General features: G+C 72.2%; 47 protein-coding genes (1 of these 47 only partly in view). 33 read left to right on the top strand and 14 right to left on the bottom strand.

Annotated features, from left to right (window positions below):
- From ACWGN5_RS07045 to ACWGN5_RS07020, 6 genes are all read left to right on the top strand, one after another.
- Window positions 1-399: the final stretch of a phosphocholine-specific phospholipase C gene (locus tag ACWGN5_RS07045; RefSeq protein ID WP_453511842.1), read on the top strand. Its footprint begins 1,704 nt before the window's first position; only the last 399 of its 2,103 coding nucleotides appear in the window; the start codon falls outside the window, past its left edge; its stop codon occupies window positions 397-399.
- Between the two features lie 155 nt (window positions 400-554).
- Complete coding sequence (locus tag ACWGN5_RS07040; protein ID WP_453511840.1) at window positions 555-2,792, top strand: MMPL family transporter; 2,238 nt, start codon at window positions 555-557, stop codon at window positions 2,790-2,792.
- Complete coding sequence (locus tag ACWGN5_RS07035; protein ID WP_453511838.1) at window positions 2,770-3,327, top strand: GNAT family N-acetyltransferase; 558 nt, start codon at window positions 2,770-2,772, stop codon at window positions 3,325-3,327. The genes ACWGN5_RS07040 and ACWGN5_RS07035 overlap by 23 nt, the downstream gene beginning before the upstream one ends.
- Window positions 3,328-3,362: 35 nt before the next feature.
- The gene (locus ACWGN5_RS07030; protein WP_453511836.1) at window positions 3,363-3,983 is read left to right on the top strand and encodes a hypothetical protein; all 621 of its coding nucleotides are present in this window, start codon (window positions 3,363-3,365) and stop codon (window positions 3,981-3,983) included.
- A 161-nt stretch (window positions 3,984-4,144) separates the two neighbouring features.
- Window positions 4,145-4,333, top strand: coding sequence for a hypothetical protein (locus ACWGN5_RS07025; RefSeq protein ID WP_453511834.1), 189 nt, complete (start codon window positions 4,145-4,147; stop codon window positions 4,331-4,333).
- A 7-nt stretch (window positions 4,334-4,340) separates the two neighbouring features.
- On the top strand, window positions 4,341-7,397 hold the full coding sequence (locus tag ACWGN5_RS07020) for a helix-turn-helix transcriptional regulator (RefSeq protein WP_453511832.1): 3,057 nt from the start codon (window positions 4,341-4,343) through the stop codon (window positions 7,395-7,397).
- Here the strand turns inward: ACWGN5_RS07020 and ACWGN5_RS07015 are convergent.
- The 3 genes from ACWGN5_RS07015 to ACWGN5_RS07005 all read right to left on the bottom strand — a co-directional run bounded on the left by ACWGN5_RS07015 (window position 7,281) and on the right by ACWGN5_RS07005 (window position 9,827).
- Window positions 7,281-7,577, bottom strand: a complete 297-nt coding sequence (locus ACWGN5_RS07015) for a DUF6191 domain-containing protein (RefSeq protein ID WP_453511863.1) — start codon at window positions 7,575-7,577, stop codon at window positions 7,281-7,283. The genes ACWGN5_RS07020 and ACWGN5_RS07015 overlap by 117 nt on opposite strands.
- A gap of 13 nt (window positions 7,578-7,590) precedes the next feature.
- The gene (locus ACWGN5_RS07010) at window positions 7,591-8,700 is read right to left on the bottom strand and encodes a PQQ-dependent sugar dehydrogenase (protein ID WP_453511830.1); all 1,110 of its coding nucleotides are present in this window, start codon (window positions 8,698-8,700) and stop codon (window positions 7,591-7,593) included.
- 104 nt (window positions 8,701-8,804) lie between these two features.
- Complete coding sequence (locus tag ACWGN5_RS07005) at window positions 8,805-9,827, bottom strand: aldo/keto reductase (RefSeq protein ID WP_453511828.1); 1,023 nt, start codon at window positions 9,825-9,827, stop codon at window positions 8,805-8,807.
- A gap of 75 nt (window positions 9,828-9,902) precedes the next feature.
- On the opposite strand from ACWGN5_RS07005, the gene ACWGN5_RS07000 reads away from it, so the two are divergent.
- From ACWGN5_RS07000 to ACWGN5_RS06970, 7 genes are all read left to right on the top strand, one after another.
- Window positions 9,903-10,868, top strand: a complete 966-nt coding sequence (locus tag ACWGN5_RS07000; RefSeq protein ID WP_453511826.1) for a 2-hydroxyacid dehydrogenase — start codon at window positions 9,903-9,905, stop codon at window positions 10,866-10,868.
- A 593-nt stretch (window positions 10,869-11,461) separates the two neighbouring features.
- Complete coding sequence (locus tag ACWGN5_RS06995; RefSeq protein WP_453511861.1) at window positions 11,462-14,296, top strand: putative bifunctional diguanylate cyclase/phosphodiesterase; 2,835 nt, start codon at window positions 11,462-11,464, stop codon at window positions 14,294-14,296.
- 216 nt (window positions 14,297-14,512) lie between these two features.
- Window positions 14,513-16,363: an acetolactate synthase large subunit gene (locus ACWGN5_RS06990; protein WP_453511824.1), complete on the top strand. Its 1,851-nt coding sequence runs from the start codon at window positions 14,513-14,515 to the stop codon at window positions 16,361-16,363.
- A gap of 31 nt (window positions 16,364-16,394) precedes the next feature.
- Window positions 16,395-16,922 (top strand): acetolactate synthase small subunit, encoded by a 528-nt coding sequence (ilvN, locus tag ACWGN5_RS06985; RefSeq protein ID WP_030222540.1) that lies wholly within the window; start codon window positions 16,395-16,397, stop codon window positions 16,920-16,922.
- Window positions 16,923-17,040: 118 nt separating this feature from the next.
- Complete coding sequence (ilvC, locus tag ACWGN5_RS06980; RefSeq protein WP_453511821.1) at window positions 17,041-18,042, top strand: ketol-acid reductoisomerase; 1,002 nt, start codon at window positions 17,041-17,043, stop codon at window positions 18,040-18,042.
- A 236-nt stretch (window positions 18,043-18,278) separates the two neighbouring features.
- Window positions 18,279-19,868, top strand: a complete 1,590-nt coding sequence (gene serA, locus ACWGN5_RS06975) for a phosphoglycerate dehydrogenase (protein WP_453511819.1) — start codon at window positions 18,279-18,281, stop codon at window positions 19,866-19,868.
- Between the two features lie 77 nt (window positions 19,869-19,945).
- Complete coding sequence (locus tag ACWGN5_RS06970) at window positions 19,946-20,521, top strand: TetR/AcrR family transcriptional regulator (protein ID WP_453511817.1); 576 nt, start codon at window positions 19,946-19,948, stop codon at window positions 20,519-20,521.
- A 34-nt stretch (window positions 20,522-20,555) separates the two neighbouring features.
- Here the strand turns inward: ACWGN5_RS06970 and ACWGN5_RS06965 are convergent, their stop codons facing one another.
- Genes ACWGN5_RS06965 through ACWGN5_RS06955 form a run of 3 tightly spaced genes read right to left on the bottom strand, consistent with a single transcriptional unit; the run spans window position 20,556 to window position 24,215 of the window.
- Window positions 20,556-21,704 (bottom strand): DUF1266 domain-containing protein, encoded by a 1,149-nt coding sequence (locus ACWGN5_RS06965; RefSeq protein WP_453511815.1) that lies wholly within the window; start codon window positions 21,702-21,704, stop codon window positions 20,556-20,558.
- Window positions 21,701-22,849, bottom strand: a complete 1,149-nt coding sequence (locus ACWGN5_RS06960) for a DUF1266 domain-containing protein (protein ID WP_453511813.1) — start codon at window positions 22,847-22,849, stop codon at window positions 21,701-21,703. Before ACWGN5_RS06960 ends, ACWGN5_RS06965 begins: the two co-directional genes overlap by 4 nt.
- Before the next feature lie 37 nt (window positions 22,850-22,886).
- Window positions 22,887-24,215 (bottom strand): PucR family transcriptional regulator, encoded by a 1,329-nt coding sequence (locus tag ACWGN5_RS06955; RefSeq protein WP_453511811.1) that lies wholly within the window; start codon window positions 24,213-24,215, stop codon window positions 22,887-22,889.
- 193 nt (window positions 24,216-24,408) lie between these two features.
- Here ACWGN5_RS06955 and ACWGN5_RS06950 point away from each other — a divergent pair, with 193 nt between their 5' ends.
- Window positions 24,409-25,392 (top strand): proline dehydrogenase family protein, encoded by a 984-nt coding sequence (locus tag ACWGN5_RS06950; RefSeq protein ID WP_453511809.1) that lies wholly within the window; start codon window positions 24,409-24,411, stop codon window positions 25,390-25,392.
- A gap of 248 nt (window positions 25,393-25,640) precedes the next feature.
- Window positions 25,641-27,272, top strand: a complete 1,632-nt coding sequence (pruA, locus tag ACWGN5_RS06945) for an L-glutamate gamma-semialdehyde dehydrogenase (RefSeq protein ID WP_453511807.1) — start codon at window positions 25,641-25,643, stop codon at window positions 27,270-27,272.
- Window positions 27,273-27,338: 66 nt separating this feature from the next.
- Here pruA and ACWGN5_RS06940 read toward each other — a convergent pair whose 3' ends face one another.
- Window positions 27,339-28,214: an alpha/beta fold hydrolase gene (locus tag ACWGN5_RS06940; RefSeq protein WP_453511805.1), complete on the bottom strand. Its 876-nt coding sequence runs from the start codon at window positions 28,212-28,214 to the stop codon at window positions 27,339-27,341.
- Window positions 28,215-28,306: 92 nt separating this feature from the next.
- Here ACWGN5_RS06940 and ACWGN5_RS06935 point away from each other — a divergent pair, with 92 nt between their 5' ends.
- A complete protein-coding gene (locus ACWGN5_RS06935) occupies window positions 28,307-28,843 on the top strand; it encodes a GNAT family N-acetyltransferase (RefSeq protein WP_453511803.1) in 537 nt (178 codons plus the stop codon).
- Between the two features lie 7 nt (window positions 28,844-28,850).
- Here the strand turns inward: ACWGN5_RS06935 and ACWGN5_RS06930 are convergent, their stop codons facing one another.
- Genes ACWGN5_RS06930 through ACWGN5_RS06920 form a run of 3 tightly spaced genes read right to left on the bottom strand, consistent with a single transcriptional unit; the run spans window position 28,851 to window position 30,972 of the window.
- Complete coding sequence (locus ACWGN5_RS06930; protein ID WP_453511801.1) at window positions 28,851-29,573, bottom strand: hypothetical protein; 723 nt, start codon at window positions 29,571-29,573, stop codon at window positions 28,851-28,853.
- A complete protein-coding gene (locus ACWGN5_RS06925) occupies window positions 29,570-29,911 on the bottom strand; it encodes a PadR family transcriptional regulator (RefSeq protein WP_453511799.1) in 342 nt (113 codons plus the stop codon). The genes ACWGN5_RS06930 and ACWGN5_RS06925 overlap by 4 nt, the downstream gene beginning before the upstream one ends.
- Before the next feature lie 56 nt (window positions 29,912-29,967).
- Complete coding sequence (locus tag ACWGN5_RS06920) at window positions 29,968-30,972, bottom strand: zinc-binding dehydrogenase (RefSeq protein ID WP_453511797.1); 1,005 nt, start codon at window positions 30,970-30,972, stop codon at window positions 29,968-29,970.
- Between the two features lie 137 nt (window positions 30,973-31,109).
- Between ACWGN5_RS06920 and ACWGN5_RS06915 the strand changes: the two genes are divergently transcribed.
- The 4 genes from ACWGN5_RS06915 to ACWGN5_RS06900 all read left to right on the top strand — a co-directional run bounded on the left by ACWGN5_RS06915 (window position 31,110) and on the right by ACWGN5_RS06900 (window position 34,827).
- On the top strand, window positions 31,110-31,979 hold the full coding sequence (locus ACWGN5_RS06915; RefSeq protein ID WP_453511795.1) for a LysR family transcriptional regulator: 870 nt from the start codon (window positions 31,110-31,112) through the stop codon (window positions 31,977-31,979).
- Window positions 31,980-32,211: 232 nt separating this feature from the next.
- Window positions 32,212-32,343 (top strand): hypothetical protein, encoded by a 132-nt coding sequence (locus ACWGN5_RS06910; protein WP_256961924.1) that lies wholly within the window; start codon window positions 32,212-32,214, stop codon window positions 32,341-32,343.
- An 89-nt stretch (window positions 32,344-32,432) separates the two neighbouring features.
- Complete coding sequence (locus ACWGN5_RS06905) at window positions 32,433-33,473, top strand: 3-isopropylmalate dehydrogenase (RefSeq protein ID WP_453511793.1); 1,041 nt, start codon at window positions 32,433-32,435, stop codon at window positions 33,471-33,473.
- 259 nt (window positions 33,474-33,732) lie between these two features.
- Window positions 33,733-34,827, top strand: coding sequence for a branched-chain amino acid aminotransferase (locus ACWGN5_RS06900; protein WP_453511791.1), 1,095 nt, complete (start codon window positions 33,733-33,735; stop codon window positions 34,825-34,827).
- On the opposite strand, the gene ACWGN5_RS06895 is transcribed toward ACWGN5_RS06900, so the two are convergent.
- Window positions 34,828-36,252 (bottom strand): cytosine permease, encoded by a 1,425-nt coding sequence (locus ACWGN5_RS06895; RefSeq protein ID WP_453511790.1) that lies wholly within the window; start codon window positions 36,250-36,252, stop codon window positions 34,828-34,830.
- A 148-nt stretch (window positions 36,253-36,400) separates the two neighbouring features.
- On the opposite strand from ACWGN5_RS06895, the gene ureA reads away from it, so the two are divergent.
- From ureA to ACWGN5_RS06860, 7 genes are all read left to right on the top strand, one after another.
- Entirely contained in the window at window positions 36,401-37,093 is a 693-nt protein-coding gene (ureA, locus tag ACWGN5_RS06890; RefSeq protein ID WP_453511788.1) for an urease subunit gamma, read from the top strand.
- Window positions 37,093-38,775 carry an urease subunit alpha gene (locus ACWGN5_RS06885; protein WP_453511787.1) on the top strand — a complete coding sequence of 561 codons (1,683 nt, stop codon included), beginning with the start codon at window positions 37,093-37,095 and terminating at the stop codon, window positions 38,773-38,775. Before ureA ends, ACWGN5_RS06885 begins: the two co-directional genes overlap by 1 nt.
- 10 nt (window positions 38,776-38,785) lie before the next feature.
- On the top strand, window positions 38,786-39,802 hold the full coding sequence (locus ACWGN5_RS06880; protein ID WP_453511785.1) for an agmatine deiminase family protein: 1,017 nt from the start codon (window positions 38,786-38,788) through the stop codon (window positions 39,800-39,802).
- Window positions 39,803-39,931: 129 nt separating this feature from the next.
- Entirely contained in the window at window positions 39,932-40,477 is a 546-nt protein-coding gene (locus tag ACWGN5_RS06875) for a TetR/AcrR family transcriptional regulator (RefSeq protein WP_453511859.1), read from the top strand.
- A gap of 75 nt (window positions 40,478-40,552) precedes the next feature.
- Window positions 40,553-41,875 carry an MFS transporter gene (locus tag ACWGN5_RS06870; RefSeq protein ID WP_453511784.1) on the top strand — a complete coding sequence of 441 codons (1,323 nt, stop codon included), beginning with the start codon at window positions 40,553-40,555 and terminating at the stop codon, window positions 41,873-41,875.
- 281 nt (window positions 41,876-42,156) lie between these two features.
- A complete protein-coding gene (gene cimA / locus ACWGN5_RS06865) occupies window positions 42,157-43,773 on the top strand; it encodes a citramalate synthase (RefSeq protein ID WP_453511782.1) in 1,617 nt (538 codons plus the stop codon).
- 42 nt (window positions 43,774-43,815) lie between these two features.
- Window positions 43,816-45,165, top strand: coding sequence for a hypothetical protein (locus ACWGN5_RS06860; protein WP_453511780.1), 1,350 nt, complete (start codon window positions 43,816-43,818; stop codon window positions 45,163-45,165).
- 12 nt (window positions 45,166-45,177) lie between these two features.
- Here the strand turns inward: ACWGN5_RS06860 and dnaN are convergent, their stop codons facing one another.
- A complete protein-coding gene (dnaN, locus tag ACWGN5_RS06855) occupies window positions 45,178-46,281 on the bottom strand; it encodes a DNA polymerase III subunit beta (RefSeq protein ID WP_453511779.1) in 1,104 nt (367 codons plus the stop codon).
- A 196-nt stretch (window positions 46,282-46,477) separates the two neighbouring features.
- Here dnaN and ACWGN5_RS06850 point away from each other — a divergent pair, with 196 nt between their 5' ends.
- Window positions 46,478-47,305 carry a hypothetical protein gene (locus ACWGN5_RS06850; protein WP_453511778.1) on the top strand — a complete coding sequence of 276 codons (828 nt, stop codon included), beginning with the start codon at window positions 46,478-46,480 and terminating at the stop codon, window positions 47,303-47,305.
- A 112-nt stretch (window positions 47,306-47,417) separates the two neighbouring features.
- Here ACWGN5_RS06850 and ACWGN5_RS06845 read toward each other — a convergent pair whose 3' ends face one another.
- Window positions 47,418-48,029, bottom strand: a complete 612-nt coding sequence (locus ACWGN5_RS06845; protein WP_453511776.1) for a YceI family protein — start codon at window positions 48,027-48,029, stop codon at window positions 47,418-47,420.
- A gap of 225 nt (window positions 48,030-48,254) precedes the next feature.
- Between ACWGN5_RS06845 and ACWGN5_RS06840 the strand changes: the two genes are divergently transcribed.
- From ACWGN5_RS06840 to ACWGN5_RS06820, 5 genes are all read left to right on the top strand, one after another.
- Entirely contained in the window at window positions 48,255-48,764 is a 510-nt protein-coding gene (locus ACWGN5_RS06840; protein WP_453511775.1) for a hypothetical protein, read from the top strand.
- A gap of 128 nt (window positions 48,765-48,892) precedes the next feature.
- Entirely contained in the window at window positions 48,893-52,747 is a 3,855-nt protein-coding gene (locus ACWGN5_RS06835) for an endo-alpha-N-acetylgalactosaminidase family protein (RefSeq protein ID WP_453511774.1), read from the top strand.
- A gap of 107 nt (window positions 52,748-52,854) precedes the next feature.
- Window positions 52,855-55,176, top strand: a complete 2,322-nt coding sequence (locus ACWGN5_RS06830; RefSeq protein WP_453511857.1) for a polysaccharide lyase 8 family protein — start codon at window positions 52,855-52,857, stop codon at window positions 55,174-55,176.
- Window positions 55,177-55,329: 153 nt separating this feature from the next.
- Window positions 55,330-56,913, top strand: coding sequence for an acyl-CoA carboxylase subunit beta (locus ACWGN5_RS06825; RefSeq protein ID WP_453511772.1), 1,584 nt, complete (start codon window positions 55,330-55,332; stop codon window positions 56,911-56,913).
- 14 nt (window positions 56,914-56,927) lie between these two features.
- Window positions 56,928-57,122, top strand: coding sequence for an acyl-CoA carboxylase subunit epsilon (locus ACWGN5_RS06820; protein WP_369146724.1), 195 nt, complete (start codon window positions 56,928-56,930; stop codon window positions 57,120-57,122).
- Window positions 57,123-57,365: 243 nt separating this feature from the next.
- Here ACWGN5_RS06820 and ACWGN5_RS06815 read toward each other — a convergent pair.
- On the bottom strand, window positions 57,366-57,671 hold a 306-nt coding region (locus ACWGN5_RS06815; RefSeq protein WP_453511771.1), incomplete at its 5' end, for a GTP-binding protein.

Below are 57,671 nucleotides of genomic sequence, written 5' to 3'. Positions count from 1 at the left end.
AGGGGCGAGGGGGAGTGGACCGTCCCCGTTCCGGGTGATCATTACCGCTTCACGATCACCGGCCCCAACGGCTTCCGGCGCGAGTTCGAGGGCCCCGCGGCGGGCGGCGCCGAGCTCGCCAGCCGGGTCGACCACCACGACCGTGACCTGCACCTCACCGTCCGCAACACCGGCTCCGCCCCGCTCGCCTTCACCGTCCGCCCGCTCGGGTACGTGGACGAGCACGACCTGGCCGACTGGACCCGCACCGTCACCGTGAAGCCCGGGAAGACCCGTACCGTCGTCCACTCCGCCGCCGACGCGCACGGCTGGTACGACATCGAGGTGACCGCGCCCGACGGCTTCCGCCGCCGGCTCATGGGCCACATCGAGAACGGCCGCCCGAGCGTCTCCGGCTAGAAGTCCCGCGAGGCCGGGGACCCCAGGACCTGCCCGGCGGGCCCTTGGACCCCGGCCCCGGACGCACCCTGTGAGGATCGCCACGAAACGGGCAAACGATCACGTTTGGCTGCGACAGTGGGGCGCGAGTACAGATCCAGTCAGGAGCACGTCCTTTGGCCGCAATCGCACGGTGGTGCCTCCGGCACCGTCTCGTCGTCGTTCTCCTGTGGCTCCTCGCCCTCGGCGGCACCGCCGCCGGCGCGACGCTCGCCGGCAGCGCGTACTCCAACGACTACGAAGTCCCCGGCACCGAGTCCGGCAGGGCCACCGCCCTCCTCGACCGCGGCTTCCACGGCCTCGGCGGCGACACCAACACCATCGTCTGGCACAGCGACCGGGGCAGCGTCCGCGCCGACGCCGTCGAGGAACGCATGACGGCGATGCTCGACAAGGTCGCCGAGCTCCCCGGCATCGCCGCCGTCACCTCCCCCTACGGCGACACGCGCGGCCAGGTCAGCGAGAACGGGCACACCGCCTACGCCACCGTCACCTTCCACGCGCAGGCCGACGACATCCCCGAGTCCCAGGCCGAGGCCCTCGTCGACACCGCCAAGGCCGCCGCCACCGACGACCTCCAGGTCGAGCTCGGCGGCAGCGCCGTCGCCCTCACCGAAGCCTCCGGCGGGCACGTCGCCGAGATCGTCGGCGTCGCCGTCGCGGCCGTCGTCCTCTTCCTCGCCTTCGGCTCGCTCGCCGCCTCCGTGCTCCCGATAGCGACCGCGCTCGTCAGCGTCGGCATCGCCTACTCGGGGATCGTGCTCCTCGGCCATCTGATGACCGTCGCCGACTTCGCCCCCATGCTGGGCATGCTCGTCGGCCTCGGCGTCGGCATCGACTACGCCCTCTTCATCGTCACCCGGCACCGCAGAGGCCTCAAACGCGGCCTCTCCGTCGCCGAGGCCGCCGAGACCGCCGTCGCCACCACCGGCCGGGCCGTCGTCTTCGCGGGCGCCACCGTCTGCATCGCCCTCCTCGGCATGCTGATCCTGCAGCTCAGCTTCCTCAACGGCGTCGCCATCGCGGCCTCCCTCACCGTGCTCCTCACGGTCGCCGCCTCCGTCACCCTGCTTCCCGCGCTCCTCTCCTTCATCGGCATGCGGGCGCTCTCCCGGCGCGAACGCCGGACCCTCGCCGAGCGCGGCCCGCAGCCCGAGCTGCCCACCGGCTTCGCCGCCCGCTGGTCCGCCTTCGTCGAGCGGCACCCCAAGCTCCTCGGCGGTCTCGCCGTCCTCGTCATGGGCGTCCTGGCGCTGCCGACCCTCTCGCTCCACCTCGGCACCTCCGACCAGGGCAACAGTCCGGCCACCGCGACCACCCGCAAGGCGTACGACCTGCTGGCCGAGCGCTTCGGGCCGGGCGTCAACGGGCCCCTCACCCTCGTCGCCGACCTCGACGGCGCCGACGACCGGGTCGCCCTCGACCAGCTGCCGGCCACGCTCGCCGCCACCAAGGGCGTCGCGTCCGTCTCCCCGGTCACGTACAACAGCTCCGGCGACACCGCCGTCGTGGTCGTCGTGCCCGAGTCCTCGCCGCAGTCCAAGGCGACCAGCGAGCTCGTCGACCGGCTCCGCGCGGACGTCCTGCCGAAGGCCGAGGCCGGCACCTCCCTCGACGTGCACGTGGGCGGCGTCACCGCCTCCTACGACGACTTCGCCGAGATCATCGTCGGCAAGCTGCCGCTCTTCGTCGGCGTCGTCATCGCCCTCGGCTGTCTCCTGCTCCTGCTCGCCTTCCGGTCCATCGGCATCCCGCTCAAGGCCGCCGCCATGAACGTCGCCGCCGTCGCCGGAGCCTTCGGCATCGTCGTCGCGATCTTCCAGTGGGGCTGGGGGAGCGAGCTCCTCGGCCTAGGCAGCGCCGGACCGATCGAACCCTTCCTCCCCGTGATCATGGTCTCGGTCCTCTTCGGACTCTCCATGGACTACCAGGTCTTCCTGGTCAGCCGGATGTACGAGGAGTGGCTGGAGACCGGCGACAACCGGCGGGCCGTCCGGGTCGGCCTCGCCGAGACCAGCCGCGTGATCAACTCCGCCGCGGTCATCATGATCTCCGTCTTCCTGGCCTTCGTCCTCAGCGGCGACCGGGTCATCGCGATGTTCGGCATCGCGCTCGCGGCCGCCGTCGCCCTCGACGCCTTCGTCCTGCGCACCCTCCTCGTCCCCGCCCTCATGCACCTGCTCGGCGGCGCGAACTGGTGGCTGCCCAAGTGGCTCGACCGGCTCCTGCCGCGGATCAGCATCGAACCCCCCGAGTGCCGGGAGGCCGCCGACGCCCGTGCGAAGATCCCCGTACAGCGCGTGACGGTTCCGACCACGGAGGAGAACGACGATGTTCGCGATATCGCTGGGTGACGACGGCGCCGAGCTCAGGCCCCTGGAACCCTGGCAGGCCGAGGAATTCCTCACCCACATGGACCGGGGCCGGGAGTTCGTCGGACAGCACATCGGCCTCCCCGACGTCGTCGCCGACCTCGACTCCGCCCGCGCCTACCTCACCTCGTACGCAGAGAAGGCCGCGAGCGACTCCGGCCGCATCTACGGCATCTGGACCGACGGCACCCTCGTCGGCGGCGTCCTCTTCCGGACCTTCGACGCCGCGAACGGAACCGCCGAGGCCGGCTGCTGGCTGGAGCCCTCCGCCGCCGGGAAGGGCCTGATCACCCGGGCCTGCCGGGTCATCATCGACTGGGCGATCGAGGAGCGCGGCATCCACCGCGTCGAGTGGTACGCCTCCACGAAGAACGAGCCGAGCATCGCCGTCGCCCGCCGCCTCGGCATGACGAAGGAAGGCGTCGTGCGCGAGAACTACCTGTACCGCGGCAACCGCGCCGACACCGAGATCTGGTCCGTCCTCGCCCCGGAATGGCGCGCGGCGAAGGCGTCTTAAGCCGCTTCTCATGTGGGCGCCCTAGCGTGCGCCGCATGGACACCAAGACGACCGAGAAGACCGAGCCCGACACCGAGGCCGTGACGGCGGAGGACGGTGCGGCGGCGGAGACCGTGACCGCCGCCGACAGCTCGGCGAAGGACTCCGCGAACGAGTCCGCGAACGGCTCCGCGAAGGACTCCGCGAACGGCTCCGCGAACGACGACGCCGACCTGCTCGACGAGACCGACGACGAGCAGGACGAGGACGGGCTCGACGACGAGGCGGCCGCCCCGGAGGCCACCGGCCTCGGCGCAGGCGCGGCGGCCGTCGTCTCCGCCGCCCTCTCCGCCGTCGCCCTCACCGGCACCTGGACCGGCAAGGTCGTCGCCGAGCGCGAGACGCTCATCGGGCAGATCAAGACCTCCGGCAGCGGCACCCCGGCCCAGCAGATCAGCGAGATCTACGGCGACGCCTGGCACAGCACCGCCCTGGTGAACGGCGTCTTCGCCCTCCTCGCCCTGATCGTCGCCGTCCTCGTGCTCACCCTGCCCCGCCGCCCCGCCTGGGTCCGTGCGGTCGCCCTCGCCGGCGCCGTCCTGGGCGGTCTCGGCCTGCTCCTGTCGGTCGGTACCTACTTCGACCTGTTCCTGAGCCTCCCGACCGCCGGCTCCTGAGACCCCTGGGGCTCTGCCTAAGGCACCCCCAGGACCCTCCTAAGGACCCCCGTACCCCGAACATGCGGCACTCGCCCGATGTGACGGCACCCCCTCGGAGACGAAAGTAGAGGCATCGCAAGAGAGCGATACCGAAACCGAGAAGCCCAGGGGAGCACACCATGTTCGAGTACGAACTCCAGACCATGCACCACGCCGAGCTCATCGCCGAGGCCGCCGCCCAGCGCCTCGCCCACGAGGCCGCGGCGACCCGCAAGGGCCTGCACCTCTTCGGCCGCCGCCACGCGGGCCAGGACACGGAGGGGCAGGTGACGGACGGCGGCCGCGGTCGCTTCGTCCGGGCCGCGTGACCCCCTTATGAGCGACGGCAAGGAAGTCTGTGCGATGCTCGGCGCCGTGGAGACCAGGTCAGTCAGCCCCGTCTTCGTCGGCCGCGCCGGCGAACTCACCGCCCTCACCGAGGCGCTCTCCCGCGCGACCGCGGGAGAGCCCCAGGCCCTGCTCATCGGCGGTGAGGCCGGAGTCGGCAAGACGAGGCTCATCGAGGAGTTCCTCGACACGGCCTGCGACCAGGGCGCCGTCGTGGCGCTCGGCGGCTGCGTCGAACTCGGCGCCGACGGTCTGCCCTTCGCCCCCTTCGCCGCCGCCCTGCGCGCGCTCCGCCGCCGCCTCCCCGACGAACTCACCGCCGCCGCCGACGGCCACGAGGGCGAACTCGCCCGCCTGCTGCCCGAACTGGGCGACCCCGGCAGCCACGAGCCCTCCGACGAGGACTCCACCGCCCGCCTCTTCGAACTGACCGTACGGCTCCTGGAACGGCTCGCCGCCGACCGTACGATCGTGCTCGTCCTGGAAGACCTCCACTGGGCCGACGCCTCCACCCGGCACCTCCTCACCTACCTCCTGCGCACCCTGCGCCGCGGCCGGATCGTGGTCGTCGCCAGCTACCGCGCCGACGACATCCACCGCCGCCACCCGCTGCGCCCCCTCCTCGCCGAACTCGACCGGCTCCGCACCATCCGCCGCATCGAACTCTCCCGCTTCACCCGCACCGAGGTGCACCGCCAGCTCACCGGCATCCTCGCCGCCGAACCCGACCCCGCTCTCGTCGAGGAGGTCTTCGAACGCTCCGACGGCAACGCCTTCTTCGTCGAGGAGCTCGTCGTCTCCCACGAGGCCGGCTGCGCCGTCGGCCAGCTCAGCGACTCCCTGCGCGACCTCCTCCTGGTCCGGGTCGAGGCGCTCCCCGAGGGTGCCCAGCGGGTCGCCAGGATCGTCGCCGAGGGCGGCTCCACCGTCGAGTACGGGCTCCTCGCCGCCGTCGCCCGGCTCTCCGAGGACGAACTCATCGAGGCGCTGCGGGCCGCCGTCGGCGCCAACATCCTGCTCGCCGTCCCCGACGGCGACGGCTACCGCTTCCGGCACTCCCTCGTCCGCGAGGCCGTCAGCGACGACCTGCTGCCCGGCGAACGCTCCCGCCTCAACCGCCGCTACGCCGAGGCCCTGGAGGCCGACCCCGGCCTCGTCCGCCCCCACGAGCGGACCACCCGCCTCGCCACGTACTGGTACCACGCGCACGACCCCGAGAAGGCCCTCCCCACCGTCCTTCGGGCCTCCGTCGAGACCCGCAAGCGCCACGCCTACGCCGAGCAGCTCAGCCTCCTCGAACGCGCCATGGAACTGTGGGACAAGGTGCCCGCCGAGACGCGCGACTCGCTGCGCCCCATCGACTACGCCGACGCCTACCCCGCCTGCGGCTGCGACCCCGAGACCACCTCCCTTCGCTATCTGGACCTGCTCGCCGAGGCCGCCGTCGCCGCCCGGCTGAGCGGCGAGCGGGAACGCGCCGCGAAGATCTGCCGGATGGCGCTCCGCCTCCTCGACAGCGACGAGCACGACCCCCTGCGCGCCGCCTGGTTCTGGACCGAGATGGCCCGGCTCCAGTCCAACCTCGGCAAGGGCGACGGCTGGCCGGAGATCGCCCGCGCCCAGGAACTCGTCAAGGGCCTCCCGCCGTCCGCCGTCCACGCCACCGTCCTCGTCGGCGCGGCCGGCTGGGGCATGCTCCGCAACCCCGGCCCCGAGGCACTCGCCGCCGCCGAACGCGCCGTCGAATACGCCCGGTTCGTCAAGGCCGAACCGATCGAACTCAACGCCCGCATCACCCTCGGCACCATCATGGTGTCCGCCGGAGACATCGAGGGCGGACTCGCCGCGATGCACGAGGCCCGCGAACGGACCACCGCCCTCGGCCAGTTCCACGAGGCCGCCCGCGCCCATGTGAACCTCTCCTCCGCCATGGAGGCGCTCGGCCGCTCCCGCGAGGCCGTGGACATCGCCGTGACCGGCATCGAACTCGCCCGGTCCCGCGGGCTCGTCGACAGCGCCGGCTGGATCCGCGCCAACCTCGCCGAGTCGCTCCTCTCGCTCGGCGAGTGGAGCCGGAGCAAGGACGAGGCCGAGCTGCTGCTCCGCTCCGGGGCGAGCAGCACCAAGCCGGGCGGCACGGCCCTGCTCCAGCTCGCCCACCTCGCCATCTTCCGCGGCGAGCCGGCCAGGGCCGCCGAGCACCTCGCCGAGGCCCGCTCCCGCTACGGCGCCCGCGACCCGATCCCGCAGTACACCCTGCCCACGGCCCAGGCGGAGATCGCCATCGCGGCCGCCGAGGGACGCCTCGCGGACGTACGGGAACAGCTCGCCGCCCTCGCGGAGACCGGCTTCCCGCCCGGCACCCACCGCTACGGCTGGCCGCTCGTCCTCACCGCCGTCACCGCCGAGGCCGACAGCCGGGGGCTGCCCGCCGCCGACGAGGGCCGCGCCCAGGCGCTCGCGCTCGTCCGCCGCTGCGTCCGCGGCCTCGCCATCCCGGCCCCGGTCTGGGAGGCCTACTCCCGGCAGGTGTCCGAGGAACTCGCCCGCGCCGAGGGCCGTGAGACCGCCGCCCGCTGGACCGAGGTCGTCGCCGCCTACGAGCCGCTGGAACGCCCGTACCAGCTGGCCCGCGCCCGCCACCGCCTCGCCGACGCCCTGCTCGTCGAGGGCGGCCGCCGCGAGGAGGCAGCGGCCCTGCTCCGCGAGGCCCACGCCACCGCCGTCGCCCTCGGCGCCCGGCCGCTCCGCGAGGACGTGGAACTCCTCGCCGCCCGCGCCCGCCTCTCCCTCGCCCCCGAGAAGCAGGCTCCGGCACCGGCGGAGCCCGGAGAGGACGGCTTCGGCCTGACGCCCCGCGAGCAGGACGTACTGCGCCTGGTCGCGGCCGGCCGCACCAACCGTCAGATCGCCGAGGAGCTGTTCATCTCACCGAAGACGGCCAGCGTCCACGTCTCCAACATCCTCGCCAAGCTCGGCGTCGCCGGCCGGGGCGAGGCCGCCGCCCTGGCCCACCGCCTCCACCTCCTCGACACGCCCCTCTGAGCCGGCGGCCTCGGGCCGGGCCCCGGGGAGCCGTATCGTCACCCGGCCCGAGGACAGGTCCACCGGGCCGCGGGCCGGGTCGGCGTCTCCCGGATCCTCCCTGGTCAGGGCCTCTCTGCGGCGCTCCTCCTCGATGTGCCTGCGCGATGGCGCGAAGAACTCGTCAAGTCCGCCGAACACGGTCACCGCCTCCTCACCTCACCTCCAGCCGGAGGATCCGGTCGTCCCCGGGCCCGGGCGTGCCCCGGGTGTCGGTCTCGCTGGTCACCAGCCAGAGCCGGTCGCCGCTCGTGGCGAGGACCGTGCGCAGGCGTCCGTACTCACCCTTCAGGAACGCCTCGGGCTCCCCCGATCGTTCCGCGCCGGAGAGCGGGATCCGCCACAGCCGCTCGCCTCTGAGCCCGGCCATCCAGATCGCTCCCCGCGCGTACGCGATCCCGCTCGGGGAGGCCTCCGAGGTCGGCCACTGGGCCACCGGATCCGTGAACCCGGCCCGGCCGGCCCGCCCCTCGGCCTCCGGCCAGCCGTAGTTCCGCCCCGGCTCCACCAGGTTCAGCTCGTCCCAGGTGTTCTGCCCGAACTCGGCCGCCCACAGCCGGCCCGCCGGGTCCCAGGCGAGCCCCTGCACATTGCGGTGCCCGTACGAATAGACCACCGAGCCGGGGAAGGGATTGCCCGGTGCCGGCCGGCCCTCCGGCGTCATCCGCAGGATCTTCCCGCCGAGCGAGTCCCGGTCCTGGGCCAGCCCCGTCCGGCCCGTCTCGCCCGTCCCCGCGTACAGCATGCCGTCCGGCCCGAACGCGATCCGTCCGCCGTTGTGGATGATCCCCTTCGGGATGCCGGTGAGCACCGGCTCCGGCCGGCCGAGCCGGTCCGCCTCCCCGCCGCCGTACCGTATGCGCACGATGCGGTTGTCCGATCCGGCCGTCAGATACGCGTACACCCAGCCGTCCCGGACCGCGATCCCGAGGAGTCCGCCCTCGCCGCCCGGCACCACCCCCGACACCTCGCCGAGCGGGGTCTTCGCGCCGGTCCGCCCGTCGATCCGGGTGATCGTCCGCTCGTCCCGCGAGGAGACCAGCAGATCCCCGCCGGGCAGCTCCGCCAGCCCCCAGGGCGACTTCAGCCCCTCGGTGAGCGTGCCCACCACCGACACCCGTCCCCCGGCGGAGGCGGAGGGGGAGACCGTCGTCGTCGGCGGAGCCGCGCCCGGTCGCTCCTCCGTACTCCCCGAGGAGCACCCCGTCAGCAGCACCAGCGCGGCGGCGCCCCCCAGGGCCTTCACAACAGCAGGACGGCTCATGGTCCGTTCCCCTTCGACGAGTCGAGCGGCATCCCTACACCCTTGATACACCGCTCGCCCCGATCAGGTTCCCGCCCGCCGGACCCGTCTTCTCCGCCAGGCGCTCAGTCCCAGGACCCGCGCGGCGCCGGAAGCCGCGCGATCTCCGCCAGGTCCTCCGCCGTGAGCCGCAGCGCGGCCGCCCCGGCGTTCTCCACCGCCCACCGCTCCCGCTTCGCCCCCGGCACCGGCACCACGTGCCGCCCGAGACCGAGCACCCACGCGAGCGCCACCTGCGCCGGGGTGACGTCCTCCCCGTGCCGCGCGGCCACCCGCCGCAGTCCCGCCACGATCGGCTGGTTCGCGGCCATCATCTCGGCCGTGAACCGGGGGTGCCGGGCCCGCGGGTCGTCCCGCTCGAAGCCGCCGCCCGGGGTCAGCGTCCCGGTCAGGAAGCCGTTCCCCAGCGGCATCGCCGCCAGGAAGCCGACGCCCCGCGCCGCGCACCAGGGCAGCAGCCGCACCAGCGCCTCCCGCGACCACACCGACAGCTCCGCCTCGATCGCCGCGACCGGGAACACCTGCTGGATCCGGTCCAGTTGGCGGATCGTTCCCTCATATCCGTCGCGTCCGGCGCCCGTCGCGCCCCGGCGGGCCGAGCGGGCGCCGACGGCGCACAGGCCGAGCGCCCGCACCTTGCCCGCCGAGACCAGCTCGGCCATCGCGCCCCAGGTCTCCTCGACCGGCACCTCGGGGTCCGCGCGGTGCAGCTGGTAGAGGTCGATGACGTCGGTCTGGAGCCTTCGCAGCGAGGCGTCGCAGGCCCGGCGCACGTACCCCGGCCTGCCGTTGGCGACGACGTGCCGCCGCTCGCCGCCGTCGCCCACGAGCAGTCCGCACTTCGTCGAGACGAAGGCCTCGGAGCGCCGCTCCTTCAACACCCGCCCCACCAGTAGCTCGTTGGTGAAGGGGCCGTACATGTCGGCGGTGTCGAGCAGGCTCACCCCGGCGTCGAGCGCCGCGTGCACGGTCCGCAGCGAGCGGTCCCCGCGCTGCTCCGAACGGCTGTACGCCCAGCTCATCGGCATGCACCCCAGGCCGATCGCACCCACGTCGAGCGCCGTCGCCCCGATAGTCCTGCGCTCCACCTGCCGGTACCCCTCCCTGTGCCGTCCCCCAAAGTAACCAATGGCGCGCGGGATTCTTCGCATAGCCTCCCGGTCATGAGATTCGAAGAGACGACCGCTGACGTGTGGCTTCCCCTTCCGGCGGACGAGATCGAGGGACTGCCCGCGCCGGGCGAGTCGGGTCTGAACTACCGCTTCTGGGACGGCGGTCCCGAGTTCCCCGCCGATCCGGCGCGCTGCGTGTTCTACGTCGTCCCGTACATGAAGGGCTCGGAGATCGCCGTACGGCCGCTGGCCGGGATGACCGGCCTCCGCGTGGTGCAGACCCTCTCCGCCGGCATCGACCACGTCACGCCCGGCATCGACTCCCTGCGGCCGGGGGTCGCCCTCTGCAACGCGAAGGGCGTCCACGAGGCCAGCACCGCCGAGCTCACGCTCGCCCTGATCCTCGCCTCGCTGCGCGGCATCCCCGGCTTCGTGCGCGGCCAGGACGCCGAGGAGTGGCGGGCGGGCTTCTACCCGGCCCTCGCGGACAAGTCCGTCCTGATCGTCGGGTACGGATCGATCGGATCCGCCATCGAGGACCGGCTCGCGCCCTTCGAGTGCGCGCGGGTGGCGCGCGTCGCACGCTCCGCGCGCACCACAGAGCGCGGCCCGGTGCACGCCCTGACGGACCTCCCGGCGCTGCTCCCGGAGGCCGACGTGGTCGTGCTCTCCACTCCGCTCACGCCCGCGACCACGGGTCTCGCCGACGCAGGCTTCCTGGGGCGGATGAAGGACGGGGCGCTCCTCGTGAACGTCGCCCGGGGCCCGGTCGTCGACACGACCGCGCTGCTCAAGGAGGTCGAGAGCGGTCGCATCACGGCGGCGCTCGACGTCACCGACCCCGAACCGCTGCCGTCCGGGCACCCTTTGTGGCACGCTCCCGGTGTCCTGATCAGTCCCCATGTGGGAGGTTCCACTTCGGCCTTCATGCCGAGGGCGAAGCGGCTGATCGCGGGACAGCTGCGGCGGTTCGCGGCGGGTGAGGAACTGGCCAACGTCCTCCTCACCACCGGCTGACCGGAGCGAGGTGTTCGGCCGGGCGGGTGATACGCGCCCCCGACACGCGCCGTGCGCAAGCCCCCTGGCCGTCACGGAGAGTACTGCGGCCCTGTCCCTGAGTGACGGTCCTGGTGTATCGTCCGGTGGCGGGGGACTGCGTCGAGAACGGGCTGACGCTGGGGAGCGAAGTGACGGGACATCAGATTCCGAGGGGGGCGACGGGTGAAGCACGGCCGGAGGACCGACGATCCGACGCGGCGACGCCGCCGCCGGCAAGCCTTCCACGCCTCGCCGCCGACCTCGCACGCTCGGTGCCGGACCAGGCGGCGCCGCACCGGACGCCCCGCGCCGCCACGCCGCCGGACACCGGCGACGGCACCCACGACCGCGAGGCCCAGGACCGCGACGCGAACGACCGTGACGCGTACGACCGCGACGGGCACGGCCGTGACGCGAACGACTGCGACGCGAACGACCGCGACGGGCGCGACTGCGATGCCCGCGACCGTGACGCCCACGACCGTGACGGGCACGCCTCCGGGGGTGCCGACGAGCCGACGGCGCGGTCGCACGACGCGGCCGGGTGCGGCGGCCCGGCGCCGGAGGATCCGGTGAGCGCGCCCGGGGCGGTCATCACCCGCCGCCCCCTCGGCAGCGGCGACTCCGGCCACCCGGACCCCGGCCGCCCCCGCCTCGGCGGGGCCGCCGCCCAGATCGCCCTCGGCCTCGTCTGCGCCGGCTACACCACCGGCGCGTCCCTCGGCTGGGGTTCACCCCGACTGGCGCTCTTCATGGGCGACTTCGGGCTCAGCGCCGCCGCGCTCACCGCCGCGGTCTCCTGCTTCCTGTACGGCCGGAGCCACCGCGGCAGCGCCCGCCCGGCCTGGCTCCTCTTCGCCTTCTCCTCCTTCATGGCGGCCGCGGGGAACGCCGTGTGGGGCTGGTACGAGGTCGTGCTCCGCACCGACGTGCCCGACTCCTCCGTCGCCGACCTCTGCTTCTTACTCTTCGCGCCGCCCGCCATCGTGGGCCTCCTCGTGCTCGCCAAGAAGCCCGTCACCCGGGCCGGCTGGGTGTGCCTGGGGCTCGACGCCTGGCTCATCGGGGGCTCCCTGCTCACGCTCTCCTGGAGCCTCGCCCTCGCCCGCACCACGCACTTCGAGGGCGAGTCCGTCGCCCAGGCCGCGCTGTCGCTCGCGTACCCGCTGCTCGACATCGTGCTCGTCAGCATGGTCCTCGTCCTGCACTTCCGGCGCTCCCAGGCGAACCGCTCGGCGACGAACACCGCGATCGCCGCGCTCGCCCTCACCGTGCTGTGCGACGCCCTGTTCACCTCGCCGCTGCTCCGCGAGAACTACGCCTCGGGCCAGCTGCTCGACGCCGGCTGGTTCGCCGGCTCGCTGCTGCTCGCCTACGCGCCCTGGGGCGTGCGCCGGCCGCTGGACAGCGCGGCCACCGCACGCGGCCCGTCGCTCCACAGCCGCCCGGTCGCCGGCTCGCTCGCCGCCCTCACCCCGTACCTCGCCGCGGCCGTCTGCACCCTCGGCATCCTGTACAACGTCGTCGAGGGGCGCCGGCCCGACCGCGTCGTCGTCCTCACCGGCTGCACGGTGGTGCTCGCCCTCGTCGTACGCCAGGGCATCATGCTCCTCGACAACATCGCGCTCACCCACGAACTGGCCCAGAAGGAGAACCACTTCAGGTCACTCGTGCAGGGGTCCAGCGACGTCATCATGATCGCCGCGCCCACCGGGATACTCCGCTACGTCAGCCCGGCCGCCGCCGGTGTGTACGGACGGGACGCCGAGGAGCTCATCGGCTCCGAGCTCGCCTCCCTCATCCACCCCGAGGACCTCGGTGCCGTCGTCCACGAGGTACGGCGCTTCCTCGCCGTCTCGCCCGCCGAGGAGCCCACCACCCGGATCGAATGCCGCTTCCGCTCGGGCCGCGGCGACTGGCTCAACGTCGAGTCGACCGTGAACCGGCACCAGGGCGGGCTGATCTTCAACAGCCGGGACGTCACCGAACGCGTCCGGCTCCAGGCCCAGCTGCAGCACAACGCCGAGCACGACCCGCTCACCGACCTGCCCAACCGGGCCCTCTTCACCCGGCGGGTCCGGCAGGCGCTCAGCGGCCGCCGCTCCTCCGACCCCGGCACCGCCGTGCTCTTCATCGACCTCGACGGCTTCAAGGGGGTCAACGACCGCCTCGGCCACCAGGCGGGGGACGACCTCCTCGTCCAGGCCGCCCGCCGCCTCCACGACTCCGTACGCGCCGGGGACACCGCCGCCCGGCTCGGCGGCGACGAGTTCGCCGCCCTCATCCTCGGCGACGGCGGCCGCGACCGCACGGCCCGCCGGAACCAGGTCCAGGAGATCGCCGACCGGCTCCGGCTCACCCTCTCCCAGCCCTACCGCGTGGACGGCGGCAACGAGGTCCGGGTCGCCGCCTCCATCGGCGTCGCCTTCGCCGAGCCCGGCCTCGAGGCCGGCGACCTCCTGCGCAACGCCGACCTGGCCATGTACCGGGCCAAGGCCGCAGGCAAGGACCGCGTCGAGCTCTACGCCCCGCAGATGCAGGCCGAGGTCGTCCGCCGCACCGAGCTCGCCGCCCGGCTGCGCACCGCCCTCCACGACGGCGAGTTCGCCCTGCTCCACCAGCCGGTCGTCGACCTCACCACCGGCCGCATCTCCGCCGTCAGCGCCCAGGCCCGCTGGCGCTCCAGCCAGGGCATCCTCTTCACCCCCGCCGAGTACCTCCGGGTCACCGACGACGGCGAGCGCACCGCCGAGCTCGGCCGCTGGCTCCTCGAAGAGGCCGTCGAGCAGGCCGCCGAGCGGGCGGGGATCGGCCACCGTACGCCCGTGTCCATCCGGCTCTCCGCCCGGCGCCTCCTCGACCGCTCGCTGCCGCTCGGCTCCGTCGAGTCACTGCTCACCCGCCACGGGCTGCCGTCCGGCTCGCTGATCGTCGAGCTCGCCGACAGCGACCCCCGGATCTCGCTCGACGAGCTGGAACAGCGCCTGGTCGCGCTGCGCCGTCTCGGCGTGCGGATCGCGCTCGACGGCTTCGGCAGCGGACACGTGGCGATCAACGCCCTCCGCAGGCTCCCCGTCGACATACTGAAGCTGGACCGGGGACTCGTGGAAGGCGTGGTCGAATCAGCCCGGCTCCGCAAGATCACCCGCGGGGTGCTCCGTATCGCCGGCGAGCTCGGCATGCAGACCGTCGCCGAGGGAGTCGACGTTCCGGAGCAGGTCATCGCCCTGCGCGCGATGGGCTGCAGCCACGCCCAGGGCATGGCCTTCTCGGGCCCGCTCGACGAGTACCGGCTGCGCAGGGCCCTCGTACGGGACGAGTACCCGCTGCCCGGAGCGGTGCCCGTGCGTGTCGGAAACCGTCCCCCGATCCGCTCAAATACTGAGACGCCTGTCCCACCCACTTGACAGTGGTGAGGCCGGAGAGGGAGGGTCAGTGCCATGCGCACCCGAATTCTCGTACTTGGAAAGCGCGTCGGCTGAGGCAGGCCCCAGAGAAGGCCCGCCTGAAACGCACCCGACGCGCTCCCCTCGCTTGCCTCACGGCACGAGGGGTTTTTTGTTGCACCGGCTCACGCCAAAATCGTCTTAAACCCTTGCAAAAACCCTCCGCCCCGAGAAGAGATGCTGATGACCGAGCAGGCCACCGGGCACCATCCGCAGCCGCGCCCCCGCGGCGGCGCACAGCCCGTCACCACCGTCGAGCACGTCACGGGTGCGCAGTCCCTCATCCGCTCTCTCGAGGAAGTGGGCGCCGACACCGTCTTCGGCATCCCTGGCGGCTGCATCCTCCCGGCCTATGACCCGATGATGGACTCGGAGAAGGTGCGCCACATCCTGGTCCGCCACGAGCAGGGCGCGGGCCACGCCGCCACCGGCTACGCCCAGGCGACCGGCAAGGTCGGCGTCTGCATGGCGACCTCGGGTCCGGGGGCGACCAACCTCGTCACCCCGATCGCCGACGCGTACATGGACTCGGTGCCGCTCGTCGCGATCACCGGCCAGGTCGCCTCCAAGGCCATCGGCACCGACGCCTTCCAGGAGGCGGACATCTGCGGCATCACCATGCCGGTCACCAAGCACAACTTCCTGGTCACCAAGGCCGACGACATCCCGCGGACGATCGCCGAGGCCTTCCACATCGCCTCCTCCGGCCGCCCCGGCCCGGTTCTGGTCGACATCGCGAAGGACGCGCTCCAGGCGAAGACCACCTTCAGCTGGCCGCCGCAGACCGACCTGCCCGGCTACCGCCCGGTCACCAAGCCGCACGCCAAGCAGATCCGCGAGGCCGCGAAGCTGATCTCCGCCGCGAAGCGCCCGGTCCTGTACGTCGGCGGCGGTGTCATCAAGGCCGGCGCGACCGCCGAGCTGAAGATCCTGGCCGAGCTGACCGGTGCCCCGGTCACCACCACCCTGATGGCGCTCGGCGCGTTCCCCGACAGCCACCCGCTGCACGTCGGCATGCCCGGCATGCACGGCTCGGTCACGGCCGTCACCGCGCTGCAGAAGGCCGACCTGATCGTGGCCCTCGGCGCCCGCTTCGACGACCGCGTCACCGGCAAGCTCGACAGCTTCGCCCCGTACGCCAAGATCGTCCACGCGGACATCGACCCGGCCGAGATCGGCAAGAACCGCGCCGCCGACGTCCCGATCGTCGGTGACGCCCGCGAGGTCATCGCCGACCTGGTCCAGGCCGTCCAGGCCGAGCACAGCGAGGGCAACAAGGGCGACTACTCCGCCTGGTGGAGCGACCTGAGCCGCTGGCGCGAGACCTACCCGCTCGGCTACGACCTGCCCGAGGACGGCAGCCTCTCGCCGCAGCAGGTCATCCAGCGCATCGGCCAGCTCGCCCCCGAGGGCACCATCTTCACCGCGGGCGTCGGCCAGCACCAGATGTGGGCCGCCCACTTCATCGACTACGAGCAGCCGGCGACCTGGCTGAACTCGGGCGGCCTCGGCACGATGGGGTACGCGGTCCCCGCCGCGATGGGCGCCAAGGCCGGCCTGCCGGACCGCCCGGTCTGGGCCATCGACGGCGACGGCTGCTTCCAGATGACCAACCAGGAGCTCACCACCTGCGCCCTGAACAACATCCCGATCAAGGTCGCCATCATCAACAACGGCGCCCTCGGCATGGTCCGCCAGTGGCAGACCCTCTTCTACAACCAGCGCTACTCGAACACCGTCCTGCACTCCGGCCCGGACGACGTCCAGGCGAACAAGGGCACCCGTGTCCCCGACTTCGTCAAGCTCTCCGAGGCCATGGGCTGTGTCGCCCTGCGCTGTGAGGACCCGGCCGACCTGGACAAGGTCATCGCCGAGGCCAACGCCATCAACGACCGCCCGGTCGTGATCGACTTCATCGTCCACGAGGACGCCCAGGTCTGGCCGATGGTCGCCGCCGGCACCTCGAACGACGAGGTCATGGCCGCGCGGGGCGTCCGCCCCGACTTCGGCGACGGCGAAGACGACTGAGCGAGCAGAGCGAAAAGGAAGAGACCCAGACATGTCCACCAAGCACACGCTCTCCGTCCTCGTCGAGAACACGCCCGGCATCCTCGCCCGGATCGCCGCCCTGTTCTCCCGCCGCGGCTTCAACATCGACTCGCTCGCCGTGGGCGTCACCGAGCACCCCGACATCTCCCGCATCACCATCGTGGTCAATGTCGAGGACCTGCCCCTGGAGCAGGTGACCAAGCAGCTCAACAAGCTGGTCAACGTCCTGAAGATCGTCGAACTCGAGCCCAGCGCTGCGATCCAGCGCGAGCTCGTCCTGGTGAAGGTCCGCGCCGACAACGAGACCCGCTCCCAGATCGTCGAGATCGTGCAGCTGTTCCGCGCCAAGACCGTGGACGTCTCGCCCGAGGCGGTCACCATCGAGGCCACCGGTTCGAGTGACAAGCTCGACGCCATGCTCAAGATGCTGGAGCAGTTCGGCGTCAAGGAGCTCGTGCAGTCCGGCACGATCGCCATAGGGCGTGGCGCCCGGTCCATCACGGACCGGTCCCTGCGGGCCCTCGACCGCAGCGCCTGAGCGTCCTCGACGGTCAACCGCCGGTCCGTCCGGCGGTCCGACTGACGAGACCCGAAAACTTTCCTCCCGCTCCCCGCCGTACGGTGGGACGCAACACCAGCACCTCAAGGAGAATCCAGTGGCCGAGCTGTTCTACGACGACGACGCCGACCTGTCCATCATCCAGGGCCGCAAGGTCGCGGTGATCGGTTACGGCAGCCAGGGCCACGCCCACGCGCTGTCGCTCCGTGACTCCGGTGTCGACGTCCGCGTCGGTCTGCAGGAGGGCTCGAAGTCCAAGGCCAAGGCCGAGGAGCAGGGCCTGCGGGTCGTCTCCGTCGCCCAGGCGGCGGAAGAGGCCGACCTCATCATGATCCTCACCCCGGACCCGATCCAGGCCCAGGTCTACGAGGAGTCCATCAAGGACCACCTGAAGGAGGGCGACGCGCTCTTCTTCGGCCACGGTCTGAACGTCCGCTACGGCTTCATCAAGGTGCCCGAGGGCGTCGACGTCGCCCTGGTCGCCCCGAAGGGCCCGGGCCACCTGGTCCGCCGTCAGTACGAGGAGGGCCGCGGCGTTCCGTGCATCGCGGCCGTCGAGCAGGACGCCACCGGCAAGGCCTTCGACCTGGCGCTCTCGTACGCCAAGGGCATCGGCGGCACCCGCGCCGGCGTCATCAAGACGACCTTCACCGAGGAGACCGAGACCGACCTGTTCGGTGAGCAGGCCGTCCTCTGCGGTGGCACCGCGGCTCTGGTCAAGGCGGGCTTCGAGACCCTGACCGAGGCCGGCTACCAGCCGGAGATCGCCTACTTCGAGTGCCTCCACGAGCTGAAGCTCATCGTCGACCTCATGTACGAGGGCGGCCTGGAGAAGATGCGCTGGTCGGTCTCCGAGACCGCCGAGTGGGGCGACTACGTCACCGGCCCGCGGATCATCACCGACGCCACCAAGGCCGAGATGAAGAAGGTCCTCGCGGAGATCCAGGACGGCACCTTCGCCAAGGAGTGGATGGCCGAGTACCACGGCGGCCTGAAGAAGTACAACGAGTACAAGACCCAGGATGCCAACCACCTCCTGGAGACCACCGGCAAGGAGCTGCGCAAGCTCATGAGCTGGGTGAACGACGAGGAGGCGTAAGCCTTCCGGGTGGGGGCCGGACACACTGTCCGGCCCCTTCCCACGTGGTTGGACACCCCGTCCAACCACGGAAGGGTGATCCTTCCAACGAGGCGCATGAAGTGCGCCGAGGCACCACTACACTTCTCAACAACATCGCGTCTGGCCCACAGCGTCGTGCGCTTTCACGCGGCAAGCCCCCTCCACCGCCTGCGGCCGTCGGGACGGCCGTCCGCACTGCCTCTGTGAGGACTCACGTGAGCTCGAAACCTGTCGTACTCATCGCTGAAGAGCTGTCGCCCGCCACCGTCGACGCGCTGGGCCCGGACTTCGAGATCCGGCACTGCAACGGCGCCGACCGCGCCGAGCTGATCCCCGCCATCGCCGATGTGGACGCCATCCTGGTCCGCTCCGCGACCAAGGTCGACGCCGAGGCCCTCGCCGCGGCGAACAAGCTGCGGGTCGTCGCCCGTGCCGGTGTCGGTCTGGACAACGTCGACGTCTCCGCCGCCACCAAGGCCGGCGTCATGGTCGTGAACGCCCCGACCTCGAACATCGTCACCGCCGCCGAGCTCGCCTGCGGTCTGCTCGTCGCCACCGCGCGCAACATCCCGCAGGCCAACACCGCGCTGAAGAACGGCGAGTGGAAGCGCTCGAAGTACACGGGCGTCGAGCTCAGCGAGAAGACCCTCGGCGTCGTCGGCCTCGGCCGCATCGGCGTCCTCGTCGCCCAGCGCATGTCCGCCTTCGGCATGAAGATCGTCGCGTACGACCCCTACGTGCAGCCGGCCCGCGCCGCCCAGATGGGCGTGAAGCTGCTGTCCCTGGACGAGCTGCTCGAGGTCGCCGACTTCATCACCGTCCACCTGCCGAAGACCCCGGAGACCCTCGGTCTCATCGGCGACGAGGCGCTGCACAAGGTCAAGCCCTCCGTCCGCATCGTCAACGCCGCGCGCGGCGGGATCGTGGACGAGGCGGCGCTGTACTCGGCGCTCAAGGAGGGCCGGGTCGCCGGCGCGGGCCTCGACGTGTACGCCAAGGAGCCCTGCACGGACTCCCCGCTCTTCGAGCTCGACCAGGTCGTCTGCACCCCGCACCTCGGCGCCTCCACGGACGAGGCCCAGGAGAAGGCCGGCATCGCGGTCGCCAAGTCGGTGCGCCTGGCGCTCGCGGGCGAGCTGGTCCCGGACGCGGTCAACGTCCAGGGCGGTGTCATCGCGGAGGACGTGAAGCCGGGTCTGCCGCTCGCCGAGAAGCTCGGCCGGATCTTCACCGCCCTCGCGGGCGAGGTCGCGGCCCGTCTCGACGTCGAGGTGTACGGCGAGATCACCCAGCACGACGTGAAGGTGCTCGAACTCTCCGCGCTCAAGGGCGTGTTCGAGGACGTGGTCGACGAGACCGTGTCGTACGTCAACGCCCCGCTGTTCGCGCAGGAGCGCGGTGTCGAGGTCCGTCTGACGACGAGCTCCGAGTCGCCCGACCACCGCAACGTGGTCACCGTGCGCGGCACGCTGTCGAACGGCGAGGAGGTCGCGGTCTCCGGCACGCTCGCCGGCCCCAAGCACCTCCAGAAGATCGTCGCGGTCGGCGACTACGACGTGGACGTGGCGCTCGCCGACCACATGGTCGTGCTGCGCTACGAGGACCGCCCGGGTGTCGTCGGCACCGTCGGCCGCATCCTCGGCGAGGCCGGTCTGAACATCGCGGGCATGCAGGTGGCGCGCGCGGAGGAGGGCGGCGAGGCGCTCGTCCTCCTGACCGTGGACGACACCGTCCCGGCCACCGTGCTCACCGAGATCGCGGAGGAGATCGGCGCGGCCTCGGCCCGCTCGGTCAACCTGATCTGACGCTTCCGGCGCACTCCGTACCCGGTCGATAGACGTACGTCTTATACAGGCGTCTATCGGTCGGGTACAGTGCTGTCATGGGACACAAGGAAGACCTCCTCGAAGGCGCCAAGCGCTGCCTCCTGGAGAAGGGGTACGGGCGCACCACGGCGCGCGACATCGTCGCCGCCTCGGGCACCAACCTCGCCTCCATCGGCTACCACTACGGCTCCAAGGACGCCCTGCTCCAGCAGGCCTTCCTGGCCCTCACCGAGGAGTGGGGGGAGCAGGCCGGAGCGGCGGGCACGGAGGGCGCCGAGGCGCTGCCGGCCGACCCGTACGAGCGCTTCCACGCCGTCTGGGAGCAGGTCATCGCCGCGGCCGGGGCGAGCCGCCCGGTCTGGAAGCTCCAGACCGAGGTCGTCACCCGCATCGACGACGACGAGAAGCTCCGCGAGGCCATCAAGGAACCCCAGCGCGAGGGCCGCCTCGGCATGGCCCAGGGCTTCCTCGGCCTCGACCCGGAGGCCGACCCCGAGAAGGCCCGGGTCGCGGGGCTGCTCTGCCAGGCCCTGGCGACCGGCGTCATGATCCAGTGGATGGTCGACCCGGACACCGCGCCGAGCGCCGACGACCTCACCGAGGGCCTCAAGGTCCTGATGGAGGGTCAGTAGGACCCGGTCCGACAGGAGTTCGGCCCCGGTCGGCTCAGCGCCACGGGATGTTCCGCCACGGACTGCCCTCGTACGCGGTCAGTCCTCGGTGGGCGGCCACGTTCCCCTCGTGGAACGGGCCGTACTCCTCCCCGTCGAAGCGCAGCACCCGCCCGAGCGCGTACCCCGCCGAGTACTCCTCCCAGGAGCCGTACGCGGACCGGGCGAGCGCCCCCGCGTGGACGATCGCCTGTTCGGCCTCCGGTGGCGCGCAGAAGCGGGCCGACAGGCCCCAGCGGGCCAGGTTCACCGCCCGGCCGTAGTCGTACGCGACCGTCCTGCGCACCCGCCCCTCCGGCGGAAGCAGTCCGTCGGCCCGGAACCGGGCCTCGTAGCGCACGATGCGGCGCACCAGACCCTCCACGTGCCGCACCGCCGCCGGGCCCGCGCCCAGGTCCTGGGCGTGTCCGGCCGCCGTCTCGCGCCACTCGTCGGCCGAGGGCACCGCGCCCCGCCCGGCCCGCAGCTCCTCCCGGACCCGGAGGGCGAAGTCCGGCTCCGGCGGGCTGTTGCGCCCGTCGAGGAGCGCGTCCAGCTCCTTGCGCCAGCCCGCCGGCTCCGTGATGTCCCAGGCCTCGCGGAGCGTTTCGAGCTCCTCGGTGTAGCTCCTGTAGGCGGAACCGACGTCGTTCCACGGGACGCCGTTCCCGAAGGCCAGATGGGCGCCGCAGGCCAGGCCGAAGGCGAGCGGGCCGTGCAGGGGGCCGTGCCGCAGGGCGACGAAACGATCCCCCGAACCCTGCTCGCGCTCGCCGTACGCACGCAGCCATCCCGCGCGGTGCTCGGGCGTCGTGGGCAGCAACAGCTCCCCGGGGGTGCCGCCGTTGACGGCGAGCAGCGCCCGGGGGTCGCGCCAGGTCGCCTCGGCCGCCCACCGGAGCGTGATCCGGTGGAACACCCAGTCCGGATGCCAGGGCGGCAGCATCCCGCGGGTGAGGACCGGCCGGACGAGGAGTCCCTTCGGCGTCTGCTGGTGCCTCCAGTAGACCGAGTCCGGTTCGGCGTCCACCTCGGCCCTGGGGGCGGCGACGAAGAGCTCGGCCCCCGCGAGGACGCGGATCTGCTCCCGGAAGTCGCCGCGCAGCACCGCCTCGTACAGCAGCTGCTCGGTCTCGGACGGCGGGATCCAGGGGGCGGGGTTCATGACCACGGGATGTTCCGGTAGGGGCTCGAAGGGTCCTGGGTGAGGATGCGGTGGAGGGTCGCGGACTCCTGGTACACCGGCTCGGGGTCGCCCTCGTCGAAGTGGATCAGGCGGGCGAGCAGATAGCCGAGCGAGAACGCCTCCCAGGAGTCGTACGCCTGCCGGGCGGTTTCGAGGACGCTCCGTACGGACTGCTCCGCCTCCTGCGGGTCGCAGTACCGCGCGCCGAGGGCGAGCCGTACGACGTTCACGGCCCGGCCGTGGTCGAAGGCGGCGAGCGTGTCGACCCGGCCGTCCGGCGGGAGCAGGCCGTCGGCGCGGAACCGCTCCTCGTAGTGGACGATCCGGCGCAGGAACTCCTGGGCCTCGGCCCGGTCCTCCCCGTAGGGGTCTTCCCGCTCGAACGCGGCGGTGACCTCCGCCGCCCATCGCTCGGCGGAGGGCGCGGCGCCGAGGCGCGCGGCGAGTCGGCGCCGGATCCCCAGGACGGCCTCGGGGATCCGGCCGACGAGCCGGGTCGCGATCAGGATCCGCAGCTTCTCCCGGAAGTCCGCCCGGTGGTGGACCGCCCACGGGTGCCGCAGCCGCGCGACGTCGGTCGGATAGTCCTCGTACTGGGCGCCGAGCCCGTTCCACACCAGGCCGTTGAGCACGGCGAGGTGCGCCCCGAGCGCGAGGGCGTGCGCGACCGGCCCGCGCAGAGGGCCGCCGGTGTGGGTGAGCAGCCGCAGCCGCGCGGGTCCGCCGCCCCGGACGCCCGCCTCCTGCCAGGCCCGCCGGTCGGCGGCGCGGGCCGGCAGGGCGGCCTCGAACGGGGTGTCCGGGTTGACCGCGAGCCACCAACGGTCGTGCGGCCACGCCGCGGCGAGCCGGTCCAGGGTGGTCTGCTTGAACACCCAGTCCGGGTGCCAGGGCGGCAGCATGCCCTCGGTCAGGACCGGTACGACGGTGCGCCGGGCGGCCTTGTCGCGCCGGTGGGGCAGGGGTGGGAGGTGGCCGGGCACGTCGGCGTGGAGCCGGGGGAGGAGCACGTAGAGGCGCGTCCGGCCGAGGGCGTCCAGGACGGCCGCCCGGTCCCCGCCCGCCCCGGCCTCGTACAACAGCTGCTCGGTCCGCGTGGGCGGCGCCCAACTCCCCGTGGTCATGGGGCGATCCTACAAACCCGCCCGGAGGGGCCGGTGTTCAGAGCCGGGCGACCTTGAGCGCCATGTGGAGGAGCAGACGGTCCTCGCCCGCGTCCAGATCGAGGCCGGTGAGCTGCTCGACCCGGGACAGACGGTAGTAGAGGGTCTGCCGGTGGATGCCCAGGGCCGCCGCCGTCCGGCCCGCCTGACCCGCGTGGTCGAGGAACACCTCGGCCGTGCGGGCCAGTTCCGTGTGCGCCGGGGCGAGCAGGGTGCGGACCGCCGGGTCCGGTTCGGCCGGGGGCAGGGCGGTGAGCAGCCGGTACGGGCCGAGGGCCGCCCACTCGGCGAGCGGGCCGAGGTGCGGCCGCGCGCTCGCGGTACGGGCCGCGGCGGCGGCCTCGCGCCAGGAGACGTCCAGGTCGGCGAGCCCGCGCCGGGGCGTGGCCACGCCCGCGACGGCGTCGGAGCCGCGCAGCCGGTTCGCCGCGCTGGTGGCGGGCGCGAGGTTGTCGCCCGACCGCAGCCGCACGAGCACGGCGAGCGCCCGGCCGGCCCCGCCCTCGGCGGGCGCGGAGCCGGGGACGTACGGGCTGGGGACGGGGCCGGGGTCGGCCCCGGGGGCGTCGGCGTCGGTGGGGCGGCCGGTGGTGGTGGCGGGGCGACCTGAGCCGGAGCCGGAGCCGGAGCCGGAGCCGGAGCCGGAGCCGGAGCCGGTGCCCGCGCCCGGGCCGGGGCGGGACGCCGGGCCCGCCGTCGGTCGCCACGGCACGGTGCACAGGGCCGCCGCGCCCGGGACGGTGCGCGGGGACGGCGCGTCATCGCCGGGCCAGGGCGCCAGGCACACCACCGCGTGCAGGCCCTCCGCGTCCGGGCCGAGCGCGGTGCGCAGGGCGGCGAGGGCCATGTCGTACTGCCAGCCGCGCTCCGCCGTCAGCGCCGCCCGCAGCTCCCGGGAGAGGTCCGCGCCGGCCCGCTCCTCGTCGGCGAGCAGGTCGCCGATCCGGGCGGCGACCTCCATCGCGGCGGTGAGCTGCGCGTGCGAGGGCCCCGGCTCGGCGTCGAGCAGCCATACGTACCCGAGGACGACACCCCGATGGCGTACGGGGAGACAGATGCGGTCCCGGAAGACGCCCGCGTCGGGAGCGGCCGGGATGCGGACGGGGCCGGTCGCCCGGGTGATGCCGAAGCCCTCGAACCAGGTGCGGACCGCGGGGGAGGACTTCCTGGTCAGGATCGAGCGGGTCCTGACCGGGTCCATCGCGCTGTCGTCGTCGCTGTCGTGGGCGCCGAAGGCGATCAGCCCGAAGTCGCGGTTCTCCAGCGTCGCCGGGGTGCCGAGCAGCGCCGAGATCTCGTCCACAAGCTCCTGGTAATCGCCCTTCACGGGCACATTCTCGCACCCGCCGGCGGGCCTGTCAGACAGATGTATGAGGGGCGGGCCACGGATGCGTGACAGGTGTAGATGGCGGACGATCGGACCGATCCATAGGTTTCACGGTGGTTCTCCGTGCTGTTCCCGGTTCGTTCCCTTGATCCGGTTATGGCCCCGTCCTACCTTTGCCTTTTGGAGGTGCCCCGTGCTGGGTCCCGTGATCCTCGCCGCGTCGCGCAGCGACAAGATGCGCCGTCTCGTGTCGGCCGCCCCCGGGACCAAGCAGGTCGTCGCCCGCTTCATCGCCGGTGAGACGGTCGACGACGTCGTCCCGATCGTCTCCGAGCTGAGCGGCCGCGGCCTGGAGGTCACCCTCGACGTCGTCGGCGAGGACATCACCACCGTCGAGCAGTCGTACGCCGCCCGGGACGCCTACCTGGAGCTCATCGGCCGCCTCAAGGAGCTGGGCCTCGGCGAGCGCGCCGAGATGTCCGTGAAGCTGTCGATGTTCGGCCAGTCCCTCAAGATCGAGGGCAGCGAGCCCGAAGGGCTCTCCGGTAAGGGTGGTGGCGGGCGACGGGAGGGCGGCCACGAGCTGGCTCTCGCGAACGTCCGACCGGTCGTCGAGGCCGCCGCCGAGATCGGCACCACCGTCACCCTGGACGCCGAGGACCACACCACCCTCGACTCGATGTTCGCCATCCACGAGGAGCTGCGGAAGGACTTCCCGCAGACCGGCTGCGTCATCCAGGCGTACCTCTTCCGCACCGAGGACGACGCCCGCCGCCTCGCCGCGAACGGTTCCCGCGTCCGGATCGTGAAGGGCGCCTACAAGGAGCCCGCCGAGGTCGCCATCCAGGACAAGCCCGAGATCGACAAGGCGTACGTCCGGATCATGAAGATCCTGATGGACGGCGAGGGCTACCCGATGATCGGCTCGCACGACCCGCGCCTGATCTCCATCGGCCAGGAGCTGGCCCGCCGCGCCGGCCGCAAGCTGGACGAGTACGAGTTCCAGATGCTGTACGGCATCCGCTCCGAGGAGCAGAACCGTCTCGCCGCCGAGGGCCACCGCATGCGCGTCTACACCGCGTACGGCACCGACTGGTACGGCTACTTCATGCGCCGCCTCGCGGAGAAGCCGGCCAACCTCCTCTTCTTCGTCCGCTCCATCCTCACCAAGGGCTGAGCGGGGATGGGCGGCGTCTCGCGTACCCCCGGAGTGCCGGAGGCCTGCGAGGCGCCGCCCAGAAGTCGGCTGCGCCGACCACAGTCTCGTCGAAAGGAGTTACGAGACTCGTGACTCCACCCCGAGGGGCTTCTCACTCGACCGACGTAGCGGTCTCGTGACGGTCAAGCCCTGACCACCAGACAACGTACGCCGTGGTTTCAGATCCTCCCGGCTGAAGCCCGACATTCACTCGGAAGAGGTAAGTCATGGACGCCGTGACCCAGGTCCCCGCTCCGGTCAACGAGCCGGTGCACAGCTACGCCCCCGGTTCCCCCGAGCGCCTCCGCCTGGAGACCAAGCTCAAGGAGCTGGCCGAGAACCCGCGCGAGCTGCCGATGACCATCGGCGGCGTGAAGCGCCTCGGCGGCGGCGAGGAGTTCAAGGTCGTCCAGCCGCACAACCACAAGGCCGTCATCGGCACCTTCCGCGGCGCCACCGAGCAGGACGCCCAGGACGCCATCGACGCCGCCCTGGCCGCCGCCCCGGCCTGGCGCGCGATGTCCTTCGACGACCGCGCCGCGATCATCCTGCGCGCCGCCGAGCTGCTCGCCGGCCCGTGGCGCGAGACGCTGGCCGCGTCGACCATGCTCGGCCAGTCGAAGACCGCCCAGCAGGCCGAGATCGACACCCCGTGCGAGCTCGTCGACTTCTGGCGCTTCAACGTGGCGTACGCCCGCCAGATCCTCGCCGAGCAGCCGCCGGCGAACTCCCCGGGTGTGTGGAACCGTCTGGACCACCGCCCGCTGGAGGGCTTCGTCTACGCGATCACGCCGTTCAACTTCACGGCCATCGCGGGCAACCTGCCCACCGCCCCCGCCCTCATGGGCAACGTGGTGGTCTGGAAGCCGTCCCCGACGCAGACCCACTCCGCCGTGCTCCTCATGGAGCTCCTGGAGGAGGCCGGCCTGCCGAAGGGCGTCATCAACCTGGTGACCGGCGACGGCATCGCCGTCTCCGAGGTGGCCCTGAACCACCGCGACCTGGCCGGCATCCACTTCACCGGCTCGACCAAGACCTTCCAGCACCTGTGGAAGACGGTCGGCAACAACATCGAGAAGTACCGCTCGTACCCGCGGATCGTCGGCGAGACCGGCGGCAAGGACTTCGTCGTCGCGCACCCCAGCGCCGACCGCGCGATCCTGAAGACCGCGCTGACCCGCGGCTCCTTCGAGTTCCAGGGCCAGAAGTGCTCCGCGTCCTCCCGCGCCTACGTCCCGGCGTCGATCTGGAACGACGGCTTCAAGGAGGAGTTCGCGGCCGAGGTCGACGGCATCACCATGGGTGACGTCACCGACCTGTCGAACTTCATCGGCGCCGTCATCGACGAGCGCTCGTTCGCCAAGAACAAGGCGGCGATCGACCGTGCCGCGGCCGACCCGAGCTGCACGATCATCGCCGGCGGCACCTACGACGACTCGGTGGGCTACTTCGTCCGCCCGACCGTCATCGCCTGCACCGACCCGGAGAACGAGGTCTTCAAGGCCGAGTACTTCGGCCCGATCCTCGCGATCCACGTCTACGAGGACGACCAGTACGACGAGATGCTGACCCAGATGGAGTCGGTCTCGGACTACGCCCTCACCGGCTCGGTCATCTCCGGCGACCGCGCGGCCGCCGCGTACACGATGGAGAAGCTCCGCTTCGCCGCGGGCAACTTCTACATCAACGACAAGTCGACCGGCGCCGTCGTCGGCCAGCAGCCCTTCGGCGGCGGCCGCGCCTCGGGTACGAACGACAAGGCCGGCGCCCCGCAGAACCTGATGCGCTGGACGCTGACCCGCGCCATCAAGGAGACGCTGGTCCCGCCGACCGAGTACGGCTACCCGCACATGGGCTGACCTGCCCATAGCTCCCCCTGATCACCGCCCCCCTCCTCTACCCCCAATTGAGGACGGGGGCGGTTCTCATTTCCCCACGCGGCGCTTGAGGAAGTCGTCGATGAGCGAGGCGATCTGCGGCGCGTGGGTCTCCAGGGCGAAGTGGCCCGTGGGCAGGAGGTGGATCTCGGCGTCCGGGAGGTCGCGGCGGAAGGCTTCGGCGCCGGCCGGGACGAAGACCTCGTCGCCCTCGCCCCAGACGGCGAGGAGGGGGACCCCGGAGGTGCGGAAGTAGGCGTGGAAGGCCGGGTAGAGGGCGAAGTTGGAGCCGTAGTCGGCGATCAGGCCCAGCTGGATCTCGTCCTGGCCCGCGCGGGCCATCAGGGCGGCGTCGTGGTGCCAGGCGTCCGGGCTGAGGAGGTCGCGGTACTCGGCGGGGACGCCCGTCTCGTACTGCCACCTGATGCCGTCGAGGGAGCGGATGGCGCGGACCGGGGCCTCGGTCTCGGGGGTGCGCTCGGCGATCAGGGCGAGGACCGGCGCCCAGGCCTCGGCGCCGAGGCCCTCCTCGTAGGCGTTGCCGTTCTGGGTGATGATCGCGGTGATCCGCTCGGGGTGGGCGAGGGCGAGGCGGAGGCCGATGGGGGCGCCGTAGTCCTGGATGTAGAGCGCGAACCGGTCCAGGCCGAGGGCCTCGGTGAACTCGGCGGTGACCGCGGCCAGTTCGGCGAAGGTGTAGTCGAAGTCCGAGGGCGTCGCGCTGCGGCCGAAGCCCAGGTGGTCGGGGGCGATCAGCCGGTACGAGTCGGCGAGCAGGGGGATCAGGTCGCGGAACATGTGCGAGCTGGTGGGGAAGCCGTGCAGCAGGAGCAGGACGGGGGCGTCGGCCGGGCCCGCCTCGCGGTAGGCGATCTCGTGGCCCCGGACGGTGACGGTGCGGTGGTGGGTCGGCAGTACGGACATCTTCCCTAACCCCTCATGTGTCGGTGAGTGGTTATGACTCAATCAGGCTGGACTTAACCTGTCAATGGGGCGTGAGGGGTTAGGGTGGGGGTATGAGTCCGAGGATCGCGCCCACCCATGCACTCGGTGCCGAGCGGCTCCGCTCCGTACGCGAGCTGCTCGACGCCGCCTTCGACGGCGACTTCTCCGAGGACGACTGGGACCACACCCTCGGCGGCGTGCACGTCTGGATCGAGGACGAGCGGGGCATCGCCGCCCACGGCGCCGTCGTGCAGCGCCGGGTGCTCCACCGGGGGCGCTCGCTCCGCGTCGGATACGTCGAAGGGGTCGCCGTCCGGGGCGACCGCAGGCGGCAGGGGCTCGGCGGCGCCGTGATGGCCGAGCTGGAGCGGGTCGTCGACGGTGCCTACGCCTTCGGGGCGCTCAGCGCCTCCGACGAAGGGGCCGCGCTCTACCGGGCGCGCGGCTGGCGGGTCTGGGAGGGGCGGATCGAGGTGCTGGCGCCCGAGGGGATCGTGCGCCTCGCCGAGGAGGAGGGCTCCGTCTTCCTGCGGCCCGCCCCCGGCCGGGACCTGCCGGACCCCGCCGCCCCGCTGACCTTCGACTGGCGGGACGGCGACGTGATGTGAGGCGGGGTCAGGGGCGCCGGGTGCGGCCCGCGGCCGTCTCCAGGTGGGAGGTGTAGACGGCCGAGAGCGCGGAGGCGAGCGCGACCGTGATCGCGAGGCCGCCCGTACCGAGCACCCCGATGAAGAAGGCCGACAGGGCGCCGCCGACCAGGAGGCACCAGGCCGCGAGCACCGCCTTGCCCCGGCGGCTCAGGAACAGCCACCGCTGCGGGGTGGCCGGCGGGGCCCCCACGGTGCCGGCCGGGCCCGCGGTCGCCGCGCGCGGCCGCTTGAAGTAGCCGTACACCAGCCACTCCCCGCACAGCTCCCAGCCCTCCGGGGTGAGCTCGTCGAACACGCGGCTCCGCCGGCGCCCGGCGATCACCTCGCGGCGGTACTCCCAGCGCAGCGCCGACCCGGGCGTCCGGCGGCAGACGAACCGGCCGATCGCGTCGAGCGACTCCACCTCCCAGCCCTGGTCGCCGTGGACCGCCAGCATCCGGCGGTCGTTGAAGATGTCGGCGGTCCAGGTCCAGTTCTCCGCGCGCTCGTCCGGCTCGCCGGGTGCGGGCGCGGGGCCGCCGAGCTGCGCGGCGAACGCGGCGGCGGGGCCGAACTCCTCCTCCGGGGCCGTGCCCGTCTCCGCGAGGTGGGCCCGCAGGTCCTCGACGGTCGCGGCGATCTGCTCGTCGGGCACGTGCGCGGTGCGCAGTGCGTCGGCGAGTTCGGCGAAGTAAGCGTCGGTGGTCATCGTGTCGTTCCCCCTGGACTGAGCATGGTCTGTACGGCGTGGTGGAAGGTCAGCCACGCCTCGGTCTCGGCGGCGAGCCGCTCGCGCCCGAGGGGCGTGAGCCGGTAGTAGCGCCGGCCCGGGCCGCGCTCGGCGGCGCGGAACTCCGCCTCCACGAGGCCGGCCTCCTCCAGGCGGTTCAGGACGGGGTAGAGGGTCCCGCCCTTGATCTCGCCGAGTCCCGCCTCGGCGAGCGCCTTGGCGATCTCGTACCCGTAGCTCTCGCCGTCGGTCAGGCGGGAGAGGACGAGCAGGTCGAGGACTCCCTTGAGCCAGCTGGATCTGCGGTCTGTGGCCATGGGCTCATCACATCACTACCTAGGTAGGAATGCAACCTAGGTAGGGGTGGCGAGTTTCAGGCGGCCACCAGCATCTTTCCGAGGTTCTCGCCGCGCAGCATCCCCAGGAACGCGTCCACGATGTGCGCGAAGCCCTCCACCACCGTCACGTCCAGCGGCAGCGCCCCGCTCCGCAGGTGCGGCACGGCGAGGTCGTACAGCTCCTCCTGCGCGTCCATGTGGTTGCGCACCAGGAAGCCCTCGAGACGGATGCTCTTGCCGACCAGGTCGAAGAGGTTGCGCGGGGCCGGCGGGGGAGTGGAGAGCGATTGGTACTGGCCCACCGCGCCCACCCAGGCGATCCGGCCGTACTCGCGCAGCGCGTCGATCGAGGCCTCCAGGTGCTCGCCGCCGACCCCTTCCAGGACCGCGTCCAGACCCTCCGGGGCCGCCTTCGCGAGCAGCTCCGTCACCGGCCCGTCGTGATAGTCGAAGGCCGCGTCGAAACCCACCTCCGCCGTCAGGTACGCGACCTTGCGCGCCGAACCCGCGCTGCCGACCAGGCGCCCGGCGCCGAGGAGCCGGGCGAGCCGCCCGGCCGCCGTGCCGACCCCGCCCGCGGCCGCCGAGACGAACAGGTCCTCGCCCGGCTGGAGCCGGGCGATCCGGGTCAGGCCCACATAGGCCGACAGGCCCGTACCGCCGAGCAGGCTCAGGTGCGCCGCGAGCGGGACGCCGGGGCCGAAGTCGGGGACCGGGCGGACCTCGGCCCGGGTGACCAGGGAGTGGGTGCGCCAGCCCTTGCGGTGCAGGACGAGGTCGCCGGGGCGCAGCGACGGGTCGCGGGAGTCGAGCACGCGGCCCAGGGTACGGCCCTCCATCGGCGCGTTCAGGGTCCACAGCACATCGGAGTCCATCGCCTCGCGGTGGTACGGGTCCACGGACCACTGGAGGTTCTCGACGAGGGCGGTGCCCGGCTCGGGGGAGGGGACCGGGGACTCGACGAAGCTGAACTGGGCGGGGGTGGGGAAGCCGTCGGGGCGGGCGGTCTGCTGGACGGTGATCATGGTGTCGTTCGTCATGCCGGAGACCGTAGGAAGTAATACGGCGGCCGGGCAGGGGTTTGCTCTCATGGAACCGGCCGATCCATGAAAGCCGCTCATACGCCGAGGTGGGAGCCCTCCCTCGGACGACGCACCCCACCGAGGAGCAGCCCGTCATGACCGATCTCGCGCCCCGCGAGCTCCGCGTCCTCGTCGCCGTCGGGAGCGAAGGCGGCTTCTCGGCCGCCGCCGTCCTGCTCGGCATGACCCAGTCCGCCGTCTCCCACTCCGTCCGCACGAGCGAACGCAAGCTCGGAGCCGTCCTCTTCGACCGCGGCCGGGCCGGCGCGAGCCCGACCGAGGCCGGGGAGCGGGCCCTCGGCCATGCTCGCCGGGTGCTGCGGCTCCTGGAGGTGATGGGCGCGGAGGTCCGGGGCGCCACGAGCGGGACGGTCGCCGGCCCGCTGCGGATCGCCGTCTTCCGCAGCGCCGCCCTGCATCTGCTGCCCAGGGCCCTGGAGCGGCTGACCGCCCGTCACCCGGAGATCGTGCCCGAGGTGCGGATCGTGCGGGAGGTGGGGCGCGGGACGGCGGGCGAAGTCCTCGACGGGCGGGCCGATATCGGCATCGCCACCCTCGGGACCACCTCGCCGGTGCCGCCGGAGCTGGTCGGGGGCGTGCTGCTCCAGGAGGGGTACGCGCTCGTCCACCCGGCCGGGCATCCGGCGCCGCGCACGCTCCCGCTGGTCGACTGGGCGGAGAACTGCACCTCCTATACGAGGGAGTGGTGGGCCGCCCAGGAGTGGCTGCCGGCGGCGACGGTGGAGGCGGAGGACGACGGGGCGGTGCTCTCGATGGTGAGCAGCGGTTTCGGGATGGCCGTGATGCCCGAACTGTCGCTGATCGGAGCACCGCCCTCGGTGGAGGTCACCGATCTCGGGGTGGCCCGCCCGACCCGGTCCGTGGGCTACGTCACCACCCCTGAGCTGGCGAAATCCCTCGCCGTGCGGTCGCTGATCCGTGAGCTTCGGGCCACGGAGGGCTGAGAGCCGTCTCAGATAGTAGGAAGTCCGAGTAATTGTGGAGACAGATGAGGAGGCCTGCCCTAGCTTTGTAGAAGCCGAACGTCTCGCTTCATCAAGCGAATGGCGGTCGAGAGCGCGACGCCCTGTGCAGGCAACCCCTGCGGCGGCGCTCCCCGCCCCTTCCGGCGCCTTCGATCACAAGCTGATCTCCGCACATCCGGATCACCAATTGATCTCAAGGAGTCGATCCCTCATGGCCGCTCAGACCGCCCGCCGCGTCCGCCACTCCGTCAACCGCCCCAGCGACGAGGCCCGCCAGAACGCCGCCGCCGCCCTCCAGCGCGCCCTCGACCGCCGTGACAACGGCGGCTCCACCGGCCACTGAGGCCTGGTCCGACACCGTCCCGACATGGCGCTTCGTCCACATGGCGGACGGAACGTGTCAGACGATGGGACGAAGAGTAGGGTGCCGACATGTCTCACAGCATCAATCTCGCAGTCATTCCCGGCGACGGCATCGGCCAGGAGGTCGTGGCCCAGGGCCTCAAGGTCCTCTCGGCCGTCCTTCCCCAGGACGTGAAGCTGGAGACCGAGGAGTACGACTTCGGCGCCAAGCGCTACCACGCCACCGGTGAGACCCTCACCGATGCCGACCTCGCCTCCCTCAAGAAGCACGACGCCATCCTGCTCGGCGCCATCGGCGACCCGTCGGTGCCGTCCGGCGTGCTGGAGCGCGGCTTCCTGCTGAAGCTCCGCTTCGCCTTCGACCACCACGTGAACCTGCGCCCCTCGAAGCTGCTCCCCGGCGTCGCCACCCCGCTCGCCGGGCAGCCCGAGATCGACTTCGTCGTGGTCCGCGAGGGCACCGAGGGCCCGTACACGGGCAACGGCGGCACCATCCGCAAGGGCACCGAGCACGAGGTCGCCACCGAGGTCTCGGTCAACACCGCCTTCGGTGTCGAGCGCGTGGTCCGGGACGCCTTCGCCCGCGCCCAGGCCCGCCCGCGCAAGAAGCTGACGCTGGTCCACAAGAACAACGTGCTGACCTTCGCCGGCCACCTCTGGACGAACATCTTCCAGAAGGTCGCGGCCGAGTTCCCCGAGGTCACCACCGACTACCTGCACGTCGACGCCGCGACGATCTTCCTCGTCACCGACCCGGCCCGCTTCGACGTGATCGTCACCGACAACCTCTTCGGCGACATCATCACCGACCTCGCCGCTGCCGTCTCCGGCGGCATCGGCGTCGCCGCCTCCGGCAACATCAACCCGAGCGGCGAGTTCCCGTCCATGTTCGAGCCGGTCCACGGCTCCGCGCCGGACATCGCGGGCCAGGGCAAGGCCGACCCCACGGCCACCGTCCTCTCCGTCGCCCTCCTGCTCCGCCACCTCGGCTACGAGACCGAGGCCGCCCGGGTCGAGGAGGCCGTCGCCGCCGACCTCACCGAGCGCGGCGACAGCGTCCGCACCACGGACGAGATCGGCGACGCGCTCGCCGCGCGAGTAGCGAGCTGACCCGCGCCGACTGACATCAGCAGCAGCCGCCGGGTCGCACACAGCGCCCGGCGGCTGTCCTCTGCGCGGCCGCGGGGCGCTCCCCCCGAACTCCGGACCGCGCTCACCCGTTTTCCGCAGCGGTCCCCACGGGCGATAATCGGACGTGGGGCCGCGGCATACGGGCATGCCCGGACGCCGCCTCGTCAGGGACAGCCGTCCCCGGCAGCGACGTGCGCGCGCGGTCCTCCCCATCACAACCGGTGAAGGACACGCACTCATGACGACGCCCACGATCGAGCTCAAGCCCTCCTCCAGCCCGCTGTCCGCCGCGGAGCGCGAGGCGATCCTGGCCAACCCGGGATTCGGCCGCCACTTCACCGACCACATGGTCACCATCCGGTGGACCGAGGGCCGCGGCTGGCACGACGCCCAGCTCGTGCCGTACGGTCCGCTCTCCCTGGACCCGGCCACGAACGTCCTGCACTACGCGCAGGAGATCTTCGAGGGCCTGAAGGCCTACCGCCGCCCCGACGGCACCGTCGCCACCTTCCGTCCCGACGCCAACGGCCGCCGTTTCCAGCGCTCCGCGCACCGCCTCGGCATGCCCGAGCTGCCCGTCGAGACCTTCGTCGAGGCCTGCGACGTCCTCGTCCGGCACGACGAGGCCTGGGTTCCGGCGCACGGCGGTGAGTCCTCGCTCTACCTGCGCCCGTTCATGATCGCGACGGAGGTCGGCCTCGGCGTCCGCCCGGCCAACGAGTACCTCTTCGTGGTCATCGCCTCCCCGGCCGGCCCGTACTTCCCCGGCGGCGTGAAGCCCGTCTCCATCTGGGCCTCCGAGGACCGCGTCCGCGCCGTCCCCGGCGGCATGGGCGACGCCAAGACCGGCGGCAACTACGCGGCCTCCCTGCTCGCGCAGGCCGAGGCGGCGGCCAAGGGCTGCGACCAGGTCTGCTACCTCGACGCGGTCGAGCACAAGTGGGTCGAGGAACTCGGCGGCATGAACCTGTACTTCGTGTACGGCAACAAGATCGTCACGCCGACCCTCACCGGCTCCATCCTGGAGGGCATCACCCGCGACTCGCTGCTCCAGCTCGCCAAGGACCTCGGCTACGAGCCCGAGGAGGGCCGCGTCTCCATCGACCAGTGGCAGGCCGACAGCGCGAACGGCACCCTCACCGAGGTCTTCGCCTGCGGCACCGCCGCCGTCATCACCCCGGTCGGCACGGTCAAGTCCGCCCGGGGCGAGTGGCAGCAGTCGGGCGGCGAGCCCGGTGAGGTCACGATGAAGCTGCGCGAGGCGCTGCTCGCCATCCAGACCGGGAAGTCCGAGGACGTCCACGGCTGGATGCACGAACTCGGCAAGGCGTAACTACTCCGCCTGAACCAGGGCTTCCGGGGCCGTCGTCACGGTCTCGGAAGCCCTGCTCGGCGTCAGGACGGCGTACAGCGCGCCGCCCACGATCCCCGAGAACACGAAGCTGCAGTCGATCCCGTCCGTCAGGGCGAGCAGCGGCCCCTCGTAGAGCGGCGTCGACACCGCGGCCAGGCCGACGGCCGCGCCGACCGCCCAGGAGAGGGTGGCGCGCGGGTGCCAGCCCGCCGAGAACCAGTAGATCCCGCCGCGCGAGCGGTTGTTGAAGACCTGGAGGGCCTCCGGGTCGTACACACCGCGGCAGCGCACGTGCCCGATGAGGGTGATCACGGCCCACGGGGTGCCGATCGCGGTGAGCAGCAGGACGAACGAGGTCATCGCCGTCTGGGCGTCCGAGGCGAAGTGCCCGGCGAAGACGAAGGCGGTGGACACCGCCGCCACCACGAGGGTGGCACGCGCGCGCGTGGCCTTGGGCAGGATCGCGTCGAGGTCGAGCCCCATCGAGTACAGCATCAGACCGGCGTTGCCGATCGAGCCGGCGCTGGCGGCGATGAGCAGCGGTACGAGGTACCAGGCGGGGGACGCGTCGACGAGCGGGCCCGCGTAGTCCAGGCCGCCGCGGGCCGCCAGGGCGGTGAAGGTGCCGAAGAGCTGCGGGACGAGCAGGCCCACGGTCAGGCCCAGGCAGGTGGCCCGCCACACGGTCTTGGCGCTGTACCGCTGGGGGGAGACGTACCGGGTGTAGTCACCGAGCAGGGTGATGAACGCCACCGGTCCGCTGAGGCCCGCCGCGACGGCCGAGAGCAGCCAGGTCGGCCAGAAGGAGCCGAGCAGGTACGGGGTGTCCGGCACCGCCGCCGTCGTGAAGTCACCGGCGTAGGCGAACAGGCCGACGGCGAGGAGCACCGTCATGCCGATCGCGAGCGCCTTGCTCAGCCGGAGCAGCAGCCGGTAGCCGTACACCGCGCCCACCACGGTGCAGGCGGCCAGGACCGCGTAGACGGCGGCGTGGGCCGCGCCGCCGGTCGGCAGGCCGATCAGGCGGGCGAGTGTGCCCACCATCACGTCGCCGCCGATCCACAGGGTCAGCGCGGTGTAGCCGAGCGAGAGCAGCAGCCCGACCACCGAGCCGACGAGCCGGCCGCGGACGCCGAAGAAGGCTCCGGAGGAGGTGGAGAGGTTGGTCGCGGTGCGCAGCGACACGAGTGCGAGCGGGGCGGTGACCGCGACGCCGACGAGGGTTCCGGTGATGACGGAGGTCACCGAGGCCCAGAAGCCGAGTCCGAAGGAGACCGGCAGCCAGCCGAAGACGATCACCCCCAGACAGAGGTTGGATCCGAGCAGGATCGAGACGAGGTCGCGGGGGCCGCTGGTGCGTTCGGCCTCGGGGATGGTGTCGACTCCGCGCTGTTCAATCGGCATGAGGACTCCCTGCGGGGGCGGACGGGGGACTTTTAGAGCGGCGCTCAATGTGACCTACACCTGTCGGTGACGTCAATGCTTGGAAGCGAGCGACTCAACATTTAGAGTGTCGCTCAAACGTGTCGCAATTGCAGGAGGTGTTTGGGGCGTGAGACTGACCCCCACGGAACGCGACCGGCTGCTTCTCTTCGGTGCCGCCGAGCTCGCCCGCGCTCGCCGGGCCCGGGGCCTGCGGCTCAATGTGCCCGAGGCGACCGCGCTCATCGCGGACACCGTCTGCGAGGCGGCCCGCGACGGCAAGCGACTCGCCGAGGCGATCGAGGCGGCCCGCTCCGTCCTCGGCCCCGACGACGTCCTGCCCGGTGTCGCCGACGTGGTCACCGAGGTCCACGTCGAGGCCGTCTTCGACGACGGCTCGCGGCTCGCGGTCGTGTCGAACCCGATCGGCGGGGGCGGCCTGGGCGCCGGGGCGCCGGGCGCGCTGCTGCCCGGTCCCGCCTACGAGGAGGCCGAGCCGGAGCTCGTCGTACGCGTCAGGAACACGGCGACGGTCCCGGTGAGCGTCACCTCCCACTTCCACTTCTTCGAGGCCAACCCGCGCCTCGACTTCGACCGGGCCGCCGCCTACGGCATGCGCCTCGCCATCCCCGCCGGAGCCTCCTTCCGCTTCGACCCGGGCGGCGAGGCCGAGGTCGGGCTCGTGCCGATCGGCGGCGCCCGCGTCGCCATCGGCTTCGCGGGCCTGGTCGACGGCCCGCTGGACGCGCCGGGCGCGAAGGAAGAGGCCCTGCGGCGCGCCGCCGCCTGCGGCTACCTGGGAATCTCGGGAGGAGATGTCTGATGGACCCGTACGAGTACGCATCCGTGCACGGCCCCCGCGCCGGCGACCGGGTCGTCCTGGGCGACTCCGGACTCGTCGTCCGCGTCGAGTCGGACTCCCAGAAGCCCGGTGACGAGTTCCTCGCGGGCTTCGGCAAGACCGCCCGCGACGGCCTCCACCTCAAGGCCGCGGCCGTCCGCGAGACCTGCGACGTCGTCATCAGCAACGTCCTGGTGATCGACGCCGTGCAGGGCATCCGCAAGGTGTCCATCGGCATCCGCGAGGGCCGGATCCACGCCATCGGCCGGGCCGGCAACCCCGACACCCTCGACGGCGTCGACGTCGTCGTCGGCACCGGCACCTCGATCGTCTCCGGCGAGGGCCTCATCGCCACCGCCGGCGCCGTCGACACCCACGTCCACCTGCTCTCCCCGCGGATCATGGAGGCCTCGCTCGCGAGCGGCGTCACCACGATCATCGGCCAGGAGTTCGGCCCCGTCTGGGGCGTCGGCGTCAACTCGCCCTGGGCCCTCAAGCACGCCTTCAACGCCTTCGACGCCTGGCCGGTCAACATCGGCTTCCTGGCCCGCGGCTCCTCCTCGGACCCGGCGCCGCTCGTCGAGGCCCTCGCCGAGGGCGGCGCGTCGGGCTTCAAGGTCCACGAGGACATGGGCGCCCACACCCGGGCCCTGGACACCGCGCTGCGGGTCGCCGAGGAGCACGACGTCCAGGTCGCGCTGCACTCGGACGGCCTGAACGAGTGCCTGTCCGTCGAGGACACCCTCCGCGTCCTGGAAGGCCGTACGATCCACGCCTTCCACATCGAGGGCTGCGGCGGCGGACACGTCCCCAACGTCCTGAAGATGGCGGGCGTGCCGAACGTCATCGGCTCGTCCACCAACCCCACCCTGCCCTTCGGCCGCGACGCGGTCGCCGAGCACTACGGGATGATCGTCTCCGTCCACGACCTGAAGACCGACCTCCCCGGCGACGCCGCCATGGCGCGCGACCGGATCCGGGCCGGGACGATGGGTGCGGAGGACGTCCTGCACGACCTCGGCGCGATCGGGATCACCTCCTCCGACGCGCAGGGGATGGGAAGGGCCGGCGAGACCGTACGCCGGACCTTCGCCATGGCCGGGAAGATGAAGGCCGAGCTGGGCCCGCTGGAGGGCGACGGCGCGCACGACGACAACGCGCGCGTGCTGCGCTACATGGCCAAGCTCACCATCAACCCGGCGATCGCCCACGGCCTCGCCCACGAGATCGGCTCGATCGAGGTCGGGAAGATGGCCGACATCGTGCTCTGGCGGCCGGAGTACTTCGGCGCCAAGCCGCAGATGGTCATCAAGAACGGCTTCCCCGCGTGGGGGGTCGTGGGCGATCCGAACGCCGCCACCGACACCTGCCAGCCGCTCGTCCTCGGACCGCTGTTCGGCGCCCACGGAGCGACCCCGGCCGACATCTCCGTCGCCTTCGTCGCCCAGGCCGCCGTCGACCTCGGCTCCGACGCGATGCCGACCCGCCGCCGCCGCGTCGCCGTGCGCGGCACCCGCGGCATCGGCCCCGCCGACCTGCTCTTCAACTCCCGCGTCGGCGACGTGCAGGTCGACGGCCGTACCGGCCTCGTCTCGCTCGACGGCTCCCCGATCCGCTCCGAGGCGGCCGAGTCCGTCTCCCTCAACCGCCTCTACTTCCTTTAGGACCTGACTCATGACCTTCCGCATGCCCGCCGAGTGGATGCCGCACGAGCGCACCTGGATGGCCTGGCCCAGCCCCAACCCCACCTTCACCAACGACGAGGAGCTCGCCGAGGCCCGCGAGGCCTGGGCCTCGGTGGCCCGCGCCGTCCGCCGCTTCGAGCCCGTGACCGTGGTCGTCGCGCCCGGCGACGCCGACTCGGCCCGCGCGCTGCTCGGCCCGGAGATCGAGCTGGTCGAGCGCGAGCTCGACGACGCCTGGATGCGGGACATCGGCCCGACCTTCGTCACCAACGGCACCGAACTCGCCGCCGTGGACTGGGTGTTCAACGGCTGGGGCGCCCAGGACTGGGCCCGCTGGGAGCACGACTCCAAGATCGCCCGCCACATCGCGGACGTGGCGGGAGTCCCCGTGCTCTCCTCCCCGCTCGTGAACGAGGGCGGCGCGATCCACGTCGACGGCGAGGGCACCGTCCTCCTCACCGACACCGTGCAGCTCGGCTCCGGCCGCAACCCCGAGTGGACCCGCGAGCAGGTCGAGCAGGAGATCCACGCCAAGCTCGGCACGACCAAGGCGATCTGGCTCCCGCACGGCCTCGCCGGCGACTACGGCATGTACGGCACCCAGGGCCACGTCGACATCGTCGCCGCCTTCGCCCGCCCCGGCACGGTCCTCGTCCACAGCCAGCAGGACCCGGCCCACCCGGACTACACGCGCTCGAAGATGTACGTGGAGATCCTGCGCGGCCAGACCGACGCGCAGGGCCGCCCGCTGGAGGTCATCGAGGTCCCGGCGCCCACCGTCCTGAAGGACGAGGAGGGCGAGTGGGTCGACTACTCGTACATCAACCACTACCTGTGCAACGGCGGCGTGGTGCTGTGCGGCTTCGACGACCCGAACGACGAGGTCGCGGCCGAGATCTTCCGCCGCCTCTTCCCCGAGCGCCAGGTGGTGCTGGTCGACGCCCGCACGATCTTCGCGGGCGGCGGCGGCATCCACTGCATCACGCAGCAGCAGCCGGCGGTCTGAGGCGTTCCGGCGGTGCCGGCGGGGGTGAGGTAGAACATACGGGTGAGTCAGAGCAGCAACCCCACCCCCTCCCACCCCCGTCGGCGCAACCAGGCCGCACCGCCCCGTGAGGACGTTCTCGCCGCGGCGATGGGCACCATCGCCGAGCGGGGGCTCGACGGGCTGACCATGGCCGGGCTCGGGCGTGAGGTCGGGATGAGCAGCGGGCACCTGCTCTACTACTTCCGCACCAAGGACGAGCTGCTGCTGCAGACGCTGGAGTGGAGCGAGGGGCGGCTCGGGGCCGAGCGGAGTGCTCTGCTGTCCCGGCCGGGGACGGTGCGCGACCGGCTCGACGGGTACGTCGAGGTGTACGTGCCCGTCGGCCCCCGGGACCCGCACTGGACGCTCTGGCTGGAGGTCTGGAACCGCTCGCAGAACGCCGACGACGACGCCCGTGCCCGGCAGGCCGCCATCGAGGGGGCCTGGCACCGGGACCTCGTCGCGATCCTCGCCGAGGGGGTCTCGCGCGGGGAGTTCCGGGCCGTCGACCCGGACCGCTTCGCCACCCGGATGCGGGCCCTGCTCGACGGCTTCAGCGTGCACGTCGCCGTCGGCATCCCGGGTACGGGACGGGAGCAAGTCCTCGGCCACGTGCGGGAGTTCATCACCGAAACGCTGATCTCGCGAACGTAACGCACGCAAGTACTCCCGATCGTTGCCCGCCGCGGCCTTGTGACCCGCCAAACGCTTCCGGCACGGTTCCTGCCCATGGGACGAGAGCACTGGAAGAGGATCTGGGTCGGCTCGGCGGGCAACATGGTCGAGTGGTTCGACTGGTTCGTGTACGCGAGCTTCGCCACCTACTTCGCGGGGGCCTTCTTCCCCGAGGGCGACGACACCGCCAAGCTCATGAACACCGCCGGGATCTTCGCCGTCGGCTTCTTCATGCGCCCCGTCGGCGGCTGGCTCCTCGGCCGGGTCGGCGACCGGAAGGGCCGCAAGACCGCGCTCACCCTCACCGTGACGCTGATGTCCGCCTCCGCCGTCCTGATCGCGATCGCGCCCACGTACTCCGTCGCCGGATACGGCGGCGCCGTCGTCCTCCTCGTCGCCCGCCTCCTCCAGGGCCTCTCCGTCGGCGGCGAGTACGCGGCCAGCGCCACCTACCTCACCGAGGCCTCCGCGCCCGAGCACCGCGGCTTCGCCTCCAGCTTCCAGTACGTGTCGATGACTGCCGGCCAGATCCTCGGCCTCGGCCTGCTGCTCGTCCTCCAGCACACCCTCTCCGCCGAGGCCCTGCACGGCTGGGGCTGGCGCATCCCCTTCGTCGTCGGCGCCCTCGGCGCGGCCGTCGTCTTCTACCTGCGGCGGAACATGCTGGAGACGGAGGTGTACGAGGAGACCGCCGACTCCGGCGTCGCCCGCGGCCAGCAGGGCACCCTCAAGGCGCTGTGGGCGCACAAGCGGGAGGCCTTCCTCGTCGTCGCGCTCACCATGGGCGGCACCGTGGCCTACTACACGTACACCACCTACCTCACCAAGTACCTGTCCAACTCCGCCGGGCTCCCCAAGCAGACCGCCACCCTCGTCTCCTTCTGCGCCCTGATCGTCTTCGCCTGTCTGCAGCCGCTCGCCGGCCGGCTCTCCGACCGGATCGGGCGCCGCCCGCTCCTCATCACCTTCGCGGTCGGCTCCACCCTCCTCACCGTCCCGATCCTGACGCTGCTCAAGAGCGCGGGCTCCTTCTGGCCCGCACTGGGCCTCTCGCTCCTCGCGCTGGTCGTCGTCACCGGCTACACCTCGATCAACGCCTGCGTGAAGGCCGAGCTCTTCCCGACCGGCATCCGCGCCCTCGGCGTCGCCCTGCCGTACGCGATCGCCAACGCCCTCTTCGGCGGCACCGCCGAGTACGTGGCGCTCTGGTTCAAGAACGCCGGCGTCGAGGCGGGCTTCTCCTGGTACGTGGCGGGCTGCGCGGCCGTCTCCCTGGTCGTCTACCTCACGATGCGGGAGACCCGCGACATCGACCTGGGCCGCGTCGGCGCCGCCGCGGCCCCCGAGCGCAAGGAAGATCAGCTGCCCGTATCGTGAGACCGCCGTCCCGTCGGTCCCGTACCTGTGTCAGACTTCCGGCGTGCTTGCTACCACGATGATTATCGGCAGCAGCGCGCCGGTCCGCAGTGGCCACTGAACCGCGGCAAACCCCCGCGGCAGTGGACACCGTGCCCCAGACCCGCGCGCAGACCTCTCGCACCCGCGAGGGGTTTTTTCGTTTTCCGGCCCCACCCATGCCGGAAGCGGACGACGCGTGAGAATGGGGGCAAGTGGATCCATACCTTCCGGAGCCACATCCGACAGGAGCCATCACAGCCATGACCACGGAGAACGCCGAGGGCTCGCGCCTCGACGACAGCTTCCATGTCTTCGACACGACCCTGCGCGACGGGGCGCAGCGGGAAGGCATCAACCTCACCGTCGCGGACAAGCTGACCATCGCCCGGCACCTCGACGAGTTCGGCGTCGGCTTCATCGAGGGCGGCTGGCCCGGCGCCAACCCGCGCGACACGGAGTTCTTCGCCCGCGCCCGGCAGGAGATCGCGTTCAAGAACGCGCAGCTCGTCGCCTTCGGCGCCACCCGCAGGGCCGGCGGCAGCGCGGCCGAGGACCCGCAGGTCAAGGCACTCCTCGACTCCGGCGCCCCGGTGATCACCCTGGTCGCCAAATCCCACGACCGGCACGTCGAGCTCGCCCTGCGCACCACCCTCGACGAGAACCTGGAGATGGTCCGCGACACCGTCGCCCACCTGGTCTCCCAGGGCCGCAGGGTCTTCGTCGACTGCGAGCACTTCTTCGACGGCTACAAGGCGAACCCGGACTACGCCAAGGCCGTCGTCCGCGCCGCGCACGAGGCCGGCGCCGACGTCGTCATCCTCTGCGACACCAACGGCGGCATGCTGCCCGCGCAGATCCAGGCCGTCGTCGCCACCGTCATCGCCGACACCGGCGCCCGGCTCGGCATCCACGCCCAGGACGACACCGGCTGCGCCGTCGCCAACACCCTCGCCGCCGTCGACGCGGGCGCCACGCACGTCCAGTGCACCGCCAACGGCTACGGCGAGCGGGTCGGCAACGCCAACCTCTTCCCCGTCGTCGCGGCCCTGGAGCTCAAGTACGGCAAGCGGGTCCTCCCGGCGGGCGCGCTCGCCGAGATGACCCGGATCTCGCACGCCATCGCCGAGGTCGTCAACCTCACCCCCTCCACCCACCAGCCGTACGTCGGCGTCTCCGCCTTCGCCCACAAGGCCGGACTGCACGCCTCCGCGATCAAGGTGGACCCCGACCTCTACCAGCACATCGACCCCGAGCTGGTCGGCAACACCATGCGGATGCTGGTCTCCGACATGGCGGGCCGCGCCTCGATCGAGCTCAAGGGCAAGGAGCTCGGCGTCGACCTGGGCGGTGACCGCGAGCTCGTCGCCCGGGTCGTCGAGCGGGTCAAGGAGCGCGAGCTCAGGGGCTACACGTACGAGGCCGCCGACGCCTCCTTCGAGCTGCTGCTCCGCGAGGAGGCCGAGGGCCGGGCCCGCCGCTACTTCCGTACGGAGTCCTGGCGGGCGATCGTCGAGGACCGCCCCGACGGCACCCACGCCAACGAGGCCACGGTCAAGCTCTGGGCCAAGGGCGAGCGGATCGTCGCCACCGCCGAGGGCAACGGCCCGGTCAACGCCCTCGACAAGGCGATCAGGACCGGCCTGGAGCGGATCTACCCGCAGCTCGCCAAGTTCGAGCTGGTCGACTACAAGGTCCGCATCCTGGAGGGCCGCCACGGCACCGAGTCCACGACCCGCGTCCTGATCACCACGAGTGACGGCAACGGCGAGTGGTCCACGGTCGGCGTCGGCGAGAACGTCATCGCCGCGTCCTGGCAGGCCCTGGAGGACGCCTTCACGTACGGGCTGCTGCGGGCCGGGGTCGACCCCGCAGAATAACCCTGTATGTTCGGTTTGGTCCGGTTCGGGTAGCGTCGAACCATGAGGACCAGGGCGATATCCACAGGATCGGCCCTCGGCGGGCTGATACTCCTCCTGCTTCTGGTCCTGGCGCCCACCGCGGGCGCCAGGGCCACGGGCATCTCCGACGCGGCCGCCGCCCTGAAACAGGGCCCGGTGTACGTCGACCCCGGCGCCGCGGGCCAGATCTCCACGGCCGACGCGAACGCCCTCGCGCAGAAGATCAAGGACGCGGACAAGCCGCTCCTCGTCGCGGTGCTGCCCGCGAACGCGCAGTTCCCGCCGGAGAACCTCTTCCAGAACCTGCGCACCGAGACCGGCATCACCGGCCTGTACGCGATCCGTCTCGGCGACGGCTTCGACGCCCGCGCCGACCGCTCGGTGATGTCCCGGGACGCCGTGAACAACCTCGTCACCGCCGTACGCCAGCCGGGCGCCGACGCGGCCACCGAGCTCAACAACTTCGTCGACCAGGCCCTGCCGACGATGCGCGGCTCCGCCCCCGCGTCCTGGGGCTCCGTGGGCACGGACGACTCCGGGGTCCCCGTCGCCGGGCTCGTCACCCTCGGCGCGGTCGTCGTCGCCGGCGGCGCGGGCGCCTACGCCGTCGTCCGCCGCAACCGGCTCCGCAAGGAGGCCGAGGAGCGCGCCGCGCTCGACCGGCTCCGGGTCGTGGTCGACGAGGACATCACCGCCTTCGGCGAGGAACTCGAACGCCTCGACTTCCACCCCGCCGAGCGCGGCGCCGACGACGCCATGCGCGGCGACTACGAGCGCGCCCTCGACTCCTACGACCGCGCCAAGTCCCTCATGGGCGCGGTCACCCGGCCGCACGAGGTCCGCGGTGTCACCGAGGCCCTGGAGGACGGCCGCTTCTCCCTCGCCGTCCTCGCCGCCCGCCGCGAGTCCCGCCCGCTCCCCGAGCGCCGGCCGCCCTGCTTCTTCGACCCCCGGCACGGTCCGTCCACCGCGGACCGCACCTGGAGCCCGCCCGCCGGCTCGGCCCGTGAGGTCCCCGTCTGCGCCGCCGACGCGGCCCGCCTGGACGACGGCCTCGACCCCGTCGCCCGCACCGTCGACACCGACACCGGCCGCCGCCCGTACTGGGAGGCCGGCCCCGCCTACGGCCCCTGGGCCGGCGGCTACTTCGGCGGCGGCATGCTCCCCGGCCTCCTCGTGGGCACCATGCTCGGCTCCATGCTCGCCACCCCGGCGTACGCCTCCGAGTACGGCGGCGGGGACTTCCAGGACTTCCAGGGCGGCGACTTCTCCGGCTCCGACTTCAGCTCCGGCGACTTCGGTTCGAGCGACTTCGGGGGCGGCGGGGACTTCGGCGGTGGCGGCGGCTTCGACGGCGGCGGCGGGTTCTAGGTCCTGCAGGAGTCAGACCAGCGGCTTCACCGACATCAGCAGATGGCGGTGGGTCGCGTCCGGGCCGTCGGTGAGCAGGGCGCGCTGGCCCGGACCCAGGAGGTGGAAGTGGACCTCGGGGGCGTCCAGGGAGCCCAGGGCGTCCAGGAGGTAGCCCGGGTTGAAGGCGACCGTCAGGGACTCCGCCCCGGTGAGACCGGCCGGGAGGCGCTGGGAGGCCACGTCGTCCTCGTAACCCGCCTGGAGGTGGAGGCCGGTCGGGGAGAAGGCCAGCTGGACCGGGCTGTCGCCCTCCGCGACGACCGCGACCCGCTTGACGGCCTCGGCCAGCGGGGCCCGCTCGGTGACGGCGAGGGCGTGCTCGCCGAGGGCGAAGAGCTTGTCGTGACGGGGGAGCCGGCCGTCGAGCAGCCGGGTGGTGGTGCGGGTGCCGCCGCTCTCGAAGCCCAGGGAGCCGGAGTCGAGGGCGAGGCGGGCCGGGCCCGTGCCCGCGAGGGAGCGGGCGATCTCGGTGAGGCGGCGGGCCGGGACGACCACGTCGGCGCCCTCCGCGGGGGCACCGGCCTCCGGCTGCCACTCCAGGGTGCGGACCGCGTACCGGTAGCGGTCGGTGGCGGCCAGCGTCATCCTCGCGCCGTCCAGGGCGAGCCGTATCCCGGTCAGGACGGGCAGCGCGTCGTCACGGCCCGCCGCCACGGCGACCTGGCCGACCGCCGCGGCGAAGGCGTCCCCGTCCACCAGGCCGCGGACCTCGGGCAGCGCGGGCGCGGCCGGGTAGTCCTCGAGCGGCAGCAGGGAGAGGCCGAAGCGGGCGTCGCCCGAGGTCACCGAGAGACGGGCGCCCTCCACGGCGAGCTCGGCGGGGCCCTTGGGCAGCACCTTGCAGATGTCGAGCAGGCGCCGGCCGAGGACCAGCGCCCGGCCCTCGACGGCGGTGTCGGCCTCGACCTCGACGCGGGCCGAGGCCTCGTGGTCGAGGCCCGAGACGCGTAGTCCGCCGTCCGCCGCCTCCAGGAGCAGGCCGCCGAGGACGGGCATGGGGGAGCGGGCCGGCAGGACGCGCGCGGCCCAGGCCACGGCGTCGGTCAACACGGCGCTGTCGATGCGGAGTTCCATGCCGGGGACGCTATCCGTCGGCACTGACAACGCCGCCGCCGACAAGGGCGGTCGGGCGCCGGACCGACGGTTCCGGGCAGGGGACCGTCCGGTCCCGGCGGTCGGCGGCGAAGGCCGTCTGACCTGCGCGATCGCGCTGGCGGCTGATGCGAGATCGTGATCGCCGCGGGCCCGTCGCGCCCCTACGATCCTCGTCATGATCACCCTTGCCGTCGACCCCTCCTCGGAGGCCTACGCCCAGGGCCAGGCCATGGGGGCGCTCCTCGTCTCCCTCCTGGCCGCAGCCCTGGTGTGGCGCTTCACCCGCTCCTGGCGCCACGAGACCCCGGGCCCCCGCGCCGCGGCCGCGCCCCTGCCGCTCGCCGAGGCCGCGGTGGCCGACGCGCGCGTCACGGACGGCGGCAGCGACGGTTCCTGGGCGCGGGCCCGCCGCCGGCGGACGATCGTCCTCGGCGTGGTCGCGCTGATCGTCGCCCTCGGGGTCACGAAGGCGCTCTCGTACGAGGGCAGGCCCCCGGCCGCGCGGTCGGGCGCCGGTTCCGCCGAGGCGGCCCTGGCCTCGGCGAAGCCGGGGGAGACCGTCCGGGCCCGGGTCGTCGAGGGGCCCGCCCGGGTGGGCGAGTACCGGATCCTCACGGGGGACGACCCCTTGAAGGGGAAGAAGAAGCCGAGCGGCAAGCAGTGGTACTACGACCGTGACGGCGACGGCGCCCCGGACCTGATGCTCGGCATCAACGCCGTCGAATGGGACCCCTCGCTCCTCGCCGAGAAGCAGAAGGACACGCTCGACCAGGAGCTGCGGAACTTCTTCGCCGGAGCCAAGGCGGAGGACGTCACCGCCTTCGACGCCGGACCCTGGGGCGGGAACCTGAGCTGTGGGACCCTCGCGGCCTCCGGGACGCTGCTGTGCGCGTGGACCGATGCCGAGACCTTCGGCAGCGTGCTGCTCGGGGGAGAGTCCGACCTCGCGGGGGCCGCGAAGACCGCCCTCGCCTTCCGGACCGCCTCCGAGAAGCGCGGCTGACGCCGCCGGTACGCCGGGAAACGCCGAGCGCCCGTCTTCCGCGAAGCTGCGGAGGACGGGCGCGCTCGTGTGTCCGGGGGCCGGACGCGGCCTTACGGGTTCCCGGAAGGGATCAGGCGGCGTTCTTGATCGCGGAGATGTCGAAGTTCAGCTTGACCTTGTCGCTGACCATGACGCCACCGGTCTCCAGGGCCGCGTTCCAGGTCAGGCCCCACGCGGAGCGCAGGATCTCGGCGGAGCCCTCGAAGCCGACGCGCTCGTTGCCGTAGACGTCCGTGGCGGTGCCGTTGAACTCCAGGTCGATGGCGAGCGGCTTGGTGACGTCCTTGATGGTCAGGTCGCCGGTGATCCGGTACTTCTCGCCGCCCAGCTGCTCGGCGCTCGTGGAGCGGAAGCTCATCAGCGGGAACTGCTCGGCGTCGAAGAAGTCGCCGCTGCGCAGGTGGCCGTCACGGTCGCCGATGCCGGTGTCGATGGAGGCGATCTTGACGTCGATCGAGGCGGTGGAGGCGCCCGGGTTCGCGCCGTCGAGCGTCAGCGCGCCCTCGTGCTCGGCGAAGGTGCCGCGGACGTTGGTGACCATCGCGTGGCGGACGGTGAAGCCGATGCTGCTGTGGGCCGGGTCGATGGTGTAGTCGCCGGTCAGGGCGGCCAGTGCCGGGTCGACGGGGAGGGTGGCGGTGGTGGTGGCGGACTCGGTGTTCTTGCGGCCGAAGAGACCCATGACGTGCTCCTTGTCGGTGTTTGTTGAACCTTCAACGAGAACGACTGTAGCCCTATTCCGTTCAACATTCAACATCTGTGGAAGAAGTTCACCCGGGCGAGATCTCCAGGGCACCGACGCCCTCTGGCGGACGCGCGTAGAACTACGGCACCATCTCCCTGCGCGACGAGCACCACCTGCACAGCCGTCCCCACCCGTCACGGTCACCAGCAGGAGGCAACCCCCGTGAAGCTCCGCTCCGTCCTCACCGCACTCGGCCTCGTCCTCGGCGCCCTCTTCGCCCCCGGATTCGGCGCCCTCTCCACCGCCACCGACGCCCACGCCGTCACCAAGATCAGCCACGCCACCGCGACCTCGATGTTCCGCGCGTCCGGGATCACCTGGTCCTCGTCCGGCAACTGCTCGGACCGCTACAACTCGACCTGTACGTCCTTCGAGCAGCTCAACCTCGCCACCGCCCAGGGCGCCCAGACCCTCAAGAGCGCCAGCGGCTGCGCCCTCAACATCACCGGCGGCACCGAGACCGGCCACGCGAGCGGCACCTACTCGCACTGGAACGGCTACAAGCTCGACTTCAGTAAGTACACGTGCCTCGGGAACTACATCAAGAACACCTTCACCTACATCGGGCTGCGCGGTGACGGAGCCCCGCAGTGGAAGTCCGGCGCGGGCAACGTCTACGCCGACGAGGGCAACCACTGGGACGTGACCTACTACAACTGCGGCGGCTGCTGACCCGTACCCGGCCCAACGCGCCCCCTTCGGTGGTCACTTGGACTAACCGAAGGGGGTTCTTGGACTGGAGGGGCCCGCGCGGCGCGATCTCGTTGACGGTGCCGCCGCGGCGCGGCTGACTGGTCCGCATGTCCCTCCCCCTCTCACCCAGACTCCGTGCGGCCTGCGCGCTCGCGGCCGCCTCGGCCACGGTGTTCGCCCTGTCCGGGCCCGCCCTCGCCGAAGGCACCACGGCCGCCGCGGCCACCGCCACCACCGCCGACACCCTCATCGGCTCCGAGCAGCTCTCCGTCGCCGTCGCCGAGGACTTCCCCCGCGTCCTCTCGTACACCGACCGCGCGAGCGGCGCCCGCCTCCTCGGGAGTACGGCCCCGGTCACGCAGGTCGTCCTCAACGGCACCCCGCACGCCGTCCAGGCCAAGGGCGCCCCCGTCCTGACCGCGACCTCCGCCGCGTACACCCTGGCCTTCCCCGACCTGCCCGGCGTCGAGATCGACGCCCGGCTGAGCGTCGACGGCCGCACCACCACCTTCAAGGTGACCGCCGTCCGCGACACCGAGGCCTTCCGCGTCGGCACCATCGACGTCCCCGGCCACGACCTGGTCTCCGTCGGCTCCTCGGACGCCGGCGCCGCGACCGCCTTCACCCGGCTCGACCCGGACTCCACCCGTACCGCCGACGTCTTCGCCCAGGTCACCGACGCCACCGCCGCCGAGACGAACCCGGTCGGCGCGAGCTACGCGATCGTCAACACCGGCCGGCTCGCCGCCGCCGTCGAGTCCAACTCCAGCTACGACAAGCCCTCCGGCGCCTCCGCCCGCGACGGCGCCCGCTTCTGGCACCAGGCCCGCAGGAGCGGCACCGAGACCCGCGTCGGCGTCTGGTCCGGCCAGTGGACCTACCGCGGCGCCGGCGCCCCGCAGCCCGAGAGCGGCGACGGCCTGCCCTGGGCGAAGGTCGTCGTCACCCCCGACGCCAACGCCGACGGCACCACCGACTGGCAGGACGGCGCCGTCGCCTTCCGCACGATCGGGATCCAGGCCCCCGGCAGCGCGCAGACCCCGAACCGGGTCGTCGCCCACATCCCGTTCAACTTCGCCTCCCAGGCCACCCACCCCTTCCTGCGCACCCTCGACGACGTCAAGCGGATCTCGCTCTCCACCGACGGACTCGGCCAGTTCGCGCTGCTCAAGGGGTACGGCTCCGAGGGCCACGACTCCGCCCACCCCGACTACGGCGGCAACTACAACAAGCGGGCCGGCGGCCTCGCCGACCTCAACACCCTGCTCCGCGAGGGCAGGAAGTGGGGCGCGGGCTTCGGCGTCCACGTGAACGCCACCGAGTCGTACCCCGAGGCGAAGAACTTCAGCGAGACCCTCGTCGACAAGACCAAGCCCGGCTGGAACTGGCTCAACCAGAGCTACTACATCGACCAGCGCCGGGACGTGAACAGCGGCGACCTCGCCCGCCGCTTCCAGCAGCTCCGCGACGAGACCGACCCCAACCTGTCGATGCTCTACATCGACGTCTACTACACGCACGGCTGGATCGCCGACAAGACCATGCAGGCCGTCCGGGCACAGGGCTGGAACGTCGCCACCGAGTGGTCCGAGAAGTTCGAGCGGGCCTCCCTCTGGTCCCACTGGGCCAACGACCTCGACTACGGCGGAGCCACCAACAAGGGCCTCAACTCGAAGATCATCCGCTTCATCCGCAACGGCGAGAAGGACGTCTGGAACAACCACCCGGTCCTCGGCCAGACCGCCCTCGTCGACTTCGAGGGCTGGACCGGCGAGACCGACTGGAACGCCTTCTCCGCCAACATCTGGCAGCGCAACCTCCCCGCCAAGTACCTCCAGCAGCAGAAGATCACCCGCTGGACCGGCGACGACCTCACCTTCACCGGCGGCGTCCGCGGCACCGTCGAGAACGGCCGCCGCGCCTTCTACGAGAACGGCCGCAAGGTCCTCGACGGCGAGAGCTACCTGCTCCCCTGGGACGGCGGCAAGAAGCTCTACCACTACAACAAGGCCGGCGGGAAGACGAGTTGGGCCGTCCCCGGCTCCACGCGCGCGTACACCGTGTACAAGCTCACCGACAACGGGCGCGTGAAGACCGCCACCGTGCGCCCCTCCGGCGGACGGATCACCCTCGACGCGGTCGCCGGACAGCCCTACGTCCTCTACCCGGACAGCGCCCCCGCGCAGACCGCCCCGCAGTGGGGCCAGGGCACCCCGGTGAAGGACCCCGGCTTCAACGACGCGAAGCTCGCCGCCTGGACCAAGGCCGGCACCGTCACCCGTGACACCGACGGCCAGGGCCGCAACAGCGCGAAGCTCGCCGGCACCGCCACCGCCTCGGTCCGGCAGCAGATCACCGGCCTCACCCCCGGCGAGCGGTACACCGCCTCCGCCCTGATCGAGGTCGAACCCGGGAAGACCCGCCCCACCACCCTCTCCGCGGGCGGCGCCTCGGTCACCGTCGAACGCTCCTCCCTGGAGAACCAGGTCGCCGCCTCCGACTGGAACGGCACCCGACTCCAGCGCGCCAAGGTCACCTTCACCGCACCCGCCGACGGCTCCGTCCCGCTGCGGATCGAGGCCGCGAGCGGCAGCGCGGCGACCGTCCGGATCGACGACGTGCGGATCGTCGCGAACGACCCGGCGACGAAGGCGGGCACGCTCGCGTACGAGGACTTCGAGGCCGTCGACCAGGGCTGGGGCCCCTTCCTCAAGGGCGACTCCGGCGGCACCACCGACCCCCGCACCCACATCGCCCAGCTGCACGCCCCGTACACCCAGGCCGGCTGGAACGGAAAGCTGATCGACGACGTGATCGGCGGCGCCGAGAGCCTCAAGTCGCACGACGAGAACAGCGGACTCGTCTACCGGACCGCGCCCTGGACCGTCCCGATGAAGGACGGCCACGACTACCGCGTGGAGTACGACTACCAGTCCAGCCACGCGGGCGCGTACGAGTGGGTCACCGGCTACGACCGCACGAACGGCAACGGGCCGGCCGTCGAGACCCGCCGCACCCCCCTCGGGCAGCAGAGGACCACCGGGCACTTCACCGAGACCGTCACCGCGGGCTGCGGCGACACCTGGACCGGCCTGCGCAAGCGCGAGGACGCCCCGGAAGGCGCCGACTTCGTCCTCGACGGCTTCACCGTCACCGACCTCGGCCCGGCCGCCGAGCGCGCCGCCTGCGGCACGCTCACCGTCACCGCGCCCGAGACCCTGGAGCCCGGCCGCCCGAACCAGGTCACGGCCACCTTCTCCAACGACGAGGCAGCCGACGTCACCGGCGCCCAGGCCGTCCTGACCCTCCCGGAGGGCTGGACCGCCGAACCCGCCGCGCCCCTCGCCCTCGGCACGGTCGCCCCGGGCGGGGAGGCCACCGCCACCTGGCAGGTGACACCTCCGGTAGACGCGGCCTACCAGCCGTACCGGCTGGGCGCCTCCGTCGCGTACGGCCTGGGCGGCGCGCCCCGGAAGCTGACCGCCGCCACCACCGTCCGCACCCTGCCCCCGCCGCCCACCGCCGACAGCTGGGCGAGCGACCTCGACTGGACCTCGGCCGCCAACGGCTGGGGACCGGTCGAGCGGGACCTCTCCAACGGCGAGACCGGCACGGGCGACGGCTCCCCGCTGCGGATCGGGGGAGTGACCTACGCCAAGGGCCTCGGCACCCACGCTCCGGCCAAGGTCCGCTACTACCTCGGCGGCCGGTGCACCTCGCTCACCGCCGAGGTCGGCGTGGACGACGTCCAGACCACCCGTGGCAGCGTCCAGTTCAGCGTCCTCGCGGACGGCGCGGAGAAGGCGAAGTCCCCGGTCCTCAAGGCGGCGGACCCGGCCTGGTCGCTCACCGCCGACGTCACCGGCGCCTCCTACATCGACCTGGTGGTCGGCGACGGCGGCGACGGGAACGGCAACGACCACGCGGACTGGGGGAGTGCCAGGTTCCACTGCGGGCCCTGAGGGTTCATAGCAAGCGCTTGCCGTGCTCATTGATTGCGTCGGAAACAGGGTGTTACACCGGGCGCCGACCGGTCTCCACCACTTCCCCCCGGGAGGCTCCCGTGTCCCTGTCCCTCTGGTCCCGCCGCACCTTCCTGAGCACGACGGCCGCCGCCGCGGCCACCCTCGCACTGGCCCCCCAGGCCCACGCGGCCGCCTCGGCCGACGAGTTCGAGACCCTGCGGCTCCGCTGGCTCGACCTCCAGCTCGGCTCCGGCTTCGACGCCGGGGCCGAGCCCTACGCCGGAAAGCTCGCCGAGACGGGCACGCTCGCGCGTTCCTTCCGCGCGAGCATGGCCGCCACCGCCACCTCGCTCTGGCCCGACGCCCCCTTCGACCCGCCGGCCGGCATCTCCCAGAGCTACAGCCGCCTGTGGACCATGACCCAGGCGTACCTCCAGCCCGGTACCGGCCTCACCGGCGACGAGAGCCTGCTCGCCGACGTGCTGCGCGGCCTCGACCACCTCTCCGCCACGGTCTACCGGGCGGGCGCCCCGCGCTACGGCAACTGGTGGGAATGGCAGATCGGCGCACCGCGCCTCCTCATGGACATCGTCGCCGCGCTCCACCCGCGCCTCGGCCCCGAGCGCATCGCCGCCGCCTGCGCCGCCGTCGACCACTTCGTGCCCGACTCGGTCCTCGCGAACTACTCCGGCACCTCCACCGGCGCCAACCGCGTCGACCTCTGCCGCTCGGTCGCCCTGCGCGGCGTCCTCGGCGCGAACCCCGCCAAGATCGCGCTCGCCCGCGACGCCCTCTCGCCCGTCTTCCCGTACGTGACCCAGGGCGACGGCCTCTACGCCGACGGCTCCTTCGTCCAGCACACCTGGGTCGCCTACTCCGGCACCTACGGTCAGGTCATGCTCGACGGCCTCGGCCGGCTCTTCACCCTCCTCGCCGGCTCCACCTGGGCCGTGACCGACCCGAACCGCCAGATCGTCCTCGACAGCGTCGAGAAGGCCTACGCGCCCTTCATCTACGACGGCCTGATGATGGACAGCGTCAACGGGCGTGCCATCAGCCGCGGTTACCTCAAGAACGACGACCGGCGGATCATGCGCTCCGACCACTTCCACGGCCAGGGCGTCATCGCGGCCATCGCCCTCCTCGCGGGCGGCGCCTCGGCCGCCGAGCGGGACCGGTGGCACGCGCGCGTGAAGGGGTGGATCGAACGCGACACCGTCTCCCCGATCCTGGCCGCCCGCCAGTTCGGCGTCGCCGACCTCGCCCGGCTGCACGCCGTGGCCGCGTCCCCCGTCCCCGCCGCCCCCGAACCGACCGGCCACCGGCTCTTCGCCGCCATGGACCGGGCCGTCCACCGCCGCCCCGGCTGGGCCGCCACCCTTTCCATGGCCTCGAACCGGATCACGTACTACGAGTGCGGCAACGGCGAGAACCCGCGCGGCTGGCACACCGGCGCCGGGATGCTCTCCTGGTGGACCCCGGACCTCGGCGACCAGTACACCGACTGGTTCTGGCCCACGGTCGACCCGTACCGCCTCCCCGGCACCACCGTCTCCACCAAGCGCCTCGCGGACCGGGCGGGCGGCGAGTGGGGCGCGCCCAAGCCGGCCGTCCGCTGGGTCGGCGGGGCCACCGACGGCGAGTACGCGGCCGTCGGCCAGCACCTCAAGGGCCTCGGCTCCACCCTGGAGGCCCGCAAGTCCTGGTTCTGCGCGGCGGACACGGTCGTCTGCCTGGGCGCCGGGATCACCGCGAAGGACGGGGTGCCGGTCGAGACGGTGGTCGACAACAGGATGCTCGGGGAGAACGGCGGCCAGGCCTTCACGACCGGCGAGGGCTGGGCCCATCTGGAGGGCCACGGTGGCTGGGTCTTCCCGCAGGGGGCCGGGAACCTCCACACCCTCCGCGAGGACCGCACCGGCGCGTGGAGCGACATCAACACCACCAGTTCCACCGAGCGCCGCACCCGCCGCTACCAGACCCTCTGGCTGGACCACGGCACGGACCCGGTCGCCGCCTCGTACGCCTACCTCCTGATGCCGGGCGCCTCCCCGCGCACGCTCGCCGCCCGCGCCGCCGACCCCGGCTGGCTGCACGTTCTCGACAACACCGCCGAGCGGCAGGCGATCGCCGTCCCGTCCCTCGGACTGACCGCGGCGAACTTCTGGCAGGCCGGTACGGTGGGACCCCTCACCGTCGGCGCGCCCGCGAGCGTCCTCGTCCGGCGCCGCCGCTCGATCCTCGGCCTGAGGGTCTCCGAGCCGCTCCGCACGGGGCAGCCGCTGGAGCTGGAGTGGAACCGCCCGGTCCGCCGGGTGATCGCCCACGACCCCTCGGTGGAGGTCCTCGCCACCGGCCCCGCGCTGCGGCTGCGGATCACCCCGGGTACCGGGGGGACGACCCATGGTTGCGAGGTTCTGCTCTAGGTCTATGTCGGAACCCCACAAACACAGGGGGTGCCTGGCTGTTGACTCGGGCTGGACGGGCGAGGGTTCTGTCCAGCCCCACCAGGATTCGACACGCGAGACTGTACGGAGTCGACGGCGGGGTTTTCTTGCGTGACTTCGTAGGGTCGGAACATGACCGTTGTGGACCAGATCCCGAGCGAGCCCGCTGACGCCCGTGGCCGAGTGGCCGAGCTGCACGTCCTGCGCGAGCAGGCGCTCCGTGGCCCGAGTGACCGCGCTACCGAGGCCCAGCACGCGAAGGGCAAGCTGACGGCGCGTGAGCGCATCGAGCTGCTGCTCGACCCTGGTTCCTTCAGCGAGGTCGAGCAGCTGCGCCGGCACCGCGCGCAGGGCTTCGGCCTGGAGGCCAAGAAGCCGTACACCGACGGTGTCATCACCGGCTGGGGCACGGTCGAGGGCCGCACGGTCTTCGTCTACGCGCACGACTTCCGGATCTTCGGCGGCGCCCTGGGCGAGGCCCACGCCACCAAGATCCACAAGATCATGGACATGGCCATCGCGGCCGGTGCCCCGCTGGTCTCCCTGAACGACGGCGCCGGCGCCCGCATCCAGGAGGGCGTCTCCGCGCTCGCCGGCTACGGCGGCATCTTCCAGCGCAACACCAGGGCCTCGGGTGTCATCCCGCAGATCTCGGTGATGCTCGGCCCGTGCGCCGGCGGCGCCGCGTACAGCCCGGCGCTCACGGACTTCGTGTTCATGGTCCGCGAGACCTCGCAGATGTTCATCACTGGCCCGGACGTCGTCAAGGCGGTCACCGGCGAGGAGATCACCCAGAACGGCCTCGGCGGCGCCGACGTCCACGCCGAGACGTCGGGCGTGGCGCACTTCGCGTACGACGACGAGGAGACCTGCATCGCGGAGGTCCGCTACCTCCTGTCGATGCTCCCGCAGAACAACCGCGAGAACCCGCCGACCGTCGCCTCCGAGGACCCGGCCGACCGCCGCTCCGACGTCCTCCTCGACCTCGTGCCCGCCGACGGCAACCGCCCGTACGACATGCACAAGGTCATCGAGGAGCTCGTCGACGACGGCGACTACCTGGAGATCCACGAGCGCTGGGCCCGGAACATCATCTGCGCCCTGGCCCGGCTCGACGGCCAGGTCGTCGGCATCGTCGCCAACCAGCCCCAGTCGCTGGCCGGCGTCCTCGACATCGAGGCGAGCGAGAAGGCCGCGCGCTTCGTCCAGATGTGCGACGCCTTCAACATCCCGATCATCACCCTTCTGGACGTACCCGGCTTCCTGCCCGGCGTCGACCAGGAGCACGGTGGAATCATCAGGCACGGCGCGAAGCTGCTGTACGCGTACTGCAACGCGACCGTGCCCCGGATCTCCCTGATCCTGCGCAAGGCCTACGGCGGCGCCTACATCGTGATGGACTCCCAGTCCATCGGCGCCGACCTGACGTACGCCTGGCCCACCAACGAAATCGCGGTCATGGGCGCCGAAGGCGCCGCCAACGTCATCTTCCGCAAGCAGATCGCGGAGGCCGAGGACCCCGAGGCCATGCGGGCCCGCATGGTCAAGGAGTACAAGGCCGAGCTGATGCACCCGTACTACGCGGCGGAGCGCGGCCTGGTCGACGACGTCATCGACCCCGCCGACACCCGCCAGGTGCTCATCAGGTCCCTCGCGATGCTCCGCACCAAGCACGCCGACCTGCCGTCCCGCAAGCACGGCAACCCGCCTCAGTAAGAGGAGTCATCCACGTGACCACCCCTGCCAACCTTCTCCGCGTCGAGAAGGGCACCGCCGAGCCGGAGGAGCTCGCCGCCATCACGGCGGTGCTGCTCGCCCGCGCGGCCTCCCAGCCCGCCGAGACCGCCCCGCACGGCCGCACGACGGCCGGCTGGCGCCGCCTGGAGCGCGAGCACGGCTTCCGCGCGCCGCACAGCTGGCGCTGACGCCACCGCTGTACTTGAGAGGCCCCGCACCGAACAGGTGCGGGGCCTCTCGGCTTCCGCCGTTGTGGGCATACGTTCCGCAAGGGCGATGGGGGTCCCCCCTGCTCGAGCGAAGCCGAGAGCTTGGGGGAGGGTGGGCACAACGGAACGGCGCCTCTGCGGGCGCGTCCGCCCCCGGGACCGCAGCACGAAGGCCCCGCACCGATCAAGGTGCGGGGCCTTCTACCGGGCGTCCGTCAGGGACTACCGCAGGCGTGCCATGAGGGCGTGCTCCACCAGCGTGATGAGCGCACTCTTGGCGTCCGCGCGGTGGCGGGCGTCGGTGGTGATGATCGGGGTGTCGGGTCCGATCTGGAGGGCCTCGCGGACCTCCTCCGGCTGGTAGGGCTGGTTGCCGTCGAAGCCGTTGAGGGCGATGACGAACGGCAGGCCCGAGTTCTCGAAGTAGTCGACCGCGGGGAAGCAGTCGGCGAGGCGGCGGGTGTCGACGAGGACGACGGCGCCGATGGCGCCGCGGACCAGGTCGTCCCACATGAACCAGAAGCGGTC

It is taken from the genome of Streptomyces sp. NPDC055815, from assembly GCF_053616475.1.
Note: the sequence above shows the minus strand (reverse complement) of the source record. Positions and strands in the feature narration are given on the sequence as shown.

What these genes read in the sequence shown, in the direction of transcription:
- ACWGN5_RS07035 (WP_453511838.1), top strand. Translation starts at nt 2,770, where the DNA reads ATGTTCGCGATATCGCTGGGTGACGACGGCGCCGAGCTCAGGCCCCTG.
- ACWGN5_RS07030 (WP_453511836.1), top strand. Translation starts at nt 3,363, where the DNA reads ATGGACACCAAGACGACCGAGAAGACCGAGCCCGACACCGAGGCCGTG.
- ACWGN5_RS07025 (WP_453511834.1), top strand. Translation starts at nt 4,145, where the DNA reads ATGTTCGAGTACGAACTCCAGACCATGCACCACGCCGAGCTCATCGCC.
- ACWGN5_RS07020 (WP_453511832.1), top strand. Translation starts at nt 4,341, where the DNA reads ATGAGCGACGGCAAGGAAGTCTGTGCGATGCTCGGCGCCGTGGAGACC.
- ACWGN5_RS07010 (WP_453511830.1), bottom strand. Translation starts at nt 8,700, where the DNA reads ATGAGCCGTCCTGCTGTTGTGAAGGCCCTGGGGGGCGCCGCCGCGCTG.
- ACWGN5_RS07000 (WP_453511826.1), top strand. Translation starts at nt 9,903, where the DNA reads ATGAGATTCGAAGAGACGACCGCTGACGTGTGGCTTCCCCTTCCGGCG.
- ACWGN5_RS06990 (WP_453511824.1), top strand. Translation starts at nt 14,513, where the DNA reads ATGCTGATGACCGAGCAGGCCACCGGGCACCATCCGCAGCCGCGCCCC.
- ilvN (WP_030222540.1), top strand. Translation starts at nt 16,395, where the DNA reads ATGTCCACCAAGCACACGCTCTCCGTCCTCGTCGAGAACACGCCCGGC.
- ACWGN5_RS06970 (WP_453511817.1), top strand. Translation starts at nt 19,946, where the DNA reads ATGGGACACAAGGAAGACCTCCTCGAAGGCGCCAAGCGCTGCCTCCTG.
- ACWGN5_RS06965 (WP_453511815.1), bottom strand. Translation starts at nt 21,704, where the DNA reads ATGAACCCCGCCCCCTGGATCCCGCCGTCCGAGACCGAGCAGCTGCTG.
- ACWGN5_RS06960 (WP_453511813.1), bottom strand. Translation starts at nt 22,849, where the DNA reads ATGACCACGGGGAGTTGGGCGCCGCCCACGCGGACCGAGCAGCTGTTG.
- pruA (WP_453511807.1), top strand. Translation starts at nt 25,641, where the DNA reads ATGGACGCCGTGACCCAGGTCCCCGCTCCGGTCAACGAGCCGGTGCAC.
- ACWGN5_RS06940 (WP_453511805.1), bottom strand. Translation starts at nt 28,214, where the DNA reads ATGTCCGTACTGCCGACCCACCACCGCACCGTCACCGTCCGGGGCCAC.
- ACWGN5_RS06935 (WP_453511803.1), top strand. Translation starts at nt 28,307, where the DNA reads ATGAGTCCGAGGATCGCGCCCACCCATGCACTCGGTGCCGAGCGGCTC.
- ACWGN5_RS06930 (WP_453511801.1), bottom strand. Translation starts at nt 29,573, where the DNA reads ATGACCACCGACGCTTACTTCGCCGAACTCGCCGACGCACTGCGCACC.
- ACWGN5_RS06925 (WP_453511799.1), bottom strand. Translation starts at nt 29,911, where the DNA reads ATGGCCACAGACCGCAGATCCAGCTGGCTCAAGGGAGTCCTCGACCTG.
- ACWGN5_RS06920 (WP_453511797.1), bottom strand. Translation starts at nt 30,972, where the DNA reads ATGACGAACGACACCATGATCACCGTCCAGCAGACCGCCCGCCCCGAC.
- ACWGN5_RS06915 (WP_453511795.1), top strand. Translation starts at nt 31,110, where the DNA reads ATGACCGATCTCGCGCCCCGCGAGCTCCGCGTCCTCGTCGCCGTCGGG.
- ACWGN5_RS06910 (WP_256961924.1), top strand. Translation starts at nt 32,212, where the DNA reads ATGGCCGCTCAGACCGCCCGCCGCGTCCGCCACTCCGTCAACCGCCCC.
- ACWGN5_RS06905 (WP_453511793.1), top strand. Translation starts at nt 32,433, where the DNA reads ATGTCTCACAGCATCAATCTCGCAGTCATTCCCGGCGACGGCATCGGC.
- ACWGN5_RS06900 (WP_453511791.1), top strand. Translation starts at nt 33,733, where the DNA reads ATGACGACGCCCACGATCGAGCTCAAGCCCTCCTCCAGCCCGCTGTCC.
- ACWGN5_RS06895 (WP_453511790.1), bottom strand. Translation starts at nt 36,252, where the DNA reads ATGCCGATTGAACAGCGCGGAGTCGACACCATCCCCGAGGCCGAACGC.
- ACWGN5_RS06885 (WP_453511787.1), top strand. Translation starts at nt 37,093, where the DNA reads ATGGACCCGTACGAGTACGCATCCGTGCACGGCCCCCGCGCCGGCGAC.
- ACWGN5_RS06880 (WP_453511785.1), top strand. Translation starts at nt 38,786, where the DNA reads ATGACCTTCCGCATGCCCGCCGAGTGGATGCCGCACGAGCGCACCTGG.
- ACWGN5_RS06875 (WP_453511859.1), top strand. Translation starts at nt 39,932, where the DNA reads ATGGGCACCATCGCCGAGCGGGGGCTCGACGGGCTGACCATGGCCGGG.
- ACWGN5_RS06870 (WP_453511784.1), top strand. Translation starts at nt 40,553, where the DNA reads ATGGGACGAGAGCACTGGAAGAGGATCTGGGTCGGCTCGGCGGGCAAC.
- cimA (WP_453511782.1), top strand. Translation starts at nt 42,157, where the DNA reads ATGACCACGGAGAACGCCGAGGGCTCGCGCCTCGACGACAGCTTCCAT.
- ACWGN5_RS06860 (WP_453511780.1), top strand. Translation starts at nt 43,816, where the DNA reads ATGAGGACCAGGGCGATATCCACAGGATCGGCCCTCGGCGGGCTGATA.
- dnaN (WP_453511779.1), bottom strand. Translation starts at nt 46,281, where the DNA reads ATGGAACTCCGCATCGACAGCGCCGTGTTGACCGACGCCGTGGCCTGG.
- ACWGN5_RS06850 (WP_453511778.1), top strand. Translation starts at nt 46,478, where the DNA reads ATGATCACCCTTGCCGTCGACCCCTCCTCGGAGGCCTACGCCCAGGGC.
- ACWGN5_RS06845 (WP_453511776.1), bottom strand. Translation starts at nt 48,029, where the DNA reads ATGGGTCTCTTCGGCCGCAAGAACACCGAGTCCGCCACCACCACCGCC.
- ACWGN5_RS06835 (WP_453511774.1), top strand. Translation starts at nt 48,893, where the DNA reads ATGTCCCTCCCCCTCTCACCCAGACTCCGTGCGGCCTGCGCGCTCGCG.
- ACWGN5_RS06825 (WP_453511772.1), top strand. Translation starts at nt 55,330, where the DNA reads ATGACCGTTGTGGACCAGATCCCGAGCGAGCCCGCTGACGCCCGTGGC.